Here is a 54719-nt window from a genome sequence, read left to right as displayed (position 1 = left end):
TGTAGAGGAGGTCGGTTCCGATGTTCCCGGAGCCGACGATGGCGGCGGTCGCTTTCCCTGTGTTCGTCATGGCACCTCAGATGAAGGAGAGGGACACCGGGCCGAGCCCGGTGAACTCGGCGGTGTAGGTCCGCCCGGCGGCCACGTCCACGGCGCGGGTGCAGGACCCGGGCAGGATCAGGTGGCCCTTGCGCAGCGGTACTCCGAAGCGGGCCACGGTCCGCGCCAGCCAGGCCACGGACTCGGCGGGATCCCCGAGCACGGCGTCGCCGCGCCCGCTCGCGAGGAGCTCGCCGCCGCTGGTCAGGGTGGCTTCGACGGCCCTGAGGTCCATTTCGCGCGGGTCGGCGCCCTCCCCGATCGCGTATCCGGCGGAGGAGGCGTTGTCGGCGATGGTGTCCGCGATGGAGATCCGCCAGTCGGCGATCCGGCTGTCGATGAGTTCCAGGGCCGGGACGACCCGCTCGGTCGCCGCGAGCACGTCGTCCGCGGTGCAGCCCTCGCCGGGCAGGTCGGCGCCGAGCACGAAGCCGATCTCGACCTCCACGCGGGGCGCGCAGTAGGCGGCCGCGGGGACCGGGGTGTCCTCGCGCAGCTCCATCGCGTCGAGCAGGTGCCCGTAGTCGGGCTCGTCGACGCCCATCATGGCCTGCATGACGGGGGACGACAGCCCGACCTTGTGCCCGGTGACGCGGGCGCCGTCGCCCCGCACGCGGTGGCGGATGTTGATGAGCTGTATCTCGTACGCGTCCTGCGCGCCGATCCCCTCGAACGTCTCGCTCAGCGGCCGCACGGGCCTGCGCCGCGCCTGCGCCGTGCGCAGCACCTCGGCGGCCTCGCGCCGGCGCCGGTCGTTCAGCATGGGTCCTCCCGGCTGCGGTGGTGTGTTGGTGCGCCAGACGGTAGGCGCGGCCCGGCCGGGGGCGGGAGGGGGTGTTCCCGCTGAGCGGGAAAGGCGGCGGGGGCGGGGCCGGTCGCACGTCGGCCCCGCCCCCTCCTTCGTATCGGCCGCTACGACTTGTGCGGCGGGCAGGTCTGCCAGGCGAGGTGGTAGAGGGTGTTCACGCTCGCGTCGGTGGAGTCCATGGCCATGAAGCTGAGGGCCTGCGGGCCGGAGGTGCCGGCGTTCACCCGCAGCTCGGTGTTGATGTTGAAGTTGCGTTCCTCGCCGCACGGGGCCCAGACGAGGTCGGCGTATTCGGTCTTGTCGGTCGACTGCCAGTTGTCGTTGAAGGGGCCGTTGAACTGGTGGGTGCGCTGGGCCGTCTGCGACATCCCCTGGAAGTAGTAGTTCGCGCGTTCCTGTCCCCATGCGCCGCGCTGGAGGCTGCCGAAGCCCCGGTAGTCCGCCTGGACGATCGCGTAGGTGAAGCCGCTCGGGACGTGGACGCGCAGGTTGAGCTGGCAGTTCTTGCGGAAGGCGGTGGGCGGGGCGCCGGAGCCGACCTGGGCGAGGTACTCGCTGTAGGTGACCGTGAAGGCCGTGTTGTCGGGGGAGACGGCGACGGCGGCGGTGCCCTCGCGGCAGCCGGAGCCGTTGACGGTGGCGAGTTCGATCACGATCTTGTCGGGCGGGACGGTGATGGGGGCCGCCTGGGCGGGGGCCCCGGTGGCGATCAGGGCGGCGGCCGCGCCGCCGATGAGCAGGGTGCGGGACAAGGGAAGGGACATCGTTGTCACTCCTTCTGCGTACGCGCTGTCGGCGGTCAGGCGGTGGCCGGACATTCCTTCCATTCGAAGTGGTAGACGGTGCTGACGCTGCCGTCCGTCGAGTCCATGCTCATGAAGCTGAGCGCCTGGGGGCTCGACGAGCCCGCGTAGACGCGCAGTTCGGTGTTGACGTTGAGGTTGCGCGCCTCTCCGCAGGGGGCGAAGACCAGGTCCTGGTATCCGGTCTCGTCGCTCGCCTGCCAGTTGTCGGCGTAGGCGCCGTTGAACTGGTGGACCGTACGGGCGGTCTGTGTGGCGCCCTGGAAGTAGTAGCCGGCCCGCTGCTGGCCGAAGGCGCCGCGCTGGAGGCTGGCGAAGCCGCGGTAGTCGGCGCGGGCGATGGCGTACGTGAACCCCTGGGGTACGTGGACGCGCAGGGCGAGCTGGCAGTTCTTGCGGAACTCGGTGCCGCCGGAGCCGGCGCCGGTCTGGGCGAGGTAGTCGCTGTAGGTGACGGTGAAGGCGGTGTTGTCGGGGGCCGCCGCCACCTGTGTGGTCCCGGCGGGGCAGCCGGAGCCGTTGGCCCCGACCACCTCCACGGTGATCCGGCCGGGCGGTATTGAGGTGGTGTCGGCCTGGGCGGGGGCGGCCAGGGCCACCAGGGTGAGGGAGGCGGCCCCGAGGGCCAGTCTGCGCAGGGGCATGTCCGGATGCTCCGTCCGTCGCGGGAATGCCAGATTCGGCATGGACATGCCACCATGCGCCGTCGGGCCGGGTAAGGACCCGATACGGACAACGCCTCCGCCCCCGCGCGGCCTGGCCGGAACCCACGAGTCCGCATCCCCGGCCGACCCGCCCCCATCAGCCCGCCTCCCCCACCCCCGTCGGCCACCGACCCGCCCCGGGCCCCGAGGATGTCCGGAACCCGGGCGGATCCTGCCGGCCGGGCGGATCCTGACGGCCAGGCGGATCCTGACAGCCCGGCGGGCCCTACCGCGCCCCGTACACCGGCTGCGGCGGCTCCGCGGCCGCCAGCAGCTTCGCCGCCGCCTCGCCCGCCGCCGCCGGGGTCCACCGGGCGCCGCGGTCGGCCGTGGGGCCCGGCCGCCAGCCCTCCATCACCGTGATGCGGCCGCCCTCCGTTTCGAAGACCCGGCCCGTGACCCCGGCCGAGGCGTCGGAGCCCAGCCACACCACCAGCGGGGAGACGTTCTCCGGGGCCATCGCGTCGAAGCCCCCTTCCCCCGGGGCGGCCATGGTCTCCGCGAACGTCTGCTCCGTCATCCGGGTCCGGGCGGCCGGCGCGATCGCGTTGACCTGGACCCCGTACCGGCCCATCTCCGCCGCCGACACCAGGGTCAGGCCCAGGATGCCCGCCTTGGCCGCGCTGTAGTTGCCCTGCCCGACCGAGCCCAGCAGCCCGGCTCCCGAGGAGGTGTTGACGACCCGCGCGGCCACCTCGCGCCCCTCCTTCGCCTCCGCCCGCCAGTGCGCCGCCGCGTACTTCAGCGGGAGGAAGTGGCCTTTGAGGTGCACCCGCATCACCGCGTCCCAGTCGTCCTCGTCCAGGTTCACGAGCATCCGGTCGCGCAGGAACCCCGCGTTGTTGACGAGGGTGTCCAGCCGTCCGAAGGTCGAGACGGCCGTCTCGACCAGCGAGGCGGCGCCCTCCGGCGTGGCGATGTCCCCGCCGTGCGCGACCGCTTCCCCGCCCAGCGCCCGGATCTCCGCGACCACCTGGGCCGCCGGGCTGTCCGCCCCGGGCAGTCCGTCCAGGCCGACGCCCAGGTCGTTCACCACGATCCGCGCCCCCTCCGCCGCGAAGGCCAGCGCGTGGGCCCGGCCCAGCCCCCGCCCCGCGCCGGTCACGATGACCACACGGCCCTCGGCAAGTCCCATGTCACATCTCCTTGTTCGCAGTTGCCGCATCCAGAAACGCCGGGCGCTCGCCGCCCCCGTGCACGAGCAGGCTCGCCCCGCTCACGTACCCCGCCCGGTCGGAGGCCAGGAACACCGCCGCCTCCCCCACGTCCGAGGGTTCGGCCAGCCGCCCCAGCGGGACGGTCGCGCCGACCGCCGCGATGCCCGCCTCGTCGCCGTAGTGCAGGTGCGCGAGCTCGGTCCGCACCATGCCCAGGACCAGCGAGTTGACCCGTACCTCGGGGGCCCATTCGACGGCCATCGAGCGGGCCAGGTTCTCCAGGCCCGCCTTCGCGGCCCCGTAGGCCGCCGTCCCCGGCGAGGGCCGGGTCCCGCTGACGCTGCCGATCATCACCACCGAGCCCCGCGACTCCCGCAGCAACGGGTACGCGGCCAGCGAGGCGGTCATCGGGGCGGTCAGGTTCAGCTCCAGCACCCTCGCGTGGCGCTCCGCCTCGCCCTCGCCGAGCAGTCGGTACGGGGTCCCGCCGGCGTTGTTGACCAGGCAGTCCAGGCGCCCGTGGTGCTCGCCGACCGAGGCGAAGAAGCCCCGTACGGCGGCGGGATCGCGCAGGTCCAGGGCGGTGAACTCCGCCTCGCGGCCGCCCTGCGCCACCGGTTCCTCCGGCGGGCGCCGCGCGCAGACGAGGACGTGCGCCCCCGCCGCGAGGAACGACCGCGCGATCCCGGCGCCGACGCCCCGGGTTCCGCCGGTGACGACGACAACCCTCCCGTTGAGCTCCATCGGCTGCTACCTTCCTCACCTAACAAATGTTTGGTGGAAAGGTAGCTGATCCGCTCATGGGTGTCTCCACCTCAAGCCCCGACAAGGGCATCGCACTCGTCACAGTCGACTTCCCGCCCGTCAACGCACTGCCCGTGCAGGGCTGGTACGACCTCGCCGACGCCCTGCGCGCGGCCGGCCGCGACCCGGAGGTCCGGTGCGTCGTGCTCGCCGCCGAGGGCCGCGGCTTCAACGCCGGAGTCGACATCAAGGAGATGCAGCGCGACACCGGCCACGCCTCGCTCATCGGCGCCAACCGGGGCTGCTACGAGGCCTTCGCCGCCGTGTACGAGTGCGAGGTCCCGGTCGTCGCGGCCGTGAACGGCTTCTGCCTCGGCGGCGGGATCGGCCTGGTCGGCAACGCCGACGCCATCGTCGCCTCCGACGACGCGACCTTCGGACTGCCGGAGCTGGACCGGGGCGCCCTCGGGGCCGCAACCCACCTGGCCCGGCTCGTCCCGCAGCACATGATGCGCACCCTCTACTACACCTCGCGCACCGCGACCGCCGCAGAACTGCACGCGCACGGCTCGGTGTGGAAGGTCGTACCGCGGGGCGAACTGCGGGCGGCCGCCCTGGAGCTGGCCGCCGAGATCGCGAAGAAGGACGGCTATCTGCTACGGCTGGCCAAGGCCGCCATCAACGGCATCGACCCGGTGGACGTGCGCCGCAGCTACCGCTTCGAGCAGGGCTTCACCTTCGAGGCCAACCTCAGCGGGGTCGCCGACCGGGTCCGCGACACCTTCGGGAAGGGACAGGGACACAGCGCATGACGGACAAGACCATGACCCCGGACGAGGTCGTCGGGCGGTTGCGAAGCGGGATGACCATCGGGATCGGCGGCTGGGGGTCGCGGCGCAAGCCCATGGCCCTGGTGCGTGCACTGCTCCGTTCCGAGATCACCGATCTCACCGTGATCTCGTACGGCGGCCCCGACGTCGGGCTGCTCGCCGCCGCCGGGAAGATCGGCAAGCTGATCGCCCCCTTCGCGACCCTCGACTCGATCCCGCTGGAGCCGCACTTCCGGGCCGCCCGCGAGCGTGCCGCCTTCCCCCTCACCGAGCTCGACGAGGCCATGTTCATGTGGGGCCTGCACGCCGCCGCCAACCGGCTGCCCTTCCTCCCCGTCCGCGCCGCCCTCGGCTCCGACGTCATGCGGGTCAACCCCGAGCTGCGGACGGTCACCTCGCCCTATGCCGACGGCGAGGAGTTCGTCGCCGTCCCCGCCCTGCGCATGGACGCGGCCCTGGTCCACCTCAACCGCGCCGACCGCCTCGGCAACGCCCAGTACCTGGGACCGGACCCGTACTTCGACGACCTCTTCTGCGAGGCCGCCGACGCCGCGTACGTCTCCTGCGAGCAGATCGTCGAGACCGCGGAGCTCTCCAAGGCCGGCCCCCCGCAGTCCCTCCTCGTCAGCCGCCACTCGGTCACCGGGGTCGTGGAGACCCCGGGCGGGGCGCACTTCACCTCCTGCGTCCCCGACTACGACCGCGACGAGGCCTTCCAGAAGCTGTACGCCACCACCCCCTGGCCCGAGTTCGCCGAGCGCTTCCTCTCCGGCGACAGCGAGCACGCCTACCGGTCCGCCGTCCAGGCCTGGCACGAGGAGCAGAAGTGAGCAGCCCGACCACCACCACCGCCACGGTCACCCGCGCCGAGTACTGCGTGATCGCCTGCGCCGAGGCCTGGCGCGACAACGGCGAGGTGCTGGCCAGCCCCATGGGTCTGGTGCCGTCCTTCGGGGCCCGGCTCGCGAAGCGGACCTTCTCCCCCGACCTCCTGCTCACCGACGGCGAGGCCATGCTGGTCGGTCTCGACGGCACGGCCGAGGGCTGGCTCCCGTACCGCCGCCACCTGACCATGGTCACCGGTGGGCGCCGCCACGTGATGATGGGCGCCAGTCAGATCGACCGGTTCGGCAACCAGAACATCTCCTGCATCGGCGACTGGGAGCGGCCGGCCCGCCAGCTCCTGGGGGTGCGCGGTGCTCCGGTGAACACCCTGAACAACCCGGTGAGCTACTGGATCCCCAAGCACTCCGCGCGGGTGTTCGTCGAGCGCGTCGACATGGTGAGCGGGGTGGGCTACGACCGCGCGCAGGCGGCCGGGGTCACCCGCTTCCACCGGCTGCCGCGCGTGGTGAGCGATCTCGGAGTCTTCGACTTCACCGGCCCGGACCACTCGATGCGCCTCGTCTCGGTGCATCCGGGCGTCACGGTGGAGCAGGTGGCGGCGGCCACCGGCTTCGAGCTGGCCATCGCGGACGAGGTCCCGTACACCCGGGAGCCGACCGCCGGCGAACTGCGGCTGATCCGCGAGGTCATCGACCCCAAGGGCCTGCGCGACCGGGAAGTACGGGTCTGATCCGATGGGGGCGAAGCGGCCGATGGAGACGGCATTCACCAAACTGGTCGGGGTCGAGCACCCGATCGTGCAGACGGGCATGGGCTGGGTGGCGGGCCCGCGCCTAGTGTCGGGGGCGGCCAATGCGGGCGCCCTCGGGATCCTGGCCTCGGCGACGATGACGCTGGAGCAGCTGCGGGCCGCGGTCCACGAGGTCAAATCCCGTACGGACGCCCCCTTCGGGGTCAATCTGCGGGCGGACGCCGGGGACGCGGCCGAGCGCGCCCAGCTGATCATCGACGAGGGCGTCCGGGTGGCGTCCTTCGCGCTCGCCCCGTCCAGGGAGCTGATCTCCCGGCTCAAGGACGCGGGGGTGATCGTGATCCCCTCCATCGGGGCCCGCCGGCACGCCGAGAAGGTCGCGGCGTGGGGCGCGGACGCGGTGATCGTGCAGGGCGGCGAGGGCGGCGGGCACACCGGTGACGTGGCCACGACCGTGCTGCTGCCCCAGGTGGTGGACGCGGTCGGCATCCCGGTGATCGCGGCGGGCGGTTTCAGCGACGGCCGCGGGCTGGTCGCCGCGCTGTCCTACGGGGCCGCCGGCATCGCCATGGGCACCCGGTTCCTGCTGACCTCCGACTCCACCGTCCCGGACGCGGTCAAGGCGGAGTACCTGAAGGCGGGGGTCAAGGACATCACCGTCACCACGGCCGTCGACGGCCTCCCGCACCGGATGCTCCGCAGCGAGCTGGTCGTGTCCCTGGAGCGGGCGGGCCGCACGAAGGCGCTGGCCAAGGCCGTGCGCCACGCGGCCGGCTTCAAGAAGATCTCGGGCCTGTCCTGGTCGCAGATGGTCCGCGACGGCCTCGCGATGAAACACGGCAAGGACCTGTCCTGGAGCCAGGTGCTGCTCGCCGCGAACACCCCCATGCTCCTCAAGGCGTCCATGGTCGAGGGCCGTACGGACCTCGGTGTCATGGCATCGGGCCAGGTCGCGGGCGTGATCGAGGACCTTCCGTCCTGTGCGGAGCTCGTCGACCGCGTCATGGCCGAGGCACACGCCGTGCTGGAACGACTGCACGGCCTCACTCCCCCCCACGCACCGCCCCCGTACGAACTCCCCCCGCGCGAAGTACCCGACTAGCTCGGCACCCTGCCACCACCAGGGTGATTCCCTTCTCCGTTACAGGAGTTGCCCCAGATGAGCCGTGCCCGAATCCGCCTGGCGACCGCGGTGTTCGTCTCCGCCCTCGCCATCGGGACCCTGCCCGCCGCCGCGTACGCCGCGCCGGTGAACCGTGCCACCGGCGCCACCAGCGCCTCCCGGCACCACCTGCTGCCGACGGAAACGATTCGCCAGATCCCCCTCCAGGGCGCGGTCAACGTCCGCGACCTCGGCGGCTACCGCACCTGGACCGGCGGCCAGGTCCGCCAGGGACTGGTATACCGTTCCGACGCGCTCGGCAAGCTGACCGCCGCCGACGTCACCAACGTCTCCGGTCTCGGCCTCACGAAGGTCGTCGATTTCCGCATCCCCATGGAGGTCCAGTACGACGGCGCCGACAAGCTGCCCGCCGGGCTGACCTCCACCTCCCGCTCGGTCAGCGACCTCGGCCTGTACGGGACCCTGGTCTCCGCGATAGGCAGCGGTGACCCCGTGAAGCAGGAGCAGATGCTCGGCGGCGGCCGCGCCGAGGCGTACATGCGCGACATCTACCGCACGTTCGTGACCAACCCCGACAGCCGGGCGCAGTTCGCGACCACCCTCCGCGAGATCGCCGACGGCAACCAGGGCCCGATGCTGTACCACTGCTCCTCCGGCAAGGACCGGACGGGCTGGATGAGCTACGTACTGCTGCGCGCGCTGGCCGTCCCACAGGACGCCGCCGAGCGCGACTACCTGGCCTCGAACACCCTCCGCGGCGCGTACGACGCCCAGGTGCGGGCGGGCCTCAAGCAGTCCGGCCGGATGCAGAACCCCGATCTGCTGATCCCGCTCCAGGAGGTCCGCCAGGACTACCTGGACGCGGCGACCACGCAGATGGAGGCCGACTACGGCAGCTTCTACGGGTACCTCACCCAGGGCCTCGGCCTGGACGTGAAGACCCTGGCCAAGCTCCAGGCCAAGATGGTCCACTAGCCGCCGGTCCGCCGGCCGCCGCGCACAGCACTGAGCCGGGCAGCACGTCAGGTGCTGCCCGGCTCGGTGGTTCGTATCTACGTCGCTACGCCGTCACAGGTCAGGCGGAACGGCGACGGGCCTGGCCCGCGCCACCGACCCGGCTGCGGGCCGAAGCGGCGGCGGCGCCGCCGCCGGAGGGGGCACCTCCGGTACGCCGGCCGCGCTCGCCGGAGCCACCGGTACCGGTACCGGCGCCCTGGCCGCCCTGGCCGCGACGGGCCTGGCCGGACCCGGAGGCCGGAGCCTGGCCCGCGGCGCCACCGCCGCCGGAGCGACGGCCGCGGCCACCGCCGGCCGGAGCGGCGCCCGTGCCGGAGCCCGTACGGGCGCCACCGGAACGGCGGCGCGCGCCGGAGCCCGAGTCGCCGCCGGACCGCTGGCGCGGCGGGGTCGCCTGCGGCACGTCCAGCACCACGGGGATGCCCGAGGGCTCCTTGGCGCCGGTGAGGCGGGCGAGCTCCTCGTCGGAGGACTTGATCTGGGCGGTCCGCGGGGAGATCCCGGCGTCCGACATCAGACGGGTCATGTCGCGCTTCTGGTCCGGCAGGACCAGGGTGACGACGCTGCCGGACTCGCCGGCGCGGGCGGTACGGCCGCCGCGGTGCAGGTAGTCCTTGTGGTCGGTCGGCGGGTCCACGTTGACGACGAGGTCGAGGTCGTCGATGTGGATGCCGCGCGCGGCCACGTTGGTGGCGACCAGCGCGGTGACCTCGCCCGTCTTGAACCAGTCGAGGGTCCGGTTGCGCTGCGGCTGCGAGCGGCCGCCGTGCAGGCCGGAGGCGCGGACACCGTCGGCGAGGAGCTTCTTGACCATGCGGTCGACCCCGCGCTTGGTGTCGACGAACATGATCACCCGGCCGTCGCGAGCGGCTATGCGCGTGGCCACGGCCTTCTTGTCGGTCTCGTCCATGACGTACAGGACGTGGTGCTCCATCGTGCTGACCGCACCGGCGGACGGGTCGACGGAGAACGCGACCGGGTCGTGCAGGAACATCTTGACGAGCTTGTCGATGTTCTTGTCGAGGGTCGCCGAGAACAGCATGGTCTGGCCCTCGGGCTCGACCTGCTTGAGCAGGGCGGTGACCTGCGGCATGAAGCCCATGTCGGTCATCTGGTCGGCCTCGTCGAGGACGGTGATGGAGACCTGGGAGAGGTCGGCGTCACCGCGGTCGATGAGGTCCTTCAGGCGGCCGGGGGTGGCGACGAGCACCTCGGAGCCGCGGCGCAGGGCGCCGGACTGCCGGTTGATCGACATGCCGCCGACGACGGTCGCGATGCGCAGGTTGACGGCCGTGGCGTACGGGGCCAGGGCGTCGGTGACCTGCTGCGCGAGCTCGCGGGTGGGTACGAGGACCAGCGCGAGCGGCTGCTTCGGCTGCGCGCGGCGGCCCGCGGTGCGGGCCAGCAGCGCCAGGCCGAAGGCCAGCGTCTTGCCGGAGCCGGTACGGCCGCGGCCGAGCAGGTCACGGCCGGCCAGCGAGTTCGGCAGCGTCGCGGCCTGGATCGGGAACGGCTCGGTGACGCCCTGGGCCGCGAGGGTCTTCAGCAGCGCCTCGGGCATGTCCATGTCCCCGAACGCTTCCACCGGCGGCAGGGCCGGGGTCAGCGGTTCGGGCATGGTGAATTCTTGGGGCCTGGCTACGGGGGCGGACTTCTGCCGTCCCGCGCCAGCCTTCGGACGTCCCTGGGCCGCACCTCGACCCCGGGTGGGGCGGCGGCTGGGTCGTGCGGAGCTGGAGCTGGTCATGCGAGAAAGCCCTCCTGAAACCGGCAGGCACTACATAAAGGCACTGCAACAAAGGTCGAAACAGCAGACAAGCCGGGGCCCGCACCTCACGGTGCGGACCCCGGCATGCTGAAGGAATTAGGCGGGGAGGATGTTCTCCGCCTGGGGGCCCTTCTGGCCCTGGGTGACGTCGAAGGACACGCGCTGGCCCTCGTTGAGCTCACGGAAGCCCTGGGTGGCGATGTTCGAGTAGTGGGCGAAGACGTCCGGGCCGCCACCGTCCTGCTCGATGAAGCCGAAGCCCTTTTCCGAGTTGAACCACTTCACGGTGCCAAGTGCCATTTTTGAATCTCCTGAATAGGCGGCAAAGGGCCCCATCCGGAGATTCCGGCAAAACAATAAAAGCGCCTGTCGGAGCATTCCCGTCAGGCGCACATAAAGTTCATGGGTACCACAACTGCAACGAGCTCTAAGCTAGCACACGTCGGTCGGGGAGTGTCGCGGCGAGCATGTGACCTCCGTCCCGCGTGTCCCCCGTACGGAGCCTTCCGCCCACCTCCGCGAGGGCCGCCCGGAGCCCCGGAATCCCCATCCCGCCTGAGTCGAGGACGATCCGCTCCCCCTCCGGGGCGGTGTTCACGACGTCGAGGCGGACCTCCCCGTCCTCGGCGTAAAGATTCATCCGGACGGCGGAGCCGGGGGCGTACTTCGCCGCGTTGGTGAGCCCCTCGCGGGCGATCCGCAGCAGCAGCCGCCCGTCGGCCGCCGGGAAGTCGCCGAGGCCGGGCTGGGTGTGGTGGGTGATCTCCATGCCCGTGGCCCGCATGTTCCGGGCCAGGGAGCCGAGGAACCGGCCGACGTCCACGGGCGAGGTGTACGCGCGGCTGCCGGCGGGATCGTTCAGCATGTCCAGCACCTCCCTGACCTCGGTCATCGCGGCCCGGGCCGATTCCTCCACGGCCGCGGCCCCCTCCCGTACGCGGGGGTCGGCCCCGGCGTCCAGGCGCAGGGCGGCGGCCTGCATCGTGAGGGCGGTGAGCCGGTGGCCCAGACCGTCGTGGGTGCGCTGGGCCAAACGGGTGCGTTCCTGTACGACGGCCAGGTCGGCCGCCTGGTCCACGGCGGCGTGCGCCTGGCGGGCCCGTTCGCGCAGCGCGGACATGACCCCGCGGTTGCGGCGCACGGTCTCCCCGTACAGGGCGGGCACGACGATGCTGCCGAGGACGAAGGAGGCGGGGTCGCGGCCCGCGTACCCGAGGGGCAGGAAGAGGTCGCGGGTGCCGACGTAGAAGAGGGCCATCAGCAGGATCCCGCCCCAGCGGTGGGTGCGGCCGTACGCGGCCAGGGCGTAGGCGCCGAAGACCAGGGGGCCCCGGTCGTCGGAGACGAGGGTGGCGAAGGTGGCGGCGAGGGCCGGCACCCAGGCGCGGGAGCGGCGCCAGAGCAGGGTGGCGGCGGCGAACAGGCCGGCGGCGAGGCTGAGCGGGTAGTTGGTGACGAGGCCGAAGCGGTGGACGTCCTGGAGGTTGAGGGTGGTGAGCAGCGCGCAGAGGGCGGCGAGCCACATGTCGGCGCGGCGGGCCCGTACCGGGTCGGGCGCTCCGGAGCTCTCACCGGTCAGGGCGCGCAGCCCGCGCTCCAGGAGTCGTCCGGCGCGACCGGGCACAGCCTGCATGAATCCCCCACCCCCATAGGCGCTAAAGTGCACAGAACATGGCAAAACGTCCCCCCAGGTTGCCCGCCTTCCGCCGAAGGGGCATCCCGGGGGGACGCGTTATGGGTGACGACTCGTTACGAGGACTCGTTGCGGCGACTCGTCAGAGGGAGACGCCGAGGCCGTTCAGCCAGGTGACCGGGTTGATGTCGGCGCCGTAGGTGTTGCTGGAGCGGACCTCGAAGTGGAGGTGCGGGCCGGTGGAGTTGCCGGTGCTGCCGGAGAGGCCGATCTGCTCGCCCGCGGAGACGCGCTCGCCTTCGGAGGCGGTCGCCGAGGACAGGTGGGCGGAGAGGGTGTAGCGGCCGTCGTCGTGCTTGATGACGACGGCGTTGCCGTACGCGCCCTGCCAGCCGGAGGAGACCACGGTGCCGGCCGCGGCGGCCTTGACCGGGGTTCCGGTGCCCACCGCGAAGTCGATGCCGGTGTGGTAGCCGGCGGCCCAGCCGCCCGCCTGGTGGTAGCGCGCAGAGATGGAGGCGCCGGAGACGGGCAGGACGCCCTCGACGCTGCTGCTGGAGCTGCTGGAATTGCCGGAGCTGTCCTCATTGTCGGAGGAGTCGGAGGAATCGGAGGAGCCGGAGGACTTCGAGGACTGCGACTCGGCGGGGGCGCTGCTGCCGGAACCGGAACCCGAGCCGGAACCGTACGCGAGGCGCTGACCCGGCAGGATCATGTCCGGGTCGGACCCGATGACCGAGCGGTTGTCGGAGTAGAGCTTCTGCCAGCCGACACCGAGCTCGGAGCCGATGGTGCCGAGGGTGTCGCCGCTGACGACGGTGTAGGTGCCGTCGCTCCGGCCGGACTTCGCGGCGGCCGGCGCGGACTGGGCGGCCGGCTCCTCGGCGTTCTTCTCGGCGGCCGGGGCCTCGGGGGCCGGGCCGCCGCGCTGCAGCCCGGCGAGCTTGCCGCAGGAGGGCCAGGCGCCGGGGCCCTGGGCCGCGAGGACCTTCTCGGCGATCGCGATCTGCTGCGCCTTGGTGGCCTGGTTGGCCTGCGGCGCGTACTGGGTGCCGCCGAACTCCGCCCAGGTACTGGGGGTGAACTGGAGGCCGCCGTAGAAGCCGTTGCCAGTGCTGATGCTCCAGTCGTTGGTGGACTCGCACTCCGCGACCTTGTCCCACGTGCCGACCGACGCGGCGGACGCGGGCTGTGCCAGAAGACCCATGGCGGCGGGTGCGGCGATGCCGGCGACAACGAGACCGGCGAGGGTACGAGCAGAGGGGAAAGACATGCGGAGTTCCTGACTTCGGGGACATGTACGGAGGCCGGTGGTGCGGGTGGAGCGGGTGAAGCGGTGGTGCGTTCGGCCTCGGTAACCACCGTCCGGGAAGGCGGGGGGTCCCCGAAGTCCCCTAAAGAGGACAAGCGGGAGGGCAAAAGGGGACTGGGAAGGGAGAGTTAGAGGGACTTAAGTCCAGGTATGCCGGTAATGTCCGCAATAAGACGGGGCTTCAGGGGGAGGTGGGTCACATGGCGATCCGGGTGATGGTGGTCGACGACCAGAGCCTCATACGGTCGGGACTGGTCACCCTGCTCGCGAGCGCGCCCGACATGGAGGTGGTCGCGGAGGCCGCCGACGGGGCCGAGGCGGTGCCGCTGGCGCGCACGCACCGGCCGGACGTGGTGCTGATGGACCTGGTCATGCCGAAGGTCGACGGTTTCGAGGCGACCTTGCGGCTGCTGCGGCTGCCGGACCCGCCGCGCGTCCTCGTACTCACCGGCTACACGGCGGACGACCTGGTCCTGGACGCGCTGCGGGCCGGGGCGGCCGGGTTCCTGCTGAAGGACCTGCGGCCGGAGGAGCTCTTCGCCGGCATCCGCACGGTCGCTGCGGGCGGCAGCGCGCTGGCCCCGGGGGTGATGCGGGCACTGCTGGAACGGGCGGACACCCGCACCGGGGCCCCCGACCACGCGGAGCAGCTCTCCACCCTCTCCCCCGGCGAACGGGACGTCCTCGCGCTGGTCGGGGAGGGCCGGACGAACCAGCAGATAGCGGAGGCGCTGCACCTGTCCCCGGCGAGCGTGAAGACGTACGTGTCGCGGATCCTGACGCAGCTTGACCTCACGAACCGGACCCAGGCCGCGATCCTGGCCTACGAGGCGGGGCTGGTCCGCGCCGCGTAGCCGCCGCCCCGAGCCCGCGCGACTCCCGCGCGACTCCTGCGCAAAGGCTGGTCCAGCCGGGCGTGATCGAAAACAATGGCGCCATGACGACGACTCCCCGCTCCCGGGCGCGGTCCTTCGACACCGCCGCCGCTCTCTACGGCCGGCACCGGCCCGGCTACCCCGAGGCGCTGTACGACACGGTCGAGGAGCTGGCCGGGCGCCGGTTCGCGGGGGCGCGGGTGGCGGACGTGGGGGCGGGGACCGGGATCGGGACGGCGCCGATGCGCGCCCGGGGGGCCGAGGTGGTGGCCGTGGAGCCCGGGGACGGGATGGCGGCCGAGTTCCGGCGCACCCGCCCGGACATCCCGATCGTGCGCGGGGACGGGAACCGGCTGCCGCTGGCGAGCGGCGCCTTCGACTTCCTCACCTACGCCCAGGCCTGGCACTGGACCGATCCCGTCCTGGCCGTGCCCGAGGCCCGGCGGGTGCTGAAGCCGGGTGGCGCGCTCGCGATCTGGTGGAACGACCTGGACGAGTCGGCCGGCTGGGTGGCCGGGCAGAGCGAGCGGATCCGCGCGTTCTTCGCGGCCCGCGGCCCGGACGCGCCGGACGGCGGCTCCGGGGGCTTCCGCCACCTCCCGCGCCACCTCGGCTCCGCTTTCACCACCCGGACCGTCTCCTGGTCCCGGCGGATCCCCCTGGACGCGCATCTGGCGAACCTCTCCAGCCACTCCGCCTTCCTGCTGCTGGGCGAGGCCGGCACCGCGGAGTTCCTCGACGCCGAGCGGGCGCGGCTGGATCCGGTCTTCCCGGACGGAGTGGTGGAGGAGCCCTACGTGGTGAGCGTCAGCGTGGCCGTCATATGAGCCGTCTGCCTGCTTCCGTCCGAGCGTTCTTCCTGGTCAACGAGGCTCTCGCCTTCCTCCTGGAGGTCGTGGCCCTCGGCCTGCTCGCCTGGTGGGGTTTCACCCGTGACATCGGGATCGTGGGGGCCGTCGCCCTCGCGGTGGCCGCGCCGCTCGCCGCCGCCGTGCTCTGGGGGCTCTTCGCCGCGCCCAAGGCCCGGATCGCCATCCCGTACGCCGCGCAGCTCGGGGTGAAGGCCGTGGTGTTCGGCGCCGCCGCCCTCGCGCTCCTGGCGCTCGGGCAGCGGTCGACCTTCCTCTGGTTCACGGTGGTCGTGGTCGTGAACACCACGCTCGCCTCCTACTACCGGAACCGCCCCTGACCGGCACTCAGCGCTCCACGCCGAGCACCGCCGCCCGGCACTGCGAGGGCGTCCCCCAGGCGTCGCGCAGCGGGCGGGCCTTGCGCAGCCACAGCGAGAGGTCGAGCTCCTCGGTGTAGCCCACGGCTCCGTGCAGCTGGAGCGCGGTCATGGCCGCCGCGTACGCCGCCTCGCCTGCGGTCAGCTTCGCCGCCGCGACCTCCCCGGGCGCCAGGGACAGCGCCGCCGCCCAGAGCAGCGGCCGGGCGAACTCCAGGCCGAGCAGGGTGTCCGCGAGCCGGTGCTTCACCGCCTGGAAGCCGCCGATCGGCGTGCCGAACTGGGTGCGCTGCTTCGCGTACTCCACGGTGCGGGCGAGGAGCGCCTCGCCGACTCCGAGGCACTGGGCGGCCGTGAGCAGCCGTGCCCAGTGCCCGGCGTTCCGGGCCGCCGCGAGGACCGCCGGGCCGGAGGCCAGGAGTTCGCCGCCGTCCCGCGGGAGCGAGAGCCGGCGGGAGGGGTCGGTCGAGGTCCGGGGCGGGGCGGTGGCGGTGGCCAGGCGCAGCTCCCCGGCCCGCGACACCGTGAGGAGGTGCGTGGCGGCGTCGGCGTCCAGGGCGTACGGGCTGCCGCCGGGCAGGGTCAGGGTGGCGGAGGTCTCCCCCGCCACGAGCCCCGGGAGGAACCGCTTCGCCAGGGCCTCGTCGCCGAGGTGCGTGAGGAGTGCGCAGGCGGCCGCCGTCTCCACCACCGGGCCCGGTACCCCGGCCCGGCCCAGCTCCACGAAGCCGAGGGCCTGCTCCAGCGGCAGCAGGCCCGTGCCGTCGTATGCCTCGTCGGCGGCGAGGGCGAACAGGCCGGTGCCGGCGAGCCGGGCCCGCAGGGTCAGCCCGGGGGCGTGGTCTGCTGCGCCCCAGGCCCGTACCGCCGCCGGGACCTCCGAGGCCGCGAGGAGGTCGCGGAGCGTGCGGGCGAAGTCCGACTGCTCTTCGGTCGGCAGGAAGCGCATCAGCGGCGGCCCTTCGGGAGGCCGAGCAGCCGCTCGGCGATGATGTCGCGCTGGATCTCGTTGGTCCCGGCGTAGATGGGTCCGGCCAGCGAGAAGATCCACGGCTCGGCCCATGGCCCGTCGGCGAGTTCCGCGTCGGGGCCGAGCAGGTCGAGGGCCGTTTCGTGCAGGGCGATGTCGTACTGGGACCAGAACACCTTGTTCAGGCTGGACTCGGCGCCGATGGTCTCGCCGGCGGCGAAGCGGGAGGCGTTGGCCCAGGTGAACAGCTGGTAGGCGCGCGCTCCGACCACGGCGTCCGCGACCCGGTCGCGCAGCGCGGTGTCGGTCGGGTCCCCGTCTCCGTGCCACAGCTCTACGAGGCGGTCGGCGGCGGCGAGGAACCGGCCCGGGGCGCGCAGGGTGAGCCCGCGCTCGTCGCCGGTGGTGGACATGGCGATCCGCCAGCCCTGGCCGGGCTCCCCGATGACGTCCGCGTCGGGCACGAAGACCTCGTCGAGGAAGAGCTCCGCGAAGGCGGGCTTGCCGTCGAGGCGGCCGATGGGCCGCACGGTGACCCCGGGGGCACGCAGGTCGAACATCAGGTAGGTGAGTCCCTGGTGCGGTTTCGGGGCGTCCGGGTCGGTGCGGAAGATGCCGAAGGCGCGGTCGGCGAAGGCGGCCCGTGAGGACCAGGTCTTCTGCCCGGACAGCAGCCAGCCGCCTTCGGTGCGCACGGCCCGGGATTTCAGGGAGGCGAGGTCGGAGCCGGATTCGGGCTCGGACCAGGCCTGGGCCCAGATCACCTCGCCGCTGCCCATGGAGGGCAGGACGCGGGCGCGCTGCTCCTCGGTGGCGTGGTCGAAGAGGGTGGGGGCGAGGAGGTTGATGCCGTTCTGGGAGACCCGGCCGGGCGCGCCGGCGGCCCAGTACTCCTCTTCGAAGACCAGCCACCGCTCGATGTCCGCGCCCCGGCCGCCGTACTCCTCGGGCCAGGAGACCACCGACCAGCGGTGTGCGTGCAGGAGGGCTTCCCACTCGCGGTGGGCGGCGAAGCCCTCCTCGGTCTCCAGGGACGGGAGGGGGGCAGTCGGTACGTGTTCGGCCAGCCAGGTGCGCGCCTCGGCCCGGAAGGCCTCCACGTCCGCCGCATGGTTCAGGTCCATCAGGTGTTCGCCTCCTTCATGGCGGCGGTCTTCATGGCGAATACGTCCATGCCGCCGAGCGGGTCCGCCGCCGTCTCGGCGTTGTGGGCGTGCGCGAGGTGGTGCAGGCCGAAGACGGAGTCCATGCCGGTGTGCAGGCCCTGGAGGTCCTCGGCCTGGTTGACGGCCCGCTTGGTCAGGGCCAGTCCGAAGCCGGGCATCTCGGCGATGCGCAGGGCGAGGCGGGCGGTCTCCGCGGCCAGGTCGGCGCGTTCGACGACACGGTTGACCATGCCGATCTCGTAGGCCCGGCGGGCGGGCATCCGGTCGCCGGTGTAGAGGAATTCCCTGGCGATGCGCGGGGGCATGGCCCAGGGGTGGGCGAAGTACTCGACGCCGGGGATGCCCATGCGTACGACGGGGTCCGCGAAGAAGGCGTCTTCGCTGGCCACGATGAGGTCGCAGACCCAGGCGAGCATGAGCCCGCCGGCCACGCAGGCCCCGTGGACGGAGGCGATGACGGGCTTGGGCAGCTCGCGCCAGCGCCGGCACATGCCGAGGTAGACCTCGGATTCGCGGGCGAAGCGGGATTCGGCGCCGGAGCGCTGGGAGTGGTCCCACCAGAGGCCGGCCCGGCGTTCGAAGGGCAGGTGCGCGTCGCGCTCGGGGGTGCCGATGTCGTGGCCCGCCGAGAAGTGCTCACCGGCCCCGCCCAGGACGATCACCTTCACCTCGGGTTCGTCGGCGGCGCGATAGAAGGCGTCGTCGAGGGCGTACGTCATCGCGCTGTTCTGCGCGTTGCGGTAGCGGGGGCGGTTCATGGTCACGTACGCGACCGGGCCGCGGCGCTCGTAGAGCACGGGGGTGTCGCGGGTGTCGTCGGGCATCCCTGGATCCTTCCCTAACAAGTGTTTGGTAGGTTAACGTACGGCCATGAGCAGCGTCGAGGAGTTCCGCACCGAGGTTCGGAGTTGGCTGAAGGCCCACCTCACCGGCGAGTTCGCCGCCCTCAAGGGCCGCGGCGGACCGGGCCGGGAGCACGAGGCCTTCGCCGAACGCCTCGCCTGGGAGCGGCACATGGCGGCCCACGGCTGGACCTGCGTCGGCTGGCCCGTCGAGTACGGCGGCCGCGGCGCGAGCACCGGGCAGCAGATCGCCTTCCACGAGGAGTACGCCCTAGCCGACGCCCCCGCGCGCGTGAACCACATCGGCGAGCAGCTCCTCGGCCCCACCCTGATCGCCCACGGCACCGAGGAGCAGCGGCGCCGCTTCCTGCCGCCCATCCGGGCCGTGGAGGAACTGTGGTGCCAGGGCTACAGCGAGCCCGACGCCGGATCGGACCTGGCGGGCGTCCGCACCCGGGCGGCCCTGGTCGACGGCGCCTGGGTGGTGGAGGGCCAGAAGATCTGGACCTCCCTCGCCCACGAGTCCCAGTGGTGCTTCGTCCTCGCCCGCACCGAACCGGGCTCCCGCCGCCACGCCGGGCTGTCCTACCTCCTCGTCCCGATGGACCAGGAAGGGGTGGAGGTCCGGCCCATCACGCAGCTGACCGGCACCTCCGAGTTCAACGAGGTCTTCTTCGACGGAGCCCGCACCGACGCCTCCCACATCGTCGGCGCGCCCGGCGAGGGCTGGGCCGTCGCCATGGCCACCCTCGGCTTCGAACGCGGTGTCTCCACCCTCGGCCAGCAGGTCGGCTTCCGCCGCGAGCTCGAAACCCTGGCCGAGGTGGCGAAGCGGAACGGCGCCATGGCCGATCCGCTGATCCGCGACCGGCTCGTCCGAGCCTGGATCGGCCTGGAGACCATGCGCGCCTCCGCGCAGCGGCCCGGCGTCGCCCCCTCCACGGCCAAGCTGTACTGGGCCCGCTGGCACCGGGACCTGGGCGAACTGGCCATGGACGTGTGCGGCGCGGCCTCGCTCCTCGCAGCCGGCGCGCACGGGGACCCGTACGACCTCGACGACTGGCAGCGGCTCTTCCTCTTCTCCCGCTCCGACACCATCTACGCGGGCTCGGACGAGATCCAGCGCAACATCGTCGCCGAGCGGATCCTCGGCCTTCCCAAGGAGGTACGGGCATGAACACCCCCACCTACGTCCCCGGCCACGGTCTGCTGAGCGGCCGCTCCGCCGTCATCACCGCGGCCGCCGGGGCCGGGATCGGCGGGGCCACCGCCCGCCGGTTCCTGGAGGAGGGCGCGCGCATCGTCATCAGCGACGCGCACGCGCGGCGGCTGAAGGAGAGCGAGGAGGCGCTGGCCGCGGAGTTCGGGGCCGACCGCGTCGCCTCTCTTCCGTGCGACGTCACCGATGAGGACCAGGTCCTGTCCCTCTTCGCGCTCGCCGAGCAGACGCACGGCGGGCTCGACATCGTCGTCAACAACGCCGGCCTCGGCGGGACCGCGAACCTCGTCGACATGACCGACGAGCAGTGGTCCCGGGTCCTCGACGTCACGCTGAACGGCACCTTCCGGTGCACCCGCGCCGCGATGCGGTCGTTCCAGGCCGCGGGCGACGGAGGCGGGGTCATCGTCAACAACGCCTCCGTCATCGGCTGGCGCGCCCAGACCGGGCAGGCCCACTACGCGGCCGCCAAGGCCGGGGTGATGGCGCTGACCCGCTGCGCGGCGCTGGAGGCGGCCGAGTTCGGCGTACGGATCAACGCGGTCGCGCCGAGCCTGGCCATGCATCCGCACCTGGTGAAGGTCACCAGCGAGGAACTGCTGCGCGAGCTGACGGCCCGGGAGGCCTTCGGCCGGTACGCCGAGCCGTGGGAGGTCGCCAACGTCGTCGTCTTCCTGGCCAGCGGGTACTCCTCGTACATGACGGGCGAGACCGTGTCGGTCAGCAGTCAGCACGCGTAGGACCAGAATGGGCCCGTGCCAACGAACAAGAAGAAGCAGCAGGTGACGGCGTCGCCCGAGCGCCGGCGTGAACTCCTCGACATCGCCGCCGAGGTGTTCGCCGCGCAGGGCTACAACGCCACCACCGTCCGGAAGATCGCCGACGCCGCCGGGATGCTGGCGGGCAGCCTCTACTACCACTTCGATTCCAAGGAATCGATGCTCGACGAGATCCTCTCCGCCTTCCTGACCGAGCTGTGGGAGGGGTACGACACCGTCCTCGCCGCCGGTCTCGGACCCAGGGAGACCATCGAGGCCCTCGTCACCGAATCGTTCCGGGAGATCGACCGGCACCGCGCCGCCGTCGCCATCTACCAGAAGGAATCCCGGCACCTGTCGGTCCAGCCCCGCTTCCACTACCTCTCCGACTCGCAGGTCAAGTTCGAGAAGGCATGGCTGGGGACGCTGGAACGCGGGGTCGCCGCCGAGGTCTTCCGCGCCGACCTGGACATCCGCCTCACCTACCGCTTCGTGCGCGACACGGTGTGGGTGGCGGCGTCCTGGTACCGGCCGGGCGGCCAGCACAGCCCCGAGGAGATCGCCCGCCAGTACCTGTCGATGGTGCTGGACGGGATCGCCACCCGTACCTGACCACTCGATAGAGGAGTTCCGATGCCCGAGGCCTACATAGTCGAAGCGGTGCGCACCCCCGTGGGGCGGCGCAAGGGGGGCCTGTCCGAGGTCCACCCGGCCGACCTGGGGGCGCACGTCCTGAAGGCGCTCGTCGAACGGTCCGGGATCGACCCGGCGGCCGTGGAGGACGTGGTGTTCGGCTGCCTCGACACGGTGGGCCCCCAGGCGGGGGACATCGCCCGGACGGCCTGGCTGGCGGCGGGGCTCCCCGAGGAGGTCCCGGGCGTCACCATCGACCGGCAGTGCGGATCCTCGCAGCAGGCCGTGCACTTCGCGGCCCAGGGGGTCATGTCGGGAACCCAGGACCTGGTGGTCGCGGGCGGTACCCAGAACATGTCGATGATCCCGATCGCCTTCGCCTCGCGGCAGGCGGCGGAGCCGCTCGGCTTCACGGAGGGCCCGTACCTGGGCTCGGCGGGGTGGCGGGCCCGGTACGGGGACTCCCCCGTCAACCAGTTCCACGGCGCGCAGCTCATCGCCGAGAAGTGGGGGATCTCGCGGGAGGACATGGAGCGGTTCGCCCTCGGGTCCCACGAACGCGCTCTGCGCGCCATCGACGAGGGCCGCTTCGAGCGGGAGATCGTGCCGTTCGGCTCCGTCTCGGTGGACGAGGGCCCGCGGCGGGACACGACCCTGGAGAAGATGGCGGGCCTGAAGCCGGTCATGGAGGGCGGCACGATCACGGCGGCGGTCTCCTCCCAGGTCTCGGACGGGGCGGCGGCGATGCTGCTGGCCTCCGAGCGGGCGGTACGGGAACACGGTCTGCGCCCGCGCGCCCGCATCCACCACCTGTCGGTGCGCGGCGAGGACCCGATCCGGATGCTGTCGGCTCCGATCCCGGCGACGGCCTACGCCCTGAAGAAGACCGGCATGTCCCTCTCGGACATCGACCTGGTCGAGATCAACGAGGCCTTCGCGCCGGTGGTGCTGGCCTGGCTGAAGGAAACGGGCGCGGACCCGGCGCGGGTGAACGTCAACGGTGGCGCGATCGCCCTGGGCCACCCCCTGGGCGCGACGGGCGTGAAGCTGATGACCACGCTCCTGCACGAACTGGAACGCACGGGCGGCCGCTTCGGCCTCCAGACGATGTGCGAGGGCGGCGGCCAGGCGAACGTGACGATCATCGAGCGGCTCTAGGCGCGTCCCCGCTCGTCTCGCCATACGAAATAGATCGTCTCGCAGACCGATACGATCATTAGAGTGCGGACATGAACGAGGAGCGGATACCCCGCAGTTGGCTGATGCTCGCCCTGGGCACCGGCGGCCAGACCGCCAGTACGACGGTGCTCTACGGGCTGCCCTACCTGCTCCCCGCGTTCCAGCGCGAGCTCGGGCTGTCGCTGGTGGGCGCCGGGGTCCTCGTCTCCTGCCCGATCGTCGGGATCCTGCTCGGCCTGATCGGCTGGGGCGTGGTCGCGGACCGGTACGGGGAGCGGCTGGCGCTGTCGGCCGGACTGCTGGGCGCCGCCGGGGCGATGGCCCTGGCGGCGGCCGCACCCGGGGTCCGATCGCTGGGCGCACTACTGGTACTGGCCGGGGCGGCGGGCTCCTCCGTCAACTCGGCCTCGGGACGGCTGGTCATCGGCTGGTTCCCGCCGAGTCGGCGGGGCGTCGCGATGGGGGTGCGCCAGGCCTCGCAGCCGCTGGGCATCGCGCTGGCCGCCGCCGTCCTGCCCCCGGTCGCCCGGCACGCCGGCCTGTCGGCGGCCTTCGGGCTCTGCGCCGCGCTGTGCGGGGGCGCGGGGGTGGCGATCGCCCTGTTCGCCACCGACCCGCCGCGTCCCGGGCGGGCGGACGGTGAACGGGCGGACGGTGAGCCGACGGTCGGTGAGCCGACGGCGCCCGGCCCATACCGGGGCGGCTACCTGTGGCGGCTGCACGCGGTCGCCGCGGTGTTGTGCGTACCGCAGTTCGTGGTGACCGGGTTCTCCCTGCTCTTCCTGACCGAGGTGCGCGGATGGTCCGCCGCCACCGCCGGCACGGTGCTGGCCGTGGCCGGCCTGGCCGGTGCGGGCGTGCGGCTGCTGGCGGGTTGGTGGTCCGACACGCTGGCCAGCCGGGTCCGGCCGATGCGGGTGCTGGCCGTGGCCACCGCGGCGGACCTGGCGCTGCTCACCGTCGGCGCCGCCTGGCACTCGCCGGTCGCCGTGGTGGCCCTGCTGCTGGCCTCGGGCCTGACGGTCAGCACCAACGGCCTGCACAACACGGCGGTCGCCGAGTACGCCGGCCCCGACTGGGCGGGCCGCGCCCTCGGGGTGCACGGGATGGGGCAGCACGCCGCAGTGGTCCTCGTCCCGCCGCTGGCCGGAGCCCTGATCGCGGGCCACGGCTACCCGGCGCTGTTCGCCGTGGCGGCGGTCTTCACCGTGCCGGCCATCGCCTTGCTGCCGCGGGCCGACCGGACCGCGGCCCGGGCCGCGCCGCCGGTCAAGGTCTGAAGCCCACCGCGGGCGCGCGGGGCCCCGTACGCCGACCGCTCACGCTCACGCGTGGAACTCGCGCACCACCTCGATGCGGCCCACGATGTGCGCGTTGAACTCGTCCAGCTCCTCCGCCGGGACCCACAGCTCCAGGATCGTCTCCCCGCCCGCCTGCTGGACCGGGTAGCGCTCCAGGAAGGCCGAGTCCACCTCGAACCGCGTCACGTAGCCGGCGCCGTCGTGCTTGACGTTCCAGCGGATTCAGCGGCGGGACAGCCTGGTCAGGGAGATCGTCTGGGTCAGGGCGAGGGCGCCCGTCGCGGCCTCCCAGAACACCTCCGCCCGGCCGTCGGCGCGCAGCGCATGGTCGTCCCAGGCGTAGCTGCCGCACAGCGCGATCAGCACCGCGCCGCTCGCGAGCAGGATCCGCGGGACGAACTCGGCTTCGGTGCCGTGCGGCAGCCCCGACACGAAGGCGAACAGGGCCAGCATGACCGGAATCCAGTGGGGCGCGGGGCCGCGCATCAGCAGGACGGCGGCGAACTCCGCGGCGAGGGCAAGGGAGTTGCGCACCACGGCTCCCCGTATAGATATGGGCATGCGCACATCATGCAGGGGATGTCCGCGTGCGCACCCGTCCGGGGCCCGGCTAGGCCGGTGTATCCGCCAGCCATGCCCCCGCCGCCGCCAGTGCCGTCGCCGCGGCCGGGAGCGGCAGGCCGAGGAAGCCGTGGAAGACCCCGGGGACGAGGTGGACGGCGCAGTCCACGCCCGCTTCGCCCAGCCGGCGCCCGTACGTCAGGCCCTCGTCCCGCAGCACGTCGCAGTCCGCGAGGATCAGGAGGGTGCGGGGCAGAGCGGAGACGTCGGGGGCCCGGAGCGGGGAGACGTGCGGGTGGGCCGGGTCGCCGCCGTACTGGTCCCAGTACCAGGCCATGTGGGCCGCCGTGTGGAAGTACCCCTCCGCGAACTCGGATGTCGAGGGGGACTCCATCGAGGCGTCCAGGGGCGGGTAGAAGAGGAGTTGGCCCGCGAGCAGTTCAGAGGCCCGCAGGGCCGTCACGGCCGCGAGGTTGCCTCCGCTGGAGTCCCCCGCGACGACCAGACGGGCCGGGTCGCAGCCCAGTTCGGCCGCCCCCGCGCGGGCCCACAGCAGGACCGTCAGTGCGTCGTCGGGCGCCGCCGGCCAGGGGTGTTCGGGGGCCAGGCGGTAGTCCACGGAGACCACCACCGCTCCCGAGGCGGCGGCCAGGGTCCGGCACAGGGCGTCGTGGGTGTCCAGGCCGCACAACACCCAGCCGCCGCCGTGGAAGTACACGGCCAGCGGACGGCCCGAAGCGCCCGGCGCCGGGTCGTAGATCCGGACCGGGACTCCGTCCGCGACCGCGTCCCGTACCGAGGCCACCTCCACGCCTCCTGGCGTGCCGGTCGCCGCCGCCCGCAGGGCCGCCGGGTCCCCCGGCCCGGGGAAGACGGCCGACATCGCGTCGCACAGCCGGCGCGCCTCAGGGGAAAGGGCCGCACGGGAAAGGGCCGCCCGGGAAAGGGAGTCGCTCATCGTGTCGTCATCCCGCCGTCGATGGTGAATTCCGTGCCCGTGATGTACGAGGACGCGTCCGAGCAGAGGAAGAGGACCAGCTCCCCGACCTCCTCCGGCCGCCCGATCCGGCCCAGCGGCACGTGCGACCAGTCCCGGCCCGCGACCGCCTCGCTGACCATCGGGGTGTCGATCGCCCCCGGGTGGACCGAGTTGATCCTGATGCCGTCCCCCGCCAGGTCCAGCGCCGCCGACCTCGTCAGCCCGCGCAGTCCGAACTTGGTCGATCCGTACGCCGCGTGGCCGGGGATGCCGACCAGGCCGGCGGTGGAGGAGACGTTGACGATCGAGCCGCCTCCGCCGGCGCGCAGGACCGGGGCCACCGCCTGGATGCCGAGGAAGGGCCCGAGCAGGTTGACCCGTAGCAGCGCTTCGAAACCGGCGAGGGTCTGCTCCTCCACGTGGGCCGTGCGCCACAGGGCCGCGTTGTTGACCAGGGCCGAGACCGTGCCGAAGGCGCGTACGGCCTCCCGGACGACCTCCGCCCAGCTGTCGGCTTCGGCCACGTCGTGCCGTACGTAGAGCCCCTGGTCGCCGAGGGCGGAGGCGACCGAGCGGCCCTCCTCCTCGCGGATGTCGGTGACGACCACCCGCGCCCCGGCCTCGGCGCAGAGCCGGGCCTCGGCCGCGCCCTGGCCGCGGCCGGCTCCGGTGATGACGACGACCTTGCCGTCCAGCGAGACGGGCACGGCTCAGCCCTCCAGCGCGCGGAAGTGCGGGATGACCGTCTCGCCCCACTGGCGGATGGTCTCCATGCAGGCCTCTTGCGGGACGGTGCCCATCTGGATCAGGCACATGACCTCGTCCACGCCGATCGCGCGCAGCTGCTCGACGTAGGCGATGGCGGTGCGGGCGTCGCCGTAGGCGTGCTCGGCGTTGTAGGTGCCCGTGTCCACGGGGCGGGCCGGGATGTTCGCCTCGTGGAGTCTGGCCACGAGCTCGCCCCGGCTCTTGTCCAGCGCCGCCACGTGGTCCTCGGCGGTCTCTTCGTCGGAGTAGCCGGTGGGCTCGGGAGCGTTGCCGTACCAGTGGGCGATGGACTCGGCGAAGAAGCGCTGGCCGCGCGTGCCGAGGCGCAGGGCGCGTTCGGCGTCGTCGAGGACGATGGTGGGGCAGAGGGCGGAGAGGTGGTCGTTGACCTCGCTCGACACCAGGCGGTCGCCGGTGCGGGTGGCGATGGCCTCGTCGTAGACCTTGCGCATCTCGCGGACGTCGTCGGCGCCGGCGAAGCCCATCACGAGGGCTCCGATGCCCAGTTCGGCGGCGAGTTTGAGGGTGTCGTGCTTGGAGCAGGCCATGAAGAGCGGCGGGTGCGGGTCCTGGACCGGGCGGGGCAGGATCGCGCCGGGGCCGATGTCGATCGAGCCGTGCCACTCGAACTTCTCCTCGCGCCAGGCCGAGGAGAAGATCCGCAGGGCCTCCTCCATCTGCGGGTAGGTGTCCTCGGGCCTGACCCCGTACATGGACATCTCCTGGCGGGTGGCGCCGCGCCCGGCGCCGATGTCCACGCGGCCGCCGGAGAGCACGTCGAGCATGGCGGCGCGCTCGGCGACGCGTACGGGGTGCTGGTAGCCGAAGGGCATGGTGACCACTCCGTGGCCGATGCGGATCTTCTTGGTCCGGGCGGCGACCCAGGTCAGGAAGATCTCGGAGGCGCTCATGTGGGCGTACTGGGTGAGGGCGTGGTGTTCGACCGCCCAGATCCGGTCGAAGCCCATCTCCTCGGCGAACACGGCCTGTTCGACGCAGTCGTGGATGACCTGGCGTTCGCGTTCGGGGGTGGGGTCGACGAGCTGCGCTTCGAAGATCATCGAGAACTTCACGGTACCTCCGTTATTTCGAATAGGAATACTTCTAGCAGGCATACCCCTCCGGAGGAAGAGGCACCACGAAGAGCGGTCGTAGACTGCGCTGCGTGGCAGAACAGGCGGCAGACGAGACGAACAAGCGCACGCTCCCCGCGACCAGCTGGGCGGTGCTCGGGCTGCTCTCCTTCGGGGAGGAGCTCTCCGGTTACGACCTGAAGAAGTGGTCGGACTGGTCGCTGCGCTTCTTCTACTGGAGCCCGTCCTTCAGCCAGATCTACAGCGAGCTCAAGCGACTGGAGAAGGCCGGGTACGCCTCCTCGCGGATGGTCGCCCAGGAGACCGGAACCCGCGACAAGCGCGTGTACCGGATCACCGACGAGGGCATGGCGGCCGTACGGGAATGGGCGCGCGAGGCCCCCGTCGACCCGCCGGTGCTCAAGCACGGGCCGATGCTGCGGCTGTGGCTCGGCCACCTGCTGGAGCCGGAGCAGATGCGCGAAGTCCTGACGCAGCACCAGGAGTTCGCGGAGAAGATGCGGCGGCGCGCGGTGGCCGACGCGGACGGGGCGAAGGAGGAGGCGTCCTGGGCGTACCCGACGCTCACCCTCAAGTGGGCGGAGCGGTACTACGCCTCCGAGCGCGACCTCGCCGCCGCCATGCTCGACGACATCGCGGAGCTGGAGAGCCGGCGCGCGGCCGCCCCGGCGGAACCCGCCCCGGCACCCGCCCCGGCAGAACCCGGCACCTCCGCGGCGGAACCCAGCACCTCCGCCGCGCCCGGCAAGCGCCCGTAGGCGCGCCGGAAGTAGAGCAGCGGCGCACCCTCACGGTGTGCGGTCAGGGCGGTGACCCTGCCCAGCGCGATGGCGTGGTCGCCGCCGTCCAGGACAGCCTCCAGATCGCATTCGACGGTGGCCAGGGCTCCGTCCAGCAGCGGCGCGCCGTTGCCGCCGGAACTCCAGTCGACCCCGCCGAACTTGTCCCCGCCCGTGACGGCGAACCGGCGGCACAGGTCCTGCTGGTCGGCGGCGAGGATGTTGACGGCGAAGGCCCCGGCGGCCTGGATCCTCGGCCAGGTGGTGGACGTACGCGCCGGGCAGAAGCAGACGAGCGGCGGGTCCAGGGACACGGAGGAGAAGGACTGCACGGCCATTCCGACCGGACGGCCGTCGGCTCGGCGCGCCGTGATGACGGCCACGCCGGTGCAGAAGCTGGACAGGACCGACTTCATGTCGGGCATGAGAACCTCCCCGATTATTCCTACTAGGTATATGCCTAACCGAAACACCTGTGATTGGATACCGCCCACGCTCGCTCGTCAAGTAGGGAGGGTCCGATGCCACCACCACCCCCGCCGCAGTCACCCGCCACGCTCGCCCAGCTCCCCGCGTACGCCGCCGCCGCGTACGGGGACCGCGAGGCCCTCGCCGACGGCGAGGTCCGCTGGACGTTCGCCCGCCTCGCCGAGGAGATCGGCGCCTCCGCCCGCGCCGCCCTCGCCCACGGCATCCGGCCCGGCGACCGGGTCGCGGTCTGGGCTCCCAACAGCCGCCAGTGGATCACCGCGGCGCTCGGCGCGGTGGGCATCGGCGCCGTCCTCGTTCCGGTCAACACCCGCTACAAGCCCGCCGAAGCCGCCGACATCATCCGGCGCAGCGGCGCTCGCGTGCTGTTCACCGAGCGCGGATTCCTCGGCACCGACTACGCCCGTGACCTGCACGCCTCCGGCGAGGACCTGGGCTCGCTCGCCTCCACCGTGATCCTGCGGGGCGGCGACACCCGTGATCCCGGCGACGGCCCCGGCGTCCCCGGAGCCCCGCCCGGCGCCCCGGCCGTCACGGCCTGGGACGCGTACCTGCGCGCCGGGGAGTCCGTCCCCGACGCCGAGCGGGCCGCGCGCGCGGCCGCCGTACGCCCCGAGGACATCGCCGACATCCTCTACACCTCCGGCACCACCGGCCGCTCCAAGGGGGTCATGACCACCCACGGACAGACCGTCCGGCTCTACTCCTCCTGGTCCGGGCTCGTCACCCTGCGCCCCGGCGACCGGTACCTGCTGGTCAACCCGTTCTTCCACACCTTCGGCTACAAGGCGGGAGTGCTCGCCTGCCTGCTGCGCGGCGTCACCATGCTCCCCGAGGCGGTCTACGACACCGACCGCATCCTGCACCGCATGGCCGCCGAACGCGTCACCTGTCTGATGGGACCGCCGACCGTCTTCCACGGCCTGATCCGCCACCCGGACCGCGCCGCCCACGACCTGTCCGCGCTGCGCCTGGCCGGCACCGGTGCCGCCTCCGTGCCCACTTCCCTCGTCGAGGAGATCCGCACCGCACTGGGCGCCCCCGACGTGTTCACCGCGTACGGGCTCACCGAGTCCGGCGGGGTCGTCTCCGTCTGCCCCGTCGACGCCGACGCCGACACCCTCGCCCACACCGTCGGGCTGCCGCTGCCCGACACCGAGGTACGGATCGCCGGCCCGCTCGGCGAGGTGCTGCCCGCCGGGGAACCGGGCGAGGTGCAGGTCCGCGGCTACCACGTCACCCCCGGCTACCTGGACGATCCGGGGAGCACCGCCGACGCCGTGCTGCCGGGCGGCTGGCTGCGGACCGGGGACATCGGCGTCCTCGACGCACGCGGCTACCTCTCCATCACCGACCGGCTGAAGGACATGTACGTGGTCGGCGGCTTCAACGCCTATCCGGCGGAGGTGGAGAACGTGCTCCTGACCCACCCGGCCATCACCGACGCGGCGGTGGTCGGAGCCCCCGACGAGCGGCTCGGCGAGATCGGGGTGGCCTACGTGGTCACCACCGGGCCCGTCACCGCCGCCGAGCTGACCGCCTGGACCCGGGAGCGGCTGGCCAACTTCAAGGTGCCGCGCCGGTTCACCCGGCTCGACGAACTCCCGCGCAACGCGGGCGGCAAACTGCTCAAGACGGAGCTGCGCCGTGCGGCGCGAGGGGAATCGGAGCGAGGGGAGTCGGCGTGAGCGGCCTCGGTACGGTACGGGGCTCGGCGCGCGCCCCGGAGCCGGCGGAGCCCCCGGAGCTGGCGGAACTGCGCGACGCGGTACGGGCGGTCCTCGCCCGGCATCCCGGCCACGCGGCCTGGGCCCCGCTGACGGCCCAGGTGGGCGCGGCCGCGCTGGCGGTGCCCGAGGAGTACGGCGGCCTGGGCTGCGGAACCGCCGAAGTCGGGGTGGTCATGGCGGAGCTGGGGCGCGCGCTGAGCCCCGTACCGTACCTGGGCTCGGCGGTGCTGACCGTGCGGGCGCTGCTCGCGGCCGGGGACCGGGAGGCGTGTGCGCAGCACCTGCCGGGGCTGGCGGAGGGCACGGTCGTGGGGGCGCTGGCCTGGGCGGAGGAGGGCGGCTGGGAGGCTCCCGCCCTCTGCGCACGGGCGGTTCCCGCCGGCTCCGGCTGGCTGCTGACCGGCGCCAAACGGTACGTGCTGGCCGGGCCGGTGGAGCCGGCGCTGGTGCTGGCCTTCGCCCGGACCGGCCCTGGGGAACTCGGCCTGTTCGAACTGACCGCCCCGCCCGCGTCCTTCACCGTACGGTCCACCATGGACCGCACCCGCCCCCTCGCGGAGCTGGCCCTGGACCGGACCCCGGCCCGGATGCTCTCGCCCGACGGCGCCGGAGTCCTGGCCCGGGTCCGGGACCTGGCCTGTACGGCGCTCGCCGCCGAGCAGGCGGGGGCGGCGGCGCGGGCCTTGGAGACGACCGTGCGGTACGCGAAGGACCGGGTGCAGTTCGGGCGGCCCATCGGCTCCTTCCAGGCGGTCAAGCACCGCCTGGCCGACATGCACAGCGCCGTGGAGTCCGCCCGCTCCCTCGCCTTCGCGGCGGCCGCCTGCGACGCCGCCCCGGAGCTGGCCGCGGCGGCCAAGTCGGGCTGCTCGGAGGCCTACGCGTACGTGGCGGGCGAGATGATCCAGCTGCACGGCGGGATCGGCATCACCTGGGAGCACGAGGCGCACGAGCACTTCAAGCGGGCCCACGGCTCGGCCCGGCTCTTCGGCCCGCCGTCCGCACACCGTGAACGGCTGGCGGCCCGGCTGGGGTTCCTCCCGGCCGGGTGACGGGGGACGGCGGCCCGCGGGCGCCCGCCCGCGGGCCGGGCTGCCGTACCCTCGGGCCCATGACGGGCAGTGCGATAGACCTCCGGAAGATCGAAGAGAGCGCTCCGGCGCTGGTCAGCCTCTACAAGAGCGCCGGGGTCTCGCTCCGCAAACACGGCCTGGAGGGCGGGCGCGCCTGCGTCTACCTCGTTCTGGACTACTCCGGGTCGATGCGCCCGTACTACCAGGACGGCACCGTGCAGGCCCTCGCGGACCGGGTGCTGGGGCTGTCCGCACACCTGGACGACGATGCCCGCGTGCCCGTCGTGTTCTTCTCCACGGAGGTCGACGCGCTGGAGGAGATCTCCCTCGCCGGCCACGAGGGGCGGGTCACCGAGATCGCCGCCGGGCTGGGCCACATGGGCAAGACGGCCTACCACGCGGCGATGGACGCGGTCATCGACCACTACCTGGATTCGGGGTCGGCCGCCCCGGCGCTCGTCGTCTTCCAGACGGACGGCGGGCCCGTCAGCAAGCTCGCCGCCGAGAGGTACCTGTGCAAGGCGGCCCGGCTGCCGATCTTCTGGCAGTTCGTCGGCTTCGGGAACACCCGCAGCTCGCAGTTCGATTTCCTGCGGCGGCTCGACGAGCTGCCCGTCCCGGCCAAGCGGCCCGTGGACAACGCGGGCTATTTCCACGCCGGCATGGACCCTCGGACCGTCTCGGACGCGGAACTCTACGACCGGCTGGTCGCCGAGTTCCCGGCGTGGCTGGCGGCGACCCGCGCGGCGGGCATCGTGCGCGCCTGACCCGTGGTTGTCGGTGCCCCGCGCTTTGATGGAGGTATGACGACGAACAACTGGGCCGTATTCGAGAAGGCGGAACCGGAATTCGCGGCGGCCGTCCGGGCTCGCTTCGCGCAGTTCCCGCACCACGTCCTGGCGACCCTGCGCAAGGACGGATCCCCGCGCGCCACCGGGCTGAACGTGGAGATCCGCGGCGGCGAGCTGTGGCTGGGCATGATGCCGGGCTCGATGAAGGGCAAGGACCTGCGCCGCGACCCGCGCTTCGCCCTGCACACCAACCCGGGCGAGGGCGACAAGATGCCGGACGGGGACGTACGGATCTCCGGGCGCGCGGTGGAGATCGTGGAACAGCCCGAGCTCCACCGGTACGCGGAGGAGGCGGAGGAGACCGACAGCCCGCCCCCCTTCGACCTCTTCCGCGCCGAGCTGACGGAGGTGGTCCACGTCGGCGTCGAGGGCGATGACCTGGTGGTGCGGTCGTGGACCCCGGCGGGCGGGCTGCGCACCATCCGCCGGGGCAATGACGACGAGCCTGCCCGCGAGGACACCCCCGCCTGAGTCAGCTCAGGTGCGGGCGGGCCTTCTTCAGGGCCGCGGGGTCGACGTCCACCCAGTTCCGGTCGATGTTGATGGTCACGTCTCCGTACGTGGCGTCGTGGTCGCCGCGGAACTGGTGGGCCCGGCGCGCCCCCGCCCACTGGCGGGTGCCCTCGGGCAGTCCGAGGTCGGCGTCGGTGACCGTGGCAGACAGGTTCCAGCGGGCCACCCACAGCACGTCGGGCATGGCGTCCGGGGCCTGGGCGTAGTGGGCGCTCAGCGCCTTGGCCCCGGAACTCGCCGAGACGTAGGCGGCCGCGCGGTAGTTCAGTTCGTGGAGCCGGACCGTCCAGGCGGTGAGGTAGGCGACGACCGGGCCGTCCCAGGTGGCCCGGTCGGTGTAGTTCTCCAGGTCGTTGTAGAGGACCGTGCCCTCGGCCAGCCCCAGCGCCGCGGCCGCCTGGGCGGCGCCGTCGGCGGCGGCCGTGCCCTGGTCGGTGGCCTCGGAGGGGTCGGTGGAGAGCCCGGTGGAGGAGCTGTGCCAGGGCTGGGGGCCGACCCAGATCGGCATCAGGTGCCAGCCCGCGGCGGCCTGGCGGGTCACCCACCCCGCGGTGAGCTGCGGCTGGGCGCAGGCGCGGGCGCGGCCGCCGATGTAGATGCCGATCGCTCCGAAGGGCGAGTCCTCCCGCCAGGCGGTCATGGCCTTCTGGGTGGGGGCGGTGCAGGCGTCGAAGCCCTCGCCCTTGTAGGGGCCCTGGGCGGCGGTACGGGGACCCGGGCCGGGGGCGACGACCGGCTCGGCGGGGGCCGGACCGGTGTGGGCCGGACGGGTGGGGCCCTGACCGGTGGGGTCCTGGCCGGTGGACGGGGTGAGCCTGCGGGCCCCGCCGAGCACGCCCCGTACGGTCTCGGGCGTGGCCCCGTAGGAGACGGTGGCCATCACCCCGACGCGGCGCAGGGTGTAGCGGATCTCGTTGCTGTCGCCCCGGACCTTGGGCAGGGGCTCGCCTTCGTCCGCCCCGACGGTCGGGATGTCCGCGCGCGGCGGGGCCCCGACGAGGGGCTCCAGGTGCAGGGTGTCGGCGCGGGGGGCGGCTGCGCGGGCCGCTCCGCAGTCGCCCTGGGTGCCGGCGTGCCCGAGGTAGAGGGTGGGCAGGTCGAGGCGCAGACAGGCGTCGGGGTTCCGGTCGAGGTCGACGACCCGCCAGTCGGCGGGGACGGTGAGGCGCAGCCCGCGGTAGTCGACGGGGCGGCCGTCGGCGGGGCCGGCATCGGCGGGGCCCGCACCGGTGCCGGCGGCGGTGGCAATCGGCCGGGCGCCGGTGGCTGCGGGACCGTCCGCGGCTCCGACCGGGACGGGAGCGAGCAGCGCGGCGCCCAGCAGGCAGCTCAACATCATGTGGGAGGGGAGCATGTGACCCACTGTTACCAGAAGGCCGCGGGGTTGACTCAGAGGCACGAGAAGCCGCGGGTCCGCTGTTGACGCCACGGCGACCGGACGGCGGTACGGGTGCGGCCGGGCAGCGGTACGGGGCGGCGGCCGGGGCGCGGCCGGGGCGCGGCCGGGCCGCGGTCCCGGTCCCGGTCCCGGTCCCGGTCCATGGTTCAGCCTGCGGCTCCCGCCGCACCGCGGCTCTTGCCGCGCCGCGGCGCGGTGTTGCCGCGGATCTCCTCCGTGGCCGCGCGGAACGCGGGCGCGGCACGGGCGAAGTAGTCGAAGAGCAGGGCCTGCTGCTCCGGGGAGTAGGAGCCGATCACCGCGGCGATGTGCCGTCGGGCCGGACCGACCACCTCCTCGATCCGGTCCAGCGCGTCCGGTGCGGGCTCCACGATGACCCGGCGCCTGTCGGCCGGGTCGGCGGTCCGGCGGGCGTAGCCGGCCCGTTCGAGGCGGTCGATGAGCCGGGTCGTCGCGCCCGTGGTCAGTCCGGTGCGGGTGGCGAGCTCGCCGGAGGACAGGCCGCCCTCCAGGGTGATGAGGCTGAGGGCGTACCACTCCGAGGTGTGCAGGCCGGACGCCTCGGCACTGGCCAGGCCCTGGAGGCCGACGGCGTCCAGGTACTGCCGGAAGACCGTGTGCGCGTCCTGACCACCGCTGCCTGTTGCCATTTCGGGGACCTCCTCCTACATTTATATCTGCACGCATGCAGATACTGTGTTCACTCAGTATCTGCATCAGTCTAACCAATAGGGAGTGGTCCGTCATGCAGTCCGACATGCAGCCCGCCGGCGAGTCCGTCGCCTCCGTCCAGACCGTGCTCGACCACCTCGTCACCGCCTGGGAGCGGCACGACGCCGAGGCGTACGGAGATCTGTTCACCGAGGACGCCACGTACATCACCTACGTCGGCACCTTCTACCGGGGGCGCCACGACATCGTGGAAAGCCACCGCACGCTCTTCGCGGGCTTCCTCAAGGGCACCCGGCTGGCCGACGAGATCCTCGACATCCGCTTCTACGGGCCCGACGTGGCCGTGGTGAACGGCCGCGGGGACACCTACAAGGGCAAGCGCCCGGAGAAGCTCATCAAGATCCAGACCTACACGCTGGTCCGCGAGGGCGACGGGCGGTGGCGGATCGCCGCCTTCCAGAACACCAAGCGCAAGCCGCTGATGGAGTCCGTCTCCTACCGGTTCGCCCCGGGCCTCGTCCCGGCCGCCGAGCGCTGACCGTGCGAAGCCGACACGCGCACGCCGACACCCCGGCGACCCCGGCGACCCCGGCGACCCCGATGACCCCGATGACCCCGACGACCTTACGGAGAGCCCTCATGACCACCGCCCAGCTCGACCGCCCAGCGACCGACCCGACCGCCGGAGCCGGCGCCCCGCCCGCCCCGCGCTCCCCTCGCCGGACCGTCAAGCGCGCCCTGATCGCCACCGCACTCACCCTCGGACTCACGGCCGGCGGCGGCTACCTGTGGCTCGACTCCATCTCGGAGGTCAAGGCCACCGGCACCGCCACGTGCACGGCCGTCGCCCCCGCCGGCACCGGCGCGGGGACCGCCGGCGCCACGGGTGACCGCGACGCGGTCTGCGGCGTACTGGCCTCGCTCACCCGGGCCTGGGGCGCCGCCGACGCCGACGCGTACGGAGCCCTCTTCACTCGGGACGCCACGTACACGACCTACGTGGGCACCCACTACCAGGGCCGCGGCGACATCACCGAGGCCCACCGGGCCCTCTTCGGCGGCTTCGTCAAGGGGACGAAGCTGGCCGACTCGATCCTGGGCATCCGGTTCCTCGGCCCCGACGCGGCCGTGGTCACGAGCCGCGGCGACACCTACACGGGCGGGCGGCCGGAGGAACTGTCGAAGGTCCAGACGTACACCCTGACCCGCGAGGCCGACGGGCAGTGGCGGATCGCCGCGTTCCAGAACACCCAGCGCCAACCGGTCATGGAGAAGGTCTCCTTCCTGCTGTCGCCCGGCACGGTGCCCGGGGCCGAGAAATGACCGCGCGCGGCGGTCGCACGGCCCGCACCGCCCTGGTGACCGGGGCCAGTTCGGGCATCGGGCGGGCCTTCGCCCGCGAACTCTCGGCGACCGGCTACGCCGTGACCGCCGTGGCCCGGGGCGAGGACCGGCTGCGCGCCCTCGTCGGGGAGCTCGGCCCCGGACACCGCTACCTGGTCGCGGACCTCGCGACCCCCGAAGGCCAGGTGCTGGTCGCCGCCGAGCTGGCCCGGCACCCCGTCGACCTGCTGGTCAACAACGCGGGCACCGCCCATCACGGCCCCTTCACCGGGACCGGGCCCGAGGAGGCCCTGGCCGCCATGCACCTGGGCGCCGACGCCGTGGTCGTCCTGGCGCACGCCTTCCTCTCCGGGGCCCGGCCCGGAGACGCTCTCATCAACGTCTCCTCCACCCTCGCCCACGCCCCGGCCCCGGGTCTCGCCGTCTACAGCGCGGGCAAGGCCTTCGTCTCCGCCTTCTCCGAAGCCCTCTGGTACGAGCAACGGCCCCTCGGCGTCCACGTCATGGCCCTCTGCCCCGGCCCGACCTCCACGGAGCCGGAGCCGGGACCGGGACCGGAGCCGGGGGCCCGCCCCCGCCCCCACCAGGACGCCCCCGCGGCCCTGGTCCAGAGCCCGCGGGCAGTGGTACGCACCGCCCTGCGCGCCCTGGACCGCCGCGGCGGCCCGACCGTCGTCCCCGGACGGTCGAACTCCCTCTTCGTCCTCGCCGCACGCCTGCTGCCGCGCCGCACGCTCCTTGCGGTGCTCAGCCGTTAGCGGCGCGACGCTCACCGCGCCCCCCGCCGCCGGCCGCCGCCGGCCCGCTACTCCTGCTGCTCCTGGAAGGCGGGCAGCGCGAAGACGCGCTCCTTGCCCGCCTCGTCCATGAGCTCGACGAGCGGCAGCACCAGTTCCCACAGGTCCTGCTTGTCGACCTCGCGCACGAGTCCTTCGAGTTCCGCGTCGCTCAGCCCGGCGGCGGCGTCGGACACCACCTTCCGCGCCTCCTCGGGCAGCACCCCGACCAGCGGCAGGAACTCGCCCCACAGCGCCGTCGCCACGACGGCCCGTACCACGCCGGTCAGCACCTCCGGGTCCCGGAGCGAGTCCAGCCGGGCCACGGCGAGCCGGTCGTCCTCCCCGAGCAGCGCGACGAGCGGGAGCAGGGATTCCCACAGCCCCTCGGCGTGCGTCACCCGTACGAGCGAATCGAGTTCGGCCCCGCCCAGGCGGGCGGTGAGTTCGGCGATCCGCAGCCGCTGGTCACCGCCGACCATCGCGGCGACGCCGAGGGCCTCCTCCCAGAGCCCTTCGGCCGCGGCGGCCCGTACCACCGCGGCGAGCCGGTCGTCGCCCATGAGCTCCAGGATGCGGGGCAGCCGCTCGGGCAGGTCGACGTAGAACCCGGCGCGGAGCACCGCCGCGTCGTCCACCTGGTCCAGGATCCGGCGGAGCACCTGGTCCCTCATGTGCCCGACGAAGCGGCCCATGGTGAGGTGGTCGCGGTTCTCGGCGAGGGTGACGGCGATGCGGACGACGAGCCCCTCGTCGAGCCGGTCGACGATCCCGGCGATCCTCCGGGGGTCCAGGTGCCCGCAGGCCTCGGCGGTGAAGGAGACGGGCAGTTTCGCGATGATGTCGGCGGCCCGCCCGGCCTCCAGCCGGCCGGCCACCCCGGCCGCGAGCCGGGGCCCGAGCGCCTTCTGCGAGATGGCGGCCGCGACCCCGGCCGGTACGAGCTTGGTCGCGGCGGCGATCCGGTCGAGCATCTCGGGAGCGCCGTCGTTCAGTACGCCGCTGACCTGCTCCCGAAACGTCCGTACGTCGTCATCCGGCAACCCGCGCAGGAAGCCGAGCTCCCCGGAGTCCACCCCCACCAGCCGGGCGATCTTCTCCACTTCGGCGCGGCTCACCGGAACAGCACCTTGCGTACGGCCCCGCGCGCGAGGGCGGGGACCAGCTTGAGCGCTTCCTCGGCGGCCCGGTTCAGCCCGTCGGCCTGCCGCGCCCGCTCGGCCTTCAGGGCCTCGGCGAGCCGCGCGAGCTCCCCGGCGTCCAGCTCCGCGAACGAGGCGGGGGGCCGGGCACCACCCAACTCAGCGCTCAATCGGCCTATTTCCTCATCGGTACGCACGGGACGACCTCCCACACCAAAGACGACGACGGCTCGCCCTGAGGGTGATCCTGGATTGACTAATAGTCAATACTCGCGGGTAGCCCGACCGGTGGAGCGGTGCGCACCCCCACGGCGCACCGCCCCACCGGCCCGTCGCCCCACCGGACCGTCGGGCCCCCCGCCCCGGCGGTCAGCAGGACTTGGCCCGGGGCGGCGGCTTGAAGACCGCGTCCAGCACCCGGTCCACGGAGACGTCGGCCAGCGTCCAGTCCAGCGTGGAGTCCGCACTCGGCAGTTGCAGCTGGGTGGGGAGGTCCTCCTCGGCCAGCTCCTCGCCCACGTAGACCACGGACAGCGTGCCTGCGCACCCCGACGGCGCCGGGGGCACGCTGCCCTTGGCCATGCCGTCGCCCGGGCCGACCGTGACCGTGACGGTACGGATCGGGGCGTACGTGAACGCGTACCCGGCCTTGGTCGTCGAGCGGGTCATGTCGACCCGGAAGTGGCTGAGCTTCACCGGCACCGCGTCGCAGGGGCGCTGCGCGTCCTTGAGCCGGAGGTACACCCCGGTGTCCGTCATGAAGAGCGCCGAGGAGGACGAGGCCTCCGGCCGGTCGCTGGCCCGGAGCCCCTTGAGGTAGGCGGTCATCCCCTTCGTGTCCAGGCCGGCCGTGACCGTGCACGGCGTGGTCGGAACGGGGGCGGGGGCCGGGGTCGGGCTGGGGGCCGGGGTGGGGCTCGGTGTCAAAAGGACGGACGCGGAGGGGGACGGGGTCGCCGGGGGCGCGGCCCCGCCCGCCCCCAGGGGCAGGCCCGGGCCCGAACCCGACGAGCAGCCCGCCACGAGGAGCACCGGGAGGGTCAGGAACGGTACGGCGAACACGCGTAATCGACGCATCAGGCCTCCACGTCAGGCACGGCCGGGATCACTTCCGATGCTCGCAGCCCGGCTCCGGGAGCGGCATCCGTAGAACCGCCTAAGCGGTCCCCGAGACCGCTTACGCATCCCCGGTGCCGAATCCGGGTACCGGACAACTGGGGAGGCGCCATGACGGGCAGGACTCCGCTGGTCGGCCGGGGGGCCGAGTTGGACCGGCTGGACGAGGCGATCGGGGAAGTGACCGACGGGCACGGCGGATCGCCGGGCGTCGTCGACCTCACGGGGCCGGCGGGCATGGGCAAGACCAGACTGCTGACCGAGGTGTGCCGGCGGGCCCGCGGCCGCGGGCTGACGGTCCTGCGCGGCCGGGCCACCGAGTACGAACGGCACATCCCCTTCCGGCTGTTCACCGACGCGTTCGCCGACCTGGATCCGGGACTGCTGCGGGAACGGGGCGCGGACCCGTCGGTGGCCCCCGTCCTGCACGGGGTGGCGACCGGCCCGGACACCCGGCAGGCCGCCCCGCTGGACCGGTTCGCCGCGCACCGGGCGGTCGCCCGGCTGCTCACGGAGCTGGCCGAACGCAGCGGTCTGCTCATCGCCCTCGACGACCTCCACTGGGCCGATCCGGCCTCCCTGGAGCTCCTCGACCACCTCGTGCGCCACCCCCTGCGCGCCCCCGTGACCATCATCGTGGCCCGCCGCGACCGCCAGACCTCCCCGTCCCTCGCCGCCGCGCTCACCCGGGGCGTCGACACCGGCGCCGTGCTGCGCCTGGACCTCGGCCCCCTCGGCGAGCGGGCCTGCGTGGAGCACCTCGCCCCGGAGCTGCCGCCCACCCGCGCCGCCCGGCTGTACGCGGCCAGCGAGGGCAATCCGCTCTACTTCCTGACCCTGCTCCAGGGGCAGAGTGCCGGTCCCGCCGTGCCCGCCGGGGGCCTCGCCGCCCTGCTGCTCGACGAGCTGACCCCGCTCACGGACACGCAGCGGCGCATCACCGAGGCCGTCGCCGTGCTCGGCGACCACGCCACCGCGCCGCTGCTGGCGCGCACGCTCGCCCCATCGGCGCCCGTCCCCGGGCTGCCCGACCCCGATCCCGACCCCGGCGCGCTCGACGCGGACCTCGCGGTACTGGCCGGCCGGGACCTGCTGCGGCGGGACCCCGGCGGGAGCTGGTCGCTGCGCCATCCCGTGCTGCGGACCGTGGTGCACGAGAACACCGAGCACCGGCGCCGCACCGACATGCACCGGCGGGCCGCCGCCGCGCTGGCCGGTGCGGGCGCGGGTGCCGCCGTACGGGCCCACCACGTCGAGCGGGCGCTGACCGGCTGGGACCCGGAGGCGGCGGCGGTCCTGCTGGAGGCGGCCGGGCAGTCGCAGACCACCTCCCCCGCGAGCTGCGCGCACTGGCTGGGGACGGTGCTGCGGGTGCTGCCGGACACCGCGGAACACGCCGCGCACCGGCGGGAACTGCTGCTGCGCCGGGCGCGGGCCCTCGGCGTGTGCGGGGAGCTGCGGGAGAGCCGGGATCTGCTCCACGAGCTGATCGCGCGGCCCGGATCCGGCGAGGACGGCGGGCTGCGCGCGAGCGCCGCCACCCTGTGCGCCTCGATGGAGCGCCATCTCGGCCACTACGGGCCCGCGGTCGCCCTGCTGCGCCGCGAACTGGCCCGCCGGCCCGCCCCGCGCCCGGCCGACGCGCTCGCCCTCGGTCTCGAACTCGGCTCGTCCGCGCCGCACGCGCTGTCCTACGGCGAGGTGCGGGAGGACGTGGAGCGCACCTTGGAGCTGGCCCGGCGGCTGGGGAACGAGCCGGCCGAGGCGGGGGCGCTGACGATCACCGCGCTCGGGGAGACGTACGGGGGTGATCTGGTGACGGCCCGGGTGCTGGCCGACCGCGCCGGGGCCCGGGTGGACGCGCTGGCCGACCGGGAACTCGTGGACCTGTGCGAGCCGTTGGCCCGGTTGAGCTGGACGGAGTTCTATCTGGAGCGGTACGCGGACGCGGAGCGGCATGCGGACCGGGGCCTGGCCCTCGCCCGCCGCGTGGGCCCCCTTCACCTCCTCCCGCACCTGCTCCTGTGCAAGGCGATCGTCCACATGAACACCTGCCGGATGCTCCCGGCGCTGGAGCTGGTCGACGAGGCGGAGAGCATCGCCCGGGGCATCGGCAGCGACGAACTCCTCGCCCTGGTCCTGGCGAACAAGGCACAGGTGCAGCTCGCGGCCCTACCTCCGGGCGACGGCAGCCCGCTGGCCGTGGCCGAGGAGGCGGTCGCACTGGCCGGGGGGCGCAGCAGCTGGTGGGCCTCGCTCGCCTGGTGCGTGCTGAGTTACGCGGCCCTGCACGGCGGCGACCCCCGGCGGGCCCGGTCCGCGATGCTGCGGGCGGGCGGCGGTCCGCAGCTCGCCCGCCTCCAGCCGACGATGCGTCCGCTGTTCCTCGAAGCCCTGGTCACCGCGGCCGTCGCCACCGGCGACCTGGCCGACGCGGAGACCTGGTCGCAGCTGGCCACGGCGGACGCGGAGCGGCTCGGGCTGCCCGTACAGCGGGCCTCGGCGCTGCGCAGCGCGGGCCAGTTGCTGGCGGGACGCGGCGAGCCGGGACCGGCGGCGGACCTGTACGCCCTGGCCGCCGAGGAGGCCGGCCGCTCGGGCGCGACCCTCTGGGAGGCCCAGGCCCTGCTGACCTGCTCCTCCTTACGGGCCCAGGCGGGCGACCCGGCCGCAGCATCATCCCTGTGGCACCACGGCCGCCGCCTCGCCGAAACGGGCGGAGCCCACCTCCTGACCGGCCTGGCAGACCTCTTCCCCCCACCCGCGGCAACCCCGCCCCCCTCTCCCCTCCCCCACCTCACCCCGCGCGAACAGCAGATCGCGGCCCTGGTCACCGAGGGCCTGACCACCCCGGCCATCGCGGCCCGCCTCTACCTCAGCCCGCGCACGGTCGACACCCACCTGTCCCACATCTTCCGCAAGACGGGCGTAACCACCCGCTCGGCCCTGGCCGCCCTAACGGCCCGGCGCACGGGGTGAGGAGGCCCCGCCGGTGCGGGACGTTCGCCCCTTGAGCAAGCGCGGCCCGCGTCTAAATTGGACGTGGGGGTCTTGAGCGTTTCGACTGAGAGCGGTGAGTCATGAGCGAGGTCTGCTGGGAGTCGGGCTCCTACCGAATCCGGGTGTCGTTGCCGGCATCGGATGCGCCTTGGGCGTCCGAGGGCACGAAGGGGCTGATGGGAATCCGTCCCCGCTTCCAGGGGCGTGGGCCGGAGCCGCGTCCGCTGGTGGAGTACGAGGGGACGGACCCGGCACTGGTGGGCTTCATGGGAAGCCGCCTTTAGGCAGCGCGACCACCACGCCCCGCCCTACTCGGAGGCGGAGACCCGCACCATGTGCACGTCGATGGGGTCCTCCCCCTCCACCACGAACCCGTACCGCTCGTAGAGCCCCCGGGCGGCGCTCCCCCGCAGCACGGTCAGCCGGACGTCCAGGCCCTCCGCATCGGCCCGCGCGAGCACCCCGCGCAGCACCCGCGACCCGATCCCCCGCCCCTGGTGCCGCGGATCCAGGTACAGGTGCTCCACCTTGAGCCCGCCCCCGTAGGGCCGCACGGTCAAGGACCCGACGATGTCCTCCCCCCTCACGATGACCGAGGAGTACACGTCCGAGAACTCGTCCCGCAGCCGCTGCCGTACCCGCACTTCGTCGTACCGCCCGAGCCGCTCCAGGTCGTCCCGCATCACGAGGGCCTTCAACTCGGCAACGACCTCGACCTCGCCCGCTCTCGGGGCCCTCAACTCCACATCCATGCGCCCAGCATCCCAAGCCCCCCACCCGCCACAACACCCACCACCCCTGGTCGGGGACGCGGCGGGCGCGACCGCCCCTTAACGTTGGGGGCCGCAAGGCCGATCGGAGCGCAGGAGGCAGTGTGAGCGGGAGCGGATGGACCAGTACCTCGATGCCCTACCTGACTCCACGCGCCCCCGGGGACACGGACGCATGGACCGAGGAGGCCTCGGCGGCAGGCCACCGAGGCGGTCAGCGCATCCTGCACGCGGGTGTGGTCGAAGCCCCGTCAGCAGTGGCCCACATGCTCGGCCTGCCGGACCGGGCGGCCGTGGCCGTCCGCCGCAGGATCATCGAACTCGACGGAACCCCCACCGAATTGACCGACACGTATTACCCCGCGGATATCGCCATGGGTACGCCGCTGGCCGGTACAGCGAAGATCCGCGGTGGCGCGGTGACGCTGCTCGCCGCGCTCGGACACGTCGGCGCACGGGCCGTCGAGAACGTGACAGCGAGGATGCCGACCGCGGAGGAGCGCGAGCAGCTGCGTCTCGGGCCGGGCGAACCGGTCCTACGACTCGCCCGCACCACTTACGACGCGGCGGACCGTGCGATCCAGGCGGACGTGATGGTCATGCCTGCCGGCCACCAGCAGCTGCGGTACGAGATCAGGCTTTGACCCTTCACAGCCTGGATGAACGGAGCCCACGCCACAGCCGACGGCGAAGTACTACAGAACGCCACAGCGCCCGCCATCCCTGGTCGGGGACATGGCGGGCGCTGTGTCAGAATTCCGCACTCCGTTGTACGGACCGTATGAGGGGTCCCCTCCCCCGGAGGGGAGGGGGGTACCGCGTAGTTACACGGTGATGGAGCGGTCCGTCGGCTTGACGGGGTACGGGAGGGCGCTGGAGCCGGTCAGGAAGCGGTCCACGCCGCGGGCGGCCGAGCGGCCTTCCGCGATGGCCCAGACGATCAGCGACTGGCCGCGGCCGGCGTCACCGGCGACGAAGACGCCGTTGACGTTGGTCGCGTAGGAGGCGTCGCGCTCGATGTTGCCGCGGGCGTCCATCGCCAGGCCGAACTGCGCCGTCAGGCCGTTCTCCTGGTCCGTGCCGGTGAAGCCCATCGCCAGGGTGACCAGCTGCGCGGGGAGGACGCGCTCGGTGCCGGGCTTCTGGACGAGCTTGCCGTCTTCGAAGGCGACCTCGACCAGGTGGAGCGCCTGGACGTTGCCGTCCTCGTCGCCCTCGAAGTGGGTGGTGGAGACGGAGTAGATCCGCTCGCCGCCCTCCTCGTGGGCCGAGGTGACCTTGTACAGCATGGGGAACGTCGGCCAGGGCTGGCCGGCGGGCCGGTCCTCGGAGGGACGCGGCATGATCTCCAGCTGCGTGACCGAGGCCGCGCCCTGGCGGTGGGCGGTGCCCACGCAGTCCGCGCCGGTGTCGCCGCCGCCGATGACGACCACGTGCTTGCCCTCGGCCGTGATGGGGGGCGCCATGAAGTCGCCCTCCTGGACCTTGTTCGCGAGGGGGAGGTACTCCATCGCGAAGTGGATGCCCTTGAGGTCGCGGCCCGGAACCGGGAGGTCGCGGGAGACCGTGGCGCCGGCGGCGATGACGACCGCGTCGAACCGCTTGCGCAGGTCCGTGGCGGTGACGTCGCGGCCGATCTCCACACCGGTGCGGAACTTGGTGCCCTCCGCGCGCATCTGCTCGATGCGGCGGTTGATGTGCACCTTCTCCATCTTGAACTCGGGGATGCCGTAGCGGAGCAGGCCGCCGATGCGGTCCGCGCGCTCGTACACCACCACGGTGTGGCCGGCCCGGGTCAGCTGCTGGGCCGCGGCGAGACCCGCCGGGCCGGAGCCGATGACCGCGGCCGTCTTGCCCGACAGGCGCTCGGGCGGCTGCGGGGTGACGTCGCCGTTGTCCCAGGCCTTGTCGATGATCGAGACTTCGACGTTCTTGATGGTGACGGCCGGCTGGTTGATGCCGAGCACGCACGCCGACTCGCAGGGAGCCGGGCACAGCCGCCCGGTGAACTCCGGGAAGTTGTTCGTGGCGTGCAGCCGCTCCGAAGCCGCGGTCCAGTCCTCGCGGTACGCGAAGTCGTTCCACTCCGGGATCAGGTTCCCGAGCGGGCAGCCGTTGTGGCAGAACGGGATGCCGCAGTCCATGCAGCGGCCGGCCTGCTTGCTGATGATCGGGAGCAGCGAGCCCGGAACGTAGACCTCGTTCCAGTCCTTGAGGCGCTCGGCCACGGGACGGGTGCAGGCGGTCTCGCGGGGGGTGGTGAGGAAGCCCTTCGGGTCAGCCATTGGTCGCCGCCTCCATCATCTTCTCGGTGGTCTCGGACTCCGAGAGTCCGGCCAGCTCGGCGGCGTCCTTGGCGGCGAGCACTGCCTTGTACGTGGTCGGGATGATCTTGCTGAAGCGGGCCGCCGAGGCGGTCCAGTCAGCCAGGAGCTTCGCGGCCACGGTCGAGCCGGTTTCCTCCTGGTGGCGGCGCACCACATCGTGCAGCCACTGGGAGTCGGTGTCGGAGAGGGCTTCGACCGCGCTCGCGTTGCCGACGTTGACGTTGTTCGGGTCGAGGTCGATGACGTACGCGACGCCGCCCGACATGCCCGCCGCGAAGTTGCGGCCCGTCTCGCCGAGGACGACCGCGTTGCCGCCGGTCATGTACTCGCAGCCGTGGTCGCCCACGCCTTCCGAGACGACCAGGGCGCCGGAGTTGCGGACGCAGAAGCGCTCGCCGGTGCGGCCGCGCAGGAACATCTCGCCGCCGGTGGCCCCGTAGCCGATGGTGTTGCCGGCAATGGTGGAGTACTCGGCCAGGTGGTCGGCGCCGCGGTCCGGGCGGACCACGACACGGCCGCCGGAGAGGCCCTTGCCGACGTAGTCGTTGGCGTCGCCCTCCAGGCGCAGGGTCACGCCGCGGGGCAGGAAGGCGCCGAAGGACTGGCCGGCGCTGCCGGTGAAGGTCAGGTCGATGGTGTTGTCGGGCAGGCCCGCGCCACCGAACTTCTTCGTGACCTGGTGGCCGAGCATGGTGCCGACGGTCCGGTTGATGTTGCGGATCGCGACCTGGGCGCGCACCGGCTCGGCGGTGTCGGCGGAGTCGGCGTTCAGTGCCCCGGCGGCGAGCTCGATGAGCTCGTTGTCGAGGGCCTTCTCCAGACCGTGGTCCTGCTCGATCAGGGCGTGGCGGACCGCGCCCTCGGGCAGCTCCGGCACGTAGAAGAGCGGCTCCAGGTCGAGACCCTGCGCCTTCCAGTGCGTGACGGCCTTGCTGGTGTCGAGGAGCTCGGCGTGGCCGACGGCCTCCTCGATCGTGCGGAAGCCCAGCTCGGCGAGGAGCTCGCGCACCTCCTCCGCGATGAACTCGAAGAAGTTGACGACGAATTCGGGCTTGCCGGAGAAGCGGTCGCGCAGGACCGGGTTCTGGGTGGCGATGCCGACCGGGCAGGTGTCCAGGTGGCAGACGCGCATCATGACGCAGCCGGAGACGACGAGCGGCGCGGTCGCGAAACCGAACTCCTCGGCGCCGAGCAGCGCGGCGATGATGACGTCGCGGCCGGTCTTGAGCTGGCCGTCCGTCTGGACCACGATGCGGTCGCGCAGCCCGTTGAGCAGCAGGGTCTGCTGGGTCTCGGCGAGGCCGAGCTCCCAGGGACCGCCCGCGTGCTTCAGCGAGGTGAGCGGGGACGCGCCCGTACCGCCGTCGTGGCCGGAGATGAGCACGACGTCCGCGTGGGCCTTGGAGACACCCGCGGCGACGGTGCCGACGCCGACCTCCGAAACCAGCTTCACGTGGATGCGTGCGGCCGGGTTCGCGTTCTTGAGGTCGTGGATCAGCTGAGCCAGGTCCTCGATGGAGTAGATGTCGTGGTGCGGCGGCGGGGAGATCAGGCCGACGCCCGGGGTGGAGTGCCGGGTCTTGGCGACCCACGGGTAGACCTTGTGGCCGGGCAGCTGGCCGCCCTCGCCGGGCTTGGCACCCTGCGCCATCTTGATCTGGATGTCGTCCGCGTTGACCAGGTACTCGCTCGTGACACCGAAGCGGCCGGAGGCGACCTGCTTGATGGAGGAGCGGCGCGCCGGGTCGTACAGGCGGTCCGGGTCCTCGCCGCCCTCACCGGTGTTGGACTTGGCGCCCAACTGGTTCATGGCGATGGCGAGGGTTTCGTGGGCTTCCTTGGAGATGGAGCCGTACGACATGGCGCCGGTGGAGAAGCGCTTGACGATGTCGGCGACCGACTCGACCTCGTCGATGGAGATCGACGGACGCGATTCGGTGTTGAAGCCGAACAGGCCGCGGAGCGTCATGAGGCGCTCGGACTGCTCGTTCACCCGGTCCGTGTACTGCTTGAAGATGTCGTACCGGCGGTTGCGGGTGGCGTGCTGGAGGCGGAAGACCGTGTCCGGGTCGAACAGGTGCGGCTCGCCCTCGCGGCGCCACTGGTACTCGCCGCCGATCTCCAGCGCACGGTGCGTGGCCGCGATGCCGGAGACGGGGTACGCCTTGGCGTGGCGCGCGGCCACCTCCTTGGCGATGACTTCGAGGCCCGCGCCGCCGATCTTGGTGGCGGTGCCGTTGAAGTAGGTGTCGACGAACTCCTCGTTCAGGCCGACGGCCTCGAAGACCTGGGCACCGCGGTAGGAGGCGACGGTGGAGATGCCCATCTTGGACATGACCTTCAGGACGCCCTTGCCGAGCGCGTAGATCAGGTTCTTGATGGCCTGCTCCGGCTCCAGGCCGGACAGGAAGGTACCGGCGCGCAGGAGGTCCTCGACGGACTCCATGGCGAGGTACGGGTTGACCGCGGCCGCGCCGTAGCCGATGAGCAGCGCGACGTGGTGGACCTCGCGCACGTCGCCGGCCTCGACCAGCAGACCCACCTGGGTGCGCTGCTTGGTGGCGATGAGGTGGTGGTGCACGGCCGAGGTGAGCAGCAGCGACGGGATCGGCGCGTGCTCGGCGTCGGAGTGACGGTCCGAGAGGACGATCAGGTGCGCGCCGTTCTCGATGGCCGCGTCGACCTCGCCGCGGATCTCCTCCAGGCGGGCGGCCAGCGCCTCGCCGCCGCCCGAGACCCGGTAGAGGCCCGAGAGGGTGGCGGCCTTCATGCCCGGCATGTCGCCGTCGGCGTTGACGTGTATCAGCTTGGCGAGCTCGTCGTTGTCGATCACCGGGAACGGCAGCGTGACGCTGCGGCAGGACGCGGCGGTCGGCTCCAGCAGGTTGCCCTGCGGGCCGAGCGAGGACAGCAGCGAGGTGACGAGCTCCTCGCGGATGGCGTCCAGCGGCGGGTTGGTGACCTGCGCGAAGAGCTGCGTGAAGTAGTCGAAGAGCAGCCGGGGGCGCTCGGACAGGGCGGCGATCGGGGAGTCCGTACCCATGGAGCCGAGCGGCTCGCCGGCCGTGCTGGCCATCGGCGCGAGGATGATCCGCAGCTCTTCCTCGGTGTAGCCGAAGGTCTGCTGGCGGCGGGTGACCGAGGCGTGGGTGTGGACGATGTGCTCGCGCTCGGGGAGGTCCTCCAGCTCGATCTCGCCGGTCTCCAGCCACTCCTCGTAGGGGTGCTCGGCGGCCAGCGCGTCCTTGATCTCGTCGTCTTCGATGATCCGCTTCTGGGCGGTGTCGACGAGGAACATCTTGCCGGGCTGCAGGCGGCCCTTGCGGACGACCTTGGCCGGGTCGATGTCGAGGACGCCGACCTCGGAGGAGAGCACGACGAAGTCGTCGTCGGTGACCCAGTAGCGGCCGGGGCGCAGGCCGTTGCGGTCGAGGACCGCGCCGACCTGGGTGCCGTCGGTGAAGGTGACGCAGGCGGGGCCGTCCCACGGCTCCATCTGCGTGGAGTGGTACTTGTAGAACGCGCGGCGTGCCGGGGCCATGGAGGTGTGGTTCTCCCACGCCTCCGGGATCATCATCAGCACGCTGTGCGGGAGCGAACGGCCGCCGAGGTGGAGCAGCTCCAGGACCTCGTCGAAGGAGGCGGAGTCGGAGGCGTCCGGGGTGCAGATCGGGAAGATCCGCTCCAGTGCGCCCTCGCCGAAGAGGCCGGAGGCCAGCTGGGACTCGCGGGCCCGCATCCAGTTCCGGTTGCCCTTGACCGTGTTGATCTCGCCGTTGTGCGCGACGAAGCGGTACGGGTGGGCGAGCGGCCAGGACGGGAAGGTGTTCGTCGAGAACCGGGAGTGGACCAGGGCGATCGCGGACGCGAAGCGGCGGTCGGAGAGGTCCGGGAAGAAGGGCTCCAGCTGGCCGGTGGTCAGCATGCCCTTGTAGACGATGGTGCGCGCGGAGAGCGACGGGAAGTAGACCCCGGCCTCGCGCTCGGCGCGCTTGCGCAGCACGAAGGCCTTGCGGTCCAGCTCGATGCCGCTGGTGCCGTTGCTGACGAAGAGCTGCGAGAAGGCCGGCATGGTGGCGCGGGCGCCGTTGCCGAGCAGGTCCGGGGTGACCGGGACCTCGCGCCAGCCGAGAACCGTCAGGTTCTCCTCGGCGGCGATGGCCTCGATCTGCTCCACGGCGACGGCCTGTGCGGTGCCGTCGGCGGGGAGGAAGGCGAGGCCGACGGCGTACGCGCCGGCCTCGGGAAGGTCGAAACCGGCGACCTCGCGCAGGAACGCGTCCGGCACCTGGGAGAGGATTCCGGCGCCGTCGCCCGAGTCGGGCTCGGAGCCGGTGGCCCCTCGGTGCTCGAGGTTCCGCAATACGGTCAGCGCCTGCTCGACCAGCGTGTGGCTGGCCTCGCCGGTGAGGTTGGCCACAAAGCCGACGCCACAGGCGTCGTGCTCGTTGCGCGGGTCGTACATGCCCTGCTGGGCGGGGCGACCGTCCATGGGCGACCAGGCGGTGTTGCTGAGGCCGGTCGCGGAGTGCGTGGATGCGGAACGCATCGGCTCTCCCGTCGTCGTCGTGGCATATGTGCATAGCCGAGGGACGACGTTGGCCCTCTGCGAAATTTCGTGCAGATTACATGATGACGACAATCCCGAGAAGCGGATATGACGTTCCAACATGCGGACACTGCCCGAAGCAGATAAGAGGGGACTTTCGCAGGTGCCTGATGATCTGGACACGGGGCGAAGGTCCCGTGCGGGGCGGGCCTCATTGCCCGGCGCCCTGAGTCTGATGCCCGGCGGACACGGTATCGAAACCGCCGGGTAACGAACTACTTATGCTGTGTACTGCATAGTGTCTCACTCCCTGCCCGGTCAGCCTACGGCTCCGCCGATCCAGGTTCCCAGGATGTACGTCACACCCGCCGCCGCGCCACCCAGGACGAGCTGACGCAGTCCGCTGTACCACCAGGACCGGGCCGTGACCCGGGAGACCACCGCGCCGCAGGCGAAGAGTCCGGCCAGCGCCATCAGCACCGCGGGCCACAGGGCCGTCGCGCCGAGCAGGTACGGCAGCAGCGGGATCAGCGCGCCCAGCGCGAAGGAAGCGAAGGAGGACACCGCGGCGACCGTCGGCGAAGGCAGGTCGTCGGGGTCGATCCCGAGCTCCTCGCGGGCGTGGATCTCCAGCGCCTGCTCCGGGTCGCGGGACATCTGCATGGCCACCTCACGGGCCAGCGCCGGCTCGACTCCGCGCGATACGTAGAGCTCGGCCAGCTCCTCCATCTCGTCGACGGGGTGCTTGCGCAACTGCTGGCGCTCTATCTCCAGTTCGGCCAGGACCAGTTCGCGCTGCGAGGCGACGGAGGTGTACTCGCCGGCCGCCATCGACAGCGCGCCCGCGGCGAGACCGGCCAGGCCGGTGATCACGATGGTCTGCGTGGCGACGGCGCCGCCCGCCACACCGGTCATCAGGGCGAGGTTGGAGACGAGGCCGTCCATCGCACCGAACACGGCCGGGCGCAGCCAGCCACCGTTGACGTCCAGGTGGGTGTGGTTGTCGCGGTGGGCGGTGTGGAGCGGCGCTTCGAAATCGATGATGGACACGGCGGTATCTCCCCTTTTGTACGAGTGGGTACGCAGAGGCGCGCCGCGCACGACACGCAGGCACCCACTCCCCCTGAACACCTCGAAACTACGCACGATTTTCGGCGCCCGCCAGCAAGGTAGGCCGTACTTACCTGGGGTTTTGGGGATCGGCGACCGGGTGACGAGGGTGCGGGCGGGGTGTTTCGCGACGAGCGACAAACCACATGCCATGGCACAAATCCCCCAAGGGCTCAAGATGAGTTCCATCAAGTGGAGAGGCGCACCATGGAGCTGATTGCATGCAATCCGCAGGTCCTCCTCGAACGGGCCAGGGGTGCTCTTCTGGGACTCGCGGTGGGTGACGCGCTGGGCGCCCCCGCGGAGAACATGAAGCCGTCGGAGATCCGGGCGAAATGGGGCCGGATCGAGGGCTTCGTCTCGGACGACCCGGCCGGCACGGACGACACCGAGTACGCGATCTTCTCGGGGCTGCTGCTGGCCCGCCACGGATCGGCGCTCACCGTCGCGCACGTGGAACGCGCGTGGCACCACTGGATCGCGGACCTGGACGAGGGGCCGTTCCGCGGTGCCGGCTTCTCGGAACGCGGCACGCTGGAGAACCTCCGCCGGGGCCTCGCCGCGCCGATCTCGGCGCAGCACCGGCACGCGTGGTCGGACGGGCTGGCGATGCGGGCGGCCCCCTTCGGGGTCTTCGCCGCGGGCCGCCCGGCCGAGGCGGCGCGCCTGGTGGCCATCGACGGCTGCGTCAGCCACGACGGCGAGGGCATCTACGGCGGCCAGGCGGTCGCGGCGGGCGTCGCCGCGGCGATGGCCGGAGGCTCCCCGGCCTCGGTGATCTCCGCCGCCCTGTCGGTCATCCCCTCGGACTCCTGGACGGCGCGCTCCCTGCGCCGGGCGGTCACGGCCGCCCCGCGCGGCGAACGGGCGGTCCGCTCGGCGGTGGTCATCGGCGGCTACCCGTGGACGGACCTGGCTCCTGAGGCGGTGGGCCTGGCGTTCGGGGCGTTCGCCGCGTGCCGGGGCGACTTCCCGTCCTCGGTCCTGATGGCCGTGAACATGGGCCGCGACGCGGACACCACCGCGGCGGTGGCGGGCGCCCTGGCCGGAGCGCTGTCCGGCGCCCCCGCCATCCCGGCCGGCTGGTCCTCGGCGATCGGCCCGGTCCGCGGCAGCTGCCTCCCCTCGATGCGCGGCTACCACGTCCTGGACATCGCGGACCTCCTCACCCCGGAAACCGAGACCCCCCGATGACCCCCTCCGGCGACGAGCCGCACACGCAGTTCCGTACCGCCCCGGCAACGACCGCACCGCACCCCTGGGACGTCGGCGGCGGGGTGCGCTCGCGGCCCCGTACGGACCCGGTGGTGGCGCTCGCGCTCCGGGAGGACGGGCCGCAGCCCCGTACCGCCCCGCCCGCCGAGCCCCCGGCGGGCCTGCGCCGGATCGAGGGGCTGTTGCTCGGGCTCGCCGCGGGCGATGCCGCCGGGTGGCCCGCCGCCCGGCACCGGGCCAGCCGGATGCCCGAGTGGACCCGCCGTCTCACCCGAGAGCTCGACACCTTCGCCGAGCAGAACGCCACCACCACCCTCCCCGTCCCCATCGCCCTCAACCAGCCCCCGGAACCCCTGTGCCTCGGCCCGTCCGACGACGCCGAGTGGGCCGCCTTCGCCGCCGAGTCCGTCCTCACCGCCTCCGGGGTCCTGCTCAGCGACCTCTCCCGGTCCCGCCGCATGCGCGCGGCCATCGACCTCGCCTGGAACGCGCTGGCCAGCGAGGTCGCGGCGGCCGCGGAGCGGGCTCCCGAGGTGGAGTCGGCAGTGCTTCCCCTCCGGGCCCGGATCTCCGTCCGCGCCGGCCTGGGCAACCTCGCCACCGGCTTGCGCCCGCCCGCCACCGGCCACGACAACCCGCACTACTTCGACGACGCCGCCTGCATCCGCGCCTGCGTGCTCGCCGTGGTCCACCCCGGCGACCCCCGCGCCGCGGCGGACCTCGCGGAGTTCGACGCCCGCTACACCCAGGACGGCGACGGGGTCCACGGAGCCCGCGCCATGGCCGCCGCCATCGCCACCGCCCTGGCCGGCACCGGATCCCCCGCGGACACGGACGCCGCCGTCGACGCCGCGCTCGAACAGCTTCCCGAGGCCACCGAGATCGGCCGCAACGCCCGGCTCGCCGTCAAACTCGCCCGCGCGGAGCCGGCCGGCGGCGGGGCCTTCGCCATCGTCCCGCTCCTGGAGCACCAGATCGTCGACCACGTCTACAGCTACGGGATCGCCGCCGCCGAAACCGTGCCCGTGGCCCTCGCCCTGGCCACCGCCGCCCGCGGCAGGGTCAGCGAAGCGGTGCCGGCCGCCGCCTGTCTGTCGCGGGTCGCGGACTCCGCCCCCGCCCTCGCCGGAGCGCTCACCGGCGTGCTCGGCGGCGGGGACTCGATCCCCGCCGCCTGGCGCGAGGCCTGTCGCACCCTCTCCGGCTGCGCGCTCCCCCGCCTGGCGGGCACCGACCTCGTCGAACTCGCCGCCCTGCTCGCCCGTACGGAGCTCACCTCGCCCAGGCCCTGACCCCGACCCCGACCCCGCCCCCGACCCGCGTCCGACCCCGAGGAATGACCTGACCATGACGATGGACCCCACTCCCACCCTGGAAGACAGGATCACCGGCGCGCTCGTCGGCGCGGCCGTCGGCGACGCGCTCGGCGGCCCGGTGGAGGGCTGGACCCCGGAACAGATCGTGGAGCGGCACGGCGGCCGGGTGCACGGCATCGTCGGGCCGTGGCACGAGGACTGGCGCACGGCCCGGCCGATCGCCCCGTACCACAAGGGCGACGGCCACGTCACCGACGACACCCTCATGACGCACGCGCTGGTACGGGTCTACGAGGCCGTACGGGACCACCTGGACGCGTACTCCGTCGCCGAGCACCTGGTCCCGGACCTCATGACCACCCCGCGCTGGATCCCCGAACTGGAGGCGGACGCCCTCCCCCTCCAGCGGGTCTTCCTCGCCGAGAAGTGGATCGTCACCCGGCTGCACTACGCGCACGTGGACCCGCGCGAGGCGGGCAGCGGCAACATCGTCAACTGCGGCGCGGCGATGTACATGGCGCCGGTCGGGCTGGTCAACGCGGGCAATCCGGCCGGGGCGTACGCGGAGGCCCTGGACATCACGGGCGCGCACCAGTCCTCGTACGGTCGGGAGGCGGCGGGCGTGTTCGCGGCGGCGGTCGCGGCGGCGTGCGTGCCGGGGGCCACGGCTTCCTCCGTGGCCGAAACGGCCCTGGCCCTGGCCAAGGACGGCACCCGCGCGGCCATCGCGGCGGTCTGCGAAGTGGCTTCGCGCCACCGGGACTTCGAGGCGGCGCTGGCCCCGCTGCGGGCGGCCGTGGCCCCGTACGACTCGGTCGGCCCGGACTACCGCGCGCCGTCCCTGGGCGCGCGGCGCCCGTCCCGTCTCCACTCGATCGAGGAACTCCCGATCGCGCTCGGCATGCTGCTCGTCGCCGACGGGGCCTACGAGGGTTCCGTGCTCGGCGCGGTCAACTACGGCCGGGACTGCGACTCCATCGCCACCATGGCGGGAGCGGTCGCCGGAGCCCTCGCCGGGGTCTCGGCGGTACCTCCCGCCTGGGCCAAGCAGGTCGCGGAGGCCAGTCGCCTCGACCTGCACGCCCCGGCGGTGGCGCTGGCCGCGGTGACCCGGGAGGTCTTCTCCCGGGACCGCTCCCGCCGCCGCACGCACGAAGCCGCCTTCGCCGCGCTGGCGACCCCCCGATGACGCCCGCCTCCCCGCCGCCGCCGGCGTCCGCCGCCCGTGCCCCGGCCCCGGGAGCGGTGGTCCGGAGCCCGGCTCCGGCGGGGGCGAGTTCCCCCGCCCCGCCCCTTCCCGAAACCAGGGGCAAGCCCCTGGACCCCGGTCCCCCGGGGCTGCCCGCCCCGGACGGTGGAACGGGCCCAGCGGCCGGCCCC

Annotated in this window: 52 protein-coding genes and 2 pseudogenes (1 of these 54 running past the window's edge); 26 read left to right on the top strand and 28 right to left on the bottom strand. The window is 72.9% G+C overall.

The features are described from left to right. The 6 genes from ACFXDJ_RS29845 to ACFXDJ_RS29820 all read right to left on the bottom strand — a co-directional run. A protein-coding gene (locus ACFXDJ_RS29845) for an acetaldehyde dehydrogenase (acetylating) (RefSeq protein WP_384663216.1) crosses the window boundary here: on the bottom strand, positions 1–70 show its 5' end (the start). The gene continues 833 nt to the left of window position 1, outside the view; only the first 70 of its 903 coding nucleotides appear in the window; the start codon lies at positions 68–70; its stop codon lies beyond the left edge, outside the window. Between the two features lie 6 nt (positions 71–76). Next, entirely contained in the window at positions 77–862 is a 786-nt protein-coding gene (locus tag ACFXDJ_RS29840; RefSeq protein ID WP_384663217.1) for a 2-keto-4-pentenoate hydratase, read from the bottom strand. A gap of 149 nt (positions 863–1011) precedes the next feature. Continuing rightward, positions 1012–1671 carry a DUF4360 domain-containing protein gene (locus tag ACFXDJ_RS29835; protein ID WP_384663219.1) on the bottom strand — a complete coding sequence of 220 codons (660 nt, stop codon included), beginning with the start codon at positions 1669–1671 and terminating at the stop codon, positions 1012–1014. Between the two features lie 35 nt (positions 1672–1706). Continuing rightward, a complete protein-coding gene (locus tag ACFXDJ_RS29830; RefSeq protein ID WP_384663221.1) occupies positions 1707–2354 on the bottom strand; it encodes a DUF4360 domain-containing protein in 648 nt (215 codons plus the stop codon). A gap of 286 nt (positions 2355–2640) precedes the next feature. After that, positions 2641–3549, bottom strand: coding sequence for an SDR family oxidoreductase (locus ACFXDJ_RS29825; protein WP_384663223.1), 909 nt, complete (start codon positions 3547–3549; stop codon positions 2641–2643). Position 3550: 1 nt separating this feature from the next. Then, positions 3551–4315 (bottom strand): SDR family oxidoreductase, encoded by a 765-nt coding sequence (locus ACFXDJ_RS29820; RefSeq protein WP_384850898.1) that lies wholly within the window; start codon positions 4313–4315, stop codon positions 3551–3553. A 56-nt stretch (positions 4316–4371) separates the two neighbouring features. Between ACFXDJ_RS29820 and ACFXDJ_RS29815 the strand changes: the two genes are divergently transcribed. From ACFXDJ_RS29815 to ACFXDJ_RS29795, 5 genes are read left to right on the top strand one after another with little or no spacing between them, the layout of a single operon-like run. Beyond that, complete coding sequence (locus ACFXDJ_RS29815; protein WP_384663539.1) at positions 4372–5127, top strand: enoyl-CoA hydratase family protein; 756 nt, start codon at positions 4372–4374, stop codon at positions 5125–5127. Continuing rightward, the gene (locus ACFXDJ_RS29810) at positions 5124–5975 is read left to right on the top strand and encodes a CoA transferase subunit A (protein ID WP_384663541.1); all 852 of its coding nucleotides are present in this window, start codon (positions 5124–5126) and stop codon (positions 5973–5975) included. The genes ACFXDJ_RS29815 and ACFXDJ_RS29810 overlap by 4 nt, the downstream gene beginning before the upstream one ends. Further along, positions 5972–6721 carry a CoA-transferase subunit beta gene (locus tag ACFXDJ_RS29805; RefSeq protein ID WP_384663543.1) on the top strand — a complete coding sequence of 250 codons (750 nt, stop codon included), beginning with the start codon at positions 5972–5974 and terminating at the stop codon, positions 6719–6721. The genes ACFXDJ_RS29810 and ACFXDJ_RS29805 overlap by 4 nt, the downstream gene beginning before the upstream one ends. Before the next feature lie 22 nt (positions 6722–6743). Beyond that, the gene (locus ACFXDJ_RS29800; protein WP_384663545.1) at positions 6744–7844 is read left to right on the top strand and encodes an NAD(P)H-dependent flavin oxidoreductase; all 1101 of its coding nucleotides are present in this window, start codon (positions 6744–6746) and stop codon (positions 7842–7844) included. Positions 7845–7901: 57 nt separating this feature from the next. Beyond that, entirely contained in the window at positions 7902–8840 is a 939-nt protein-coding gene (locus tag ACFXDJ_RS29795; RefSeq protein ID WP_384663547.1) for a tyrosine-protein phosphatase, read from the top strand. Positions 8841–8940: 100 nt separating this feature from the next. On the opposite strand, the gene ACFXDJ_RS29790 is transcribed toward ACFXDJ_RS29795, so the two are convergent. The 4 genes from ACFXDJ_RS29790 to ACFXDJ_RS29775 form a co-directional block, all read right to left on the bottom strand. Next, on the bottom strand, positions 8941–10629 hold the full coding sequence (locus ACFXDJ_RS29790) for a DEAD/DEAH box helicase (RefSeq protein ID WP_384850896.1): 1689 nt from the start codon (positions 10627–10629) through the stop codon (positions 8941–8943). A 117-nt stretch (positions 10630–10746) separates the two neighbouring features. Continuing rightward, complete coding sequence (locus tag ACFXDJ_RS29785; RefSeq protein ID WP_112447913.1) at positions 10747–10950, bottom strand: cold-shock protein; 204 nt, start codon at positions 10948–10950, stop codon at positions 10747–10749. A gap of 127 nt (positions 10951–11077) precedes the next feature. Beyond that, the gene (locus ACFXDJ_RS29780) at positions 11078–12283 is read right to left on the bottom strand and encodes a sensor histidine kinase (RefSeq protein ID WP_384650714.1); all 1206 of its coding nucleotides are present in this window, start codon (positions 12281–12283) and stop codon (positions 11078–11080) included. A 142-nt stretch (positions 12284–12425) separates the two neighbouring features. Then, a complete protein-coding gene (locus ACFXDJ_RS29775) occupies positions 12426–13556 on the bottom strand; it encodes a peptidoglycan DD-metalloendopeptidase family protein (RefSeq protein ID WP_384650712.1) in 1131 nt (376 codons plus the stop codon). Positions 13557–13795: 239 nt separating this feature from the next. Between ACFXDJ_RS29775 and ACFXDJ_RS29770 the strand changes: the two genes are divergently transcribed. From ACFXDJ_RS29770 to ACFXDJ_RS29760, 3 genes are all read left to right on the top strand, one after another. Continuing rightward, a complete protein-coding gene (locus ACFXDJ_RS29770) occupies positions 13796–14449 on the top strand; it encodes a response regulator (RefSeq protein WP_384650711.1) in 654 nt (217 codons plus the stop codon). An 83-nt stretch (positions 14450–14532) separates the two neighbouring features. After that, entirely contained in the window at positions 14533–15297 is a 765-nt protein-coding gene (locus ACFXDJ_RS29765; protein WP_384650709.1) for a class I SAM-dependent methyltransferase, read from the top strand. Beyond that, positions 15294–15659: a YrdB family protein gene (locus tag ACFXDJ_RS29760; RefSeq protein WP_384650707.1), complete on the top strand. Its 366-nt coding sequence runs from the start codon at positions 15294–15296 to the stop codon at positions 15657–15659. Before ACFXDJ_RS29765 ends, ACFXDJ_RS29760 begins: the two co-directional genes overlap by 4 nt. Positions 15660–15666: 7 nt before the next feature. On the opposite strand, the gene ACFXDJ_RS29755 is transcribed toward ACFXDJ_RS29760, so the two are convergent. The 3 genes from ACFXDJ_RS29755 to ACFXDJ_RS29745 are packed head-to-tail and all read right to left on the bottom strand — an operon-like array spanning position 15667 to position 18658. After that, positions 15667–16647, bottom strand: coding sequence for an acyl-CoA dehydrogenase family protein (locus ACFXDJ_RS29755; protein WP_384650705.1), 981 nt, complete (start codon positions 16645–16647; stop codon positions 15667–15669). Then, positions 16647–17792 carry an acyl-CoA dehydrogenase family protein gene (locus tag ACFXDJ_RS29750; protein ID WP_384850894.1) on the bottom strand — a complete coding sequence of 382 codons (1146 nt, stop codon included), beginning with the start codon at positions 17790–17792 and terminating at the stop codon, positions 16647–16649. The genes ACFXDJ_RS29755 and ACFXDJ_RS29750 overlap by 1 nt, the downstream gene beginning before the upstream one ends. Then, positions 17792–18658: an enoyl-CoA hydratase gene (locus ACFXDJ_RS29745; RefSeq protein WP_384650701.1), complete on the bottom strand. Its 867-nt coding sequence runs from the start codon at positions 18656–18658 to the stop codon at positions 17792–17794. The genes ACFXDJ_RS29750 and ACFXDJ_RS29745 overlap by 1 nt, the downstream gene beginning before the upstream one ends. A 46-nt stretch (positions 18659–18704) precedes the next feature. Here ACFXDJ_RS29745 and ACFXDJ_RS29740 point away from each other — a divergent pair, with 46 nt between their 5' ends. The 5 genes from ACFXDJ_RS29740 to ACFXDJ_RS29720 all read left to right on the top strand — a co-directional run bounded on the left by ACFXDJ_RS29740 (position 18705) and on the right by ACFXDJ_RS29720 (position 23745). Then, positions 18705–19853 (top strand): acyl-CoA dehydrogenase family protein, encoded by a 1149-nt coding sequence (locus tag ACFXDJ_RS29740; RefSeq protein ID WP_384650699.1) that lies wholly within the window; start codon positions 18705–18707, stop codon positions 19851–19853. After that, positions 19850–20635, top strand: coding sequence for an SDR family oxidoreductase (locus tag ACFXDJ_RS29735; RefSeq protein WP_384650697.1), 786 nt, complete (start codon positions 19850–19852; stop codon positions 20633–20635). Before ACFXDJ_RS29740 ends, ACFXDJ_RS29735 begins: the two co-directional genes overlap by 4 nt. A gap of 15 nt (positions 20636–20650) precedes the next feature. After that, complete coding sequence (locus ACFXDJ_RS29730; protein WP_384650694.1) at positions 20651–21265, top strand: TetR/AcrR family transcriptional regulator; 615 nt, start codon at positions 20651–20653, stop codon at positions 21263–21265. 21 nt (positions 21266–21286) lie between these two features. Next, a complete protein-coding gene (locus tag ACFXDJ_RS29725) occupies positions 21287–22444 on the top strand; it encodes an acetyl-CoA C-acetyltransferase (protein WP_384650692.1) in 1158 nt (385 codons plus the stop codon). 71 nt (positions 22445–22515) lie between these two features. Beyond that, positions 22516–23745, top strand: coding sequence for an MFS transporter (locus ACFXDJ_RS29720; RefSeq protein ID WP_384650690.1), 1230 nt, complete (start codon positions 22516–22518; stop codon positions 23743–23745). A gap of 45 nt (positions 23746–23790) precedes the next feature. Here the strand turns inward: ACFXDJ_RS29720 and ACFXDJ_RS29715 are convergent. The 5 genes and pseudogenes from ACFXDJ_RS29715 to ACFXDJ_RS29695 all read right to left on the bottom strand — a co-directional run. Next, positions 23791–23982, bottom strand: a pseudogene (locus tag ACFXDJ_RS29715) (hypothetical protein); the annotation flags it as partial. Positions 23983–23988: 6 nt separating this feature from the next. Further along, positions 23989–24327 (bottom strand): hypothetical protein, encoded by a 339-nt coding sequence (locus tag ACFXDJ_RS29710; protein WP_384650688.1) that lies wholly within the window; start codon positions 24325–24327, stop codon positions 23989–23991. Between the two features lie 49 nt (positions 24328–24376). Then, positions 24377–25285, bottom strand: coding sequence for an alpha/beta hydrolase (locus ACFXDJ_RS29705; protein ID WP_384650686.1), 909 nt, complete (start codon positions 25283–25285; stop codon positions 24377–24379). Then, positions 25282–26013, bottom strand: coding sequence for an SDR family NAD(P)-dependent oxidoreductase (locus tag ACFXDJ_RS29700; protein ID WP_384650684.1), 732 nt, complete (start codon positions 26011–26013; stop codon positions 25282–25284). The genes ACFXDJ_RS29705 and ACFXDJ_RS29700 overlap by 4 nt, the downstream gene beginning before the upstream one ends. A gap of 3 nt (positions 26014–26016) precedes the next feature. Further along, complete coding sequence (locus ACFXDJ_RS29695; protein ID WP_384650682.1) at positions 26017–27147, bottom strand: LLM class flavin-dependent oxidoreductase; 1131 nt, start codon at positions 27145–27147, stop codon at positions 26017–26019. An 83-nt stretch (positions 27148–27230) separates the two neighbouring features. On the opposite strand from ACFXDJ_RS29695, the gene ACFXDJ_RS29690 reads away from it, so the two are divergent. After that, positions 27231–27926 (top strand): helix-turn-helix transcriptional regulator, encoded by a 696-nt coding sequence (locus tag ACFXDJ_RS29690; protein ID WP_384650720.1) that lies wholly within the window; start codon positions 27231–27233, stop codon positions 27924–27926. A 47-nt stretch (positions 27927–27973) separates the two neighbouring features. Here ACFXDJ_RS29690 and ACFXDJ_RS29685 read toward each other — a convergent pair. Continuing rightward, a pseudogene (locus ACFXDJ_RS29685) lies at positions 27974–28363 on the bottom strand (flavin reductase family protein); the annotation flags it as partial. Positions 28364–28468: 105 nt separating this feature from the next. On the opposite strand from ACFXDJ_RS29685, the gene ACFXDJ_RS29680 reads away from it, so the two are divergent. Genes ACFXDJ_RS29680 through ACFXDJ_RS29665 form a run of 4 tightly spaced genes read left to right on the top strand, consistent with a single transcriptional unit; the run spans position 28469 to position 32561 of the window. Further along, positions 28469–30124, top strand: coding sequence for a FadD3 family acyl-CoA ligase (locus ACFXDJ_RS29680; RefSeq protein WP_384650680.1), 1656 nt, complete (start codon positions 28469–28471; stop codon positions 30122–30124). Further along, entirely contained in the window at positions 30121–31218 is a 1098-nt protein-coding gene (locus ACFXDJ_RS29675) for an acyl-CoA dehydrogenase family protein (RefSeq protein ID WP_384650678.1), read from the top strand. The genes ACFXDJ_RS29680 and ACFXDJ_RS29675 overlap by 4 nt, the downstream gene beginning before the upstream one ends. 59 nt (positions 31219–31277) lie before the next feature. Continuing rightward, positions 31278–32006: a vWA domain-containing protein gene (locus tag ACFXDJ_RS29670; protein ID WP_384650676.1), complete on the top strand. Its 729-nt coding sequence runs from the start codon at positions 31278–31280 to the stop codon at positions 32004–32006. 36 nt (positions 32007–32042) lie between these two features. Further along, positions 32043–32561: a pyridoxamine 5'-phosphate oxidase family protein gene (locus tag ACFXDJ_RS29665; RefSeq protein ID WP_384650674.1), complete on the top strand. Its 519-nt coding sequence runs from the start codon at positions 32043–32045 to the stop codon at positions 32559–32561. Position 32562: 1 nt separating this feature from the next. Here the strand turns inward: ACFXDJ_RS29665 and ACFXDJ_RS29660 are convergent, their stop codons facing one another. Both ACFXDJ_RS29660 and ACFXDJ_RS29655 read right to left on the bottom strand, forming a co-directional pair. Next, positions 32563–33957 (bottom strand): DUF1906 domain-containing protein, encoded by a 1395-nt coding sequence (locus tag ACFXDJ_RS29660; protein ID WP_384650672.1) that lies wholly within the window; start codon positions 33955–33957, stop codon positions 32563–32565. 191 nt (positions 33958–34148) lie between these two features. Next, positions 34149–34652, bottom strand: coding sequence for a MarR family winged helix-turn-helix transcriptional regulator (locus ACFXDJ_RS29655; protein ID WP_384650670.1), 504 nt, complete (start codon positions 34650–34652; stop codon positions 34149–34151). A 95-nt stretch (positions 34653–34747) separates the two neighbouring features. Between ACFXDJ_RS29655 and ACFXDJ_RS29650 the strand changes: the two genes are divergently transcribed. From ACFXDJ_RS29650 to ACFXDJ_RS29640, 3 genes are all read left to right on the top strand, one after another. Beyond that, on the top strand, positions 34748–35212 hold the full coding sequence (locus tag ACFXDJ_RS29650; RefSeq protein ID WP_384650668.1) for an SgcJ/EcaC family oxidoreductase: 465 nt from the start codon (positions 34748–34750) through the stop codon (positions 35210–35212). A gap of 101 nt (positions 35213–35313) precedes the next feature. After that, positions 35314–35997: an SgcJ/EcaC family oxidoreductase gene (locus ACFXDJ_RS29645; protein ID WP_384650666.1), complete on the top strand. Its 684-nt coding sequence runs from the start codon at positions 35314–35316 to the stop codon at positions 35995–35997. Beyond that, positions 35994–36776: an SDR family NAD(P)-dependent oxidoreductase gene (locus ACFXDJ_RS29640; RefSeq protein ID WP_384650664.1), complete on the top strand. Its 783-nt coding sequence runs from the start codon at positions 35994–35996 to the stop codon at positions 36774–36776. The genes ACFXDJ_RS29645 and ACFXDJ_RS29640 overlap by 4 nt, the downstream gene beginning before the upstream one ends. A 47-nt stretch (positions 36777–36823) precedes the next feature. Here the strand turns inward: ACFXDJ_RS29640 and ACFXDJ_RS29635 are convergent, their stop codons facing one another. From ACFXDJ_RS29635 to ACFXDJ_RS29625, 3 genes are all read right to left on the bottom strand, one after another. Further along, positions 36824–37912, bottom strand: a complete 1089-nt coding sequence (locus tag ACFXDJ_RS29635) for a hypothetical protein (RefSeq protein WP_384850892.1) — start codon at positions 37910–37912, stop codon at positions 36824–36826. Next, positions 37909–38106 carry a hypothetical protein gene (locus tag ACFXDJ_RS29630; RefSeq protein ID WP_384650660.1) on the bottom strand — a complete coding sequence of 66 codons (198 nt, stop codon included), beginning with the start codon at positions 38104–38106 and terminating at the stop codon, positions 37909–37911. The genes ACFXDJ_RS29635 and ACFXDJ_RS29630 overlap by 4 nt, the downstream gene beginning before the upstream one ends. A 199-nt stretch (positions 38107–38305) precedes the next feature. Beyond that, positions 38306–39013: a hypothetical protein gene (locus tag ACFXDJ_RS29625; protein ID WP_384650658.1), complete on the bottom strand. Its 708-nt coding sequence runs from the start codon at positions 39011–39013 to the stop codon at positions 38306–38308. Positions 39014–39163: 150 nt separating this feature from the next. Here ACFXDJ_RS29625 and ACFXDJ_RS29620 point away from each other — a divergent pair, with 150 nt between their 5' ends. Then, positions 39164–42031: an AAA family ATPase gene (locus tag ACFXDJ_RS29620; RefSeq protein WP_384650655.1), complete on the top strand. Its 2868-nt coding sequence runs from the start codon at positions 39164–39166 to the stop codon at positions 42029–42031. 329 nt (positions 42032–42360) lie between these two features. Here ACFXDJ_RS29620 and ACFXDJ_RS29615 read toward each other — a convergent pair whose 3' ends face one another. Further along, positions 42361–42804: a GNAT family N-acetyltransferase gene (locus ACFXDJ_RS29615; protein ID WP_384650653.1), complete on the bottom strand. Its 444-nt coding sequence runs from the start codon at positions 42802–42804 to the stop codon at positions 42361–42363. Positions 42805–42926: 122 nt separating this feature from the next. Between ACFXDJ_RS29615 and ACFXDJ_RS29610 the strand changes: the two genes are divergently transcribed. Next, positions 42927–43466: a GntR family transcriptional regulator gene (locus ACFXDJ_RS29610; RefSeq protein WP_384650651.1), complete on the top strand. Its 540-nt coding sequence runs from the start codon at positions 42927–42929 to the stop codon at positions 43464–43466. 180 nt (positions 43467–43646) lie between these two features. Here ACFXDJ_RS29610 and ACFXDJ_RS29605 read toward each other — a convergent pair whose 3' ends face one another. The 3 genes from ACFXDJ_RS29605 to ACFXDJ_RS29595 all read right to left on the bottom strand — a co-directional run bounded on the left by ACFXDJ_RS29605 (position 43647) and on the right by ACFXDJ_RS29595 (position 50748). Further along, the gene (locus ACFXDJ_RS29605) at positions 43647–45107 is read right to left on the bottom strand and encodes a glutamate synthase subunit beta (protein ID WP_384650649.1); all 1461 of its coding nucleotides are present in this window, start codon (positions 45105–45107) and stop codon (positions 43647–43649) included. Further along, a complete protein-coding gene (gltB, locus tag ACFXDJ_RS29600; RefSeq protein ID WP_384650718.1) occupies positions 45100–49641 on the bottom strand; it encodes a glutamate synthase large subunit in 4542 nt (1513 codons plus the stop codon). The genes ACFXDJ_RS29605 and gltB overlap by 8 nt, the downstream gene beginning before the upstream one ends. A 375-nt stretch (positions 49642–50016) precedes the next feature. Further along, positions 50017–50748, bottom strand: a complete 732-nt coding sequence (locus ACFXDJ_RS29595; protein WP_384650647.1) for a VIT1/CCC1 transporter family protein — start codon at positions 50746–50748, stop codon at positions 50017–50019. Positions 50749–51015: 267 nt separating this feature from the next. Between ACFXDJ_RS29595 and ACFXDJ_RS29590 the strand changes: the two genes are divergently transcribed. From ACFXDJ_RS29590 to ACFXDJ_RS29580, 3 genes are read left to right on the top strand one after another with little or no spacing between them, the layout of a single operon-like run. Further along, complete coding sequence (locus ACFXDJ_RS29590; protein WP_384650645.1) at positions 51016–52002, top strand: ADP-ribosylglycohydrolase family protein; 987 nt, start codon at positions 51016–51018, stop codon at positions 52000–52002. Next, positions 51999–53315 carry an ADP-ribosylglycohydrolase family protein gene (locus tag ACFXDJ_RS29585; RefSeq protein WP_384650643.1) on the top strand — a complete coding sequence of 439 codons (1317 nt, stop codon included), beginning with the start codon at positions 51999–52001 and terminating at the stop codon, positions 53313–53315. The genes ACFXDJ_RS29590 and ACFXDJ_RS29585 overlap by 4 nt, the downstream gene beginning before the upstream one ends. Positions 53316–53370: 55 nt before the next feature. After that, positions 53371–54528: an ADP-ribosylglycohydrolase family protein gene (locus ACFXDJ_RS29580; protein WP_384650641.1), complete on the top strand. Its 1158-nt coding sequence runs from the start codon at positions 53371–53373 to the stop codon at positions 54526–54528. The last annotated feature ends 191 nt before the right edge of the window (positions 54529–54719 follow it).

Source organism: Streptomyces sp. NPDC059443 (assembly GCF_042750105.1).
GTDB lineage: Bacteria > Actinomycetota > Actinomycetes > Streptomycetales > Streptomycetaceae > Streptomyces.
The sequence above is the reverse complement of the archived record's forward strand: the minus strand, read 5'-3'. Positions and strand labels throughout refer to the sequence as shown.

Excerpts from the sequence above, each read along its gene's own strand:
- ACFXDJ_RS29640 (WP_384650664.1), top strand. The coding sequence starts at position 35,994 with ATGACCGCGCGCGGCGGTCGCACGGCCCGCACCGCCCTGGTGACCGGG.
- ACFXDJ_RS29590 (WP_384650645.1), top strand. The coding sequence starts at position 51,016 with ATGGAGCTGATTGCATGCAATCCGCAGGTCCTCCTCGAACGGGCCAGG.
- ACFXDJ_RS29655 (WP_384650670.1), bottom strand. The coding sequence starts at position 34,652 with ATGGCAACAGGCAGCGGTGGTCAGGACGCGCACACGGTCTTCCGGCAG.
- ACFXDJ_RS29665 (WP_384650674.1), top strand. The coding sequence starts at position 32,043 with ATGACGACGAACAACTGGGCCGTATTCGAGAAGGCGGAACCGGAATTC.
- ACFXDJ_RS29785 (WP_112447913.1), bottom strand. The coding sequence starts at position 10,950 with ATGGCACTTGGCACCGTGAAGTGGTTCAACTCGGAAAAGGGCTTCGGC.
- ACFXDJ_RS29765 (WP_384650709.1), top strand. The coding sequence starts at position 14,533 with ATGACGACGACTCCCCGCTCCCGGGCGCGGTCCTTCGACACCGCCGCC.
- ACFXDJ_RS29650 (WP_384650668.1), top strand. The coding sequence starts at position 34,748 with ATGCAGTCCGACATGCAGCCCGCCGGCGAGTCCGTCGCCTCCGTCCAG.
- ACFXDJ_RS29800 (WP_384663545.1), top strand. The coding sequence starts at position 6,744 with ATGGAGACGGCATTCACCAAACTGGTCGGGGTCGAGCACCCGATCGTG.
- ACFXDJ_RS29580 (WP_384650641.1), top strand. The coding sequence starts at position 53,371 with ATGACGATGGACCCCACTCCCACCCTGGAAGACAGGATCACCGGCGCG.
- ACFXDJ_RS29840 (WP_384663217.1), bottom strand. The coding sequence starts at position 862 with ATGCTGAACGACCGGCGCCGGCGCGAGGCCGCCGAGGTGCTGCGCACG.
- ACFXDJ_RS29710 (WP_384650688.1), bottom strand. The coding sequence starts at position 24,327 with ATGCCCATATCTATACGGGGAGCCGTGGTGCGCAACTCCCTTGCCCTC.
- ACFXDJ_RS29790 (WP_384850896.1), bottom strand. The coding sequence starts at position 10,629 with ATGACCAGCTCCAGCTCCGCACGACCCAGCCGCCGCCCCACCCGGGGT.
- ACFXDJ_RS29810 (WP_384663541.1), top strand. The coding sequence starts at position 5,124 with ATGACGGACAAGACCATGACCCCGGACGAGGTCGTCGGGCGGTTGCGA.
- ACFXDJ_RS29815 (WP_384663539.1), top strand. The coding sequence starts at position 4,372 with ATGGGTGTCTCCACCTCAAGCCCCGACAAGGGCATCGCACTCGTCACA.
- ACFXDJ_RS29830 (WP_384663221.1), bottom strand. The coding sequence starts at position 2,354 with ATGCCCCTGCGCAGACTGGCCCTCGGGGCCGCCTCCCTCACCCTGGTG.
- ACFXDJ_RS29740 (WP_384650699.1), top strand. The coding sequence starts at position 18,705 with ATGAGCAGCGTCGAGGAGTTCCGCACCGAGGTTCGGAGTTGGCTGAAG.
- ACFXDJ_RS29615 (WP_384650653.1), bottom strand. The coding sequence starts at position 42,804 with ATGGATGTGGAGTTGAGGGCCCCGAGAGCGGGCGAGGTCGAGGTCGTT.
- ACFXDJ_RS29725 (WP_384650692.1), top strand. The coding sequence starts at position 21,287 with ATGCCCGAGGCCTACATAGTCGAAGCGGTGCGCACCCCCGTGGGGCGG.
- ACFXDJ_RS29835 (WP_384663219.1), bottom strand. The coding sequence starts at position 1,671 with ATGTCCCTTCCCTTGTCCCGCACCCTGCTCATCGGCGGCGCGGCCGCC.
- ACFXDJ_RS29820 (WP_384850898.1), bottom strand. The coding sequence starts at position 4,315 with ATGGAGCTCAACGGGAGGGTTGTCGTCGTCACCGGCGGAACCCGGGGC.
- gltB (WP_384650718.1), bottom strand. The coding sequence starts at position 49,641 with ATGGACGGTCGCCCCGCCCAGCAGGGCATGTACGACCCGCGCAACGAG.
- ACFXDJ_RS29585 (WP_384650643.1), top strand. The coding sequence starts at position 51,999 with ATGACCCCCTCCGGCGACGAGCCGCACACGCAGTTCCGTACCGCCCCG.
- ACFXDJ_RS29660 (WP_384650672.1), bottom strand. The coding sequence starts at position 33,957 with ATGCTCCCCTCCCACATGATGTTGAGCTGCCTGCTGGGCGCCGCGCTG.
- ACFXDJ_RS29755 (WP_384650705.1), bottom strand. The coding sequence starts at position 16,647 with ATGCGCTTCCTGCCGACCGAAGAGCAGTCGGACTTCGCCCGCACGCTC.
- ACFXDJ_RS29720 (WP_384650690.1), top strand. The coding sequence starts at position 22,516 with ATGAACGAGGAGCGGATACCCCGCAGTTGGCTGATGCTCGCCCTGGGC.
- ACFXDJ_RS29795 (WP_384663547.1), top strand. The coding sequence starts at position 7,902 with ATGAGCCGTGCCCGAATCCGCCTGGCGACCGCGGTGTTCGTCTCCGCC.
- ACFXDJ_RS29760 (WP_384650707.1), top strand. The coding sequence starts at position 15,294 with ATGAGCCGTCTGCCTGCTTCCGTCCGAGCGTTCTTCCTGGTCAACGAG.
- ACFXDJ_RS29670 (WP_384650676.1), top strand. The coding sequence starts at position 31,278 with ATGACGGGCAGTGCGATAGACCTCCGGAAGATCGAAGAGAGCGCTCCG.
- ACFXDJ_RS29645 (WP_384650666.1), top strand. The coding sequence starts at position 35,314 with ATGACCACCGCCCAGCTCGACCGCCCAGCGACCGACCCGACCGCCGGA.
- ACFXDJ_RS29680 (WP_384650680.1), top strand. The coding sequence starts at position 28,469 with ATGCCACCACCACCCCCGCCGCAGTCACCCGCCACGCTCGCCCAGCTC.
- ACFXDJ_RS29745 (WP_384650701.1), bottom strand. The coding sequence starts at position 18,658 with ATGCCCGACGACACCCGCGACACCCCCGTGCTCTACGAGCGCCGCGGC.
- ACFXDJ_RS29780 (WP_384650714.1), bottom strand. The coding sequence starts at position 12,283 with ATGCAGGCTGTGCCCGGTCGCGCCGGACGACTCCTGGAGCGCGGGCTG.
- ACFXDJ_RS29770 (WP_384650711.1), top strand. The coding sequence starts at position 13,796 with ATGGCGATCCGGGTGATGGTGGTCGACGACCAGAGCCTCATACGGTCG.
- ACFXDJ_RS29735 (WP_384650697.1), top strand. The coding sequence starts at position 19,850 with ATGAACACCCCCACCTACGTCCCCGGCCACGGTCTGCTGAGCGGCCGC.
- ACFXDJ_RS29750 (WP_384850894.1), bottom strand. The coding sequence starts at position 17,792 with ATGGACCTGAACCATGCGGCGGACGTGGAGGCCTTCCGGGCCGAGGCG.
- ACFXDJ_RS29775 (WP_384650712.1), bottom strand. The coding sequence starts at position 13,556 with ATGTCTTTCCCCTCTGCTCGTACCCTCGCCGGTCTCGTTGTCGCCGGC.
- ACFXDJ_RS29625 (WP_384650658.1), bottom strand. The coding sequence starts at position 39,013 with ATGCGTCGATTACGCGTGTTCGCCGTACCGTTCCTGACCCTCCCGGTG.
- ACFXDJ_RS29825 (WP_384663223.1), bottom strand. The coding sequence starts at position 3,549 with ATGGGACTTGCCGAGGGCCGTGTGGTCATCGTGACCGGCGCGGGGCGG.
- ACFXDJ_RS29605 (WP_384650649.1), bottom strand. The coding sequence starts at position 45,107 with ATGGCTGACCCGAAGGGCTTCCTCACCACCCCCCGCGAGACCGCCTGC.
- ACFXDJ_RS29620 (WP_384650655.1), top strand. The coding sequence starts at position 39,164 with ATGACGGGCAGGACTCCGCTGGTCGGCCGGGGGGCCGAGTTGGACCGG.
- ACFXDJ_RS29705 (WP_384650686.1), bottom strand. The coding sequence starts at position 25,285 with ATGAGCGACTCCCTTTCCCGGGCGGCCCTTTCCCGTGCGGCCCTTTCC.